Below are 56,850 nucleotides of genomic sequence, written 5' to 3' on the forward strand. Positions count from 1 at the left end.
AGGATCTCCAGCTCCGACTCCGGGCCGCTCATCAGCAGGAAGCAGCTGATCGCGGCGACCGAGACCCCGCCGCGCTCGAAGCGGAGCGCCGAACTGCCCGTGAGGTCCTCGTAGAAGGCCACCGCGGCCTCCAGGTCGTCGACGCAGATGCGGAGCGTGGTTCCCAGAATGTCCATGCCTGCAAGGGTAGTTGGCGGCGTGTCGGCGTGTGATCGATTCGTGGGGAGGGGCGGCGCGCCGAGACCGACCGGTGGTTGGGGGCGTCGCGGGCCCCAACCACCGGTCGGTCAGGCCCGGCAGAGCACCTCACCGTGCGGCACCATGAACCAGGCGTCGTCCCGTGTGCCCCACTCGCGCCATGCGGTGGCGATCTCCGCCAGTTTCTCGGCGCTCGCGCGGCCGCCCTCGACAGCGATCTTCGCGTACACCGAACCGACTGTGCGGTCCGCCCACAGGCCGCTCCACCAGGACCTGCTCTCCGGAGTGGCGAAACACCAGTTGGCGGCGGTCGGAGTGATGTCGGTGAAGCCGGCCCGGCGGGCCCAGGAGAGCAGCCGGCGGCCCGCGTCGGGCTCGCCGCCGTTGGCGCGGGCGACCCGGCGGTACAGGTCGAGCCAGTCGTCCAGGCCGGGAAGCTCCGGGTACCAGGCCATCGCCGCGTAGTCGCTGTCGCGGGCCGCGACGACGCCGCCGGGGCGGCAGACGCGCCGCATCTCGCGCAGTGCCTGCACCGGGTCGCCCACGTGCTGGAGCACCTGATGGGCGTGGACGACGTCGAAGGAGTCGTCGGGAAAGTCCAGCGCGTGCACATCGGCGACGGCGAACTCGACGTTGTCCAGCCCGCGTTCGGCCGCGACCCCGGCAGCCTGGGACAGGATCTCCTCGGTGGTGTCGACGGCGGTCACCCGGCCGGGAGCGACCAGCGCGGCCAGATCCGCGGTGATGGTGCCCGGTCCGCAGCCGACGTCCAGCACGGTCAGCCCGGGGCGGAGCTCGTCGATCAGATAGGCCGCGGAGTTGGCGGCGGTGCGCCAGCGGTGCGAGCGCAGCACCGACTCGTGGTGGCCGTGGGTGTAGACGGCGGTCTCCTTCGGCATGGCCGTACGTCCTTTCTCGGAACCCTCGGAACTCTCGGAGCGTGACCGGGAACGCGAGTGGCGAAGCGTCGGCCGGCGCCGTCACCGTACGCCTGAGTGCCGAATTATGAGATAGGTGTCTTGCTATATGGGCGGGCTGCACTCGCGCCCCGGCCCCGGGCCGGGGAGAGTGGACGCATGGCATCTGTCACCGCAAGACCGGCGGCATTGCCGGGCCGAAAGCCACGCGATTAGTGTGTGCTCGACATTCCGGCCACGAGAGGCAGAAGTGAACGCACCACACCTGGACGTGGCCGTGCACGAGCAGGCCGAGCTCGGCGAGGGCCCGACCTGGGACCCGGCCACCGGTCGGCTGGTCTGGGTCGACATCGTCTCCGCGCGCGTGCATACCTACGACCCGGTGAGCGGCCGCCGTACGGTGATGGCGACCGAACAGCACGTCGGCGCGGCCAAGCCGCGCGTCGCCGGCGGACTCGTGGTCAATCTGCGTGACGGCATCGGCCTGTACGGTCCCGACGGAGCCTTCCGCTGGCTGGTCCACGACCCGGTGCCGGGCCGGCGCGGAAACGACGCCGCGGTCGCGCCGGACGGCGCGCTGTGGGCGGGCACCATGCGCTACGACGGATCGGCGGACGGAGGCGGTCTCATCCGTGTCGCGGCCGACGGTGCGGTGACGGCGGTGCTGCCCGTCGCGGCGTGCGCCAACGGCATCGGCTGGAGCCCGGACGGGCGGCTGATGTACTTCATCGACACACCCACGCGCCGCGTCGACGTCTTCGATTTCGACGGTGAACACGCCGTGAACCGCCGCCCGTTCGCCACCGTCGAGGAGGGCGCGGGATTCCCCGACGGGCTGACGGTCGACGCCGAGGGGGCCGTCTGGGTCGCCCTGTGGGACGGCGCCGCGGTGCGCCGGTACACGCCCGACGGCGCCCTGGACCGGACCGTCGCACTGCCGGTGCGGCGCCCGACCGCCTGTGCCTTCGGTGGCGTCGGCCTGCGCGATCTCTACATCACCTCGGCCCGCACGGGGCTCGCCGCCCCGCACCCGCTGTCCGGTTCGCTGCTGGTGCTGCCGGACGCGGGGCACGGAATGCCCCAGGCAGCCTTCGCGGGCTGATCCCGCCTCACCCGCCGCTCCGTCGGCGGGCGCGGTCGGCCGAACCCTCGTATAAAGGGCCCTGAGTGTAAAGGGCCCTGAGTGCGAGACGACGCGACAGGACGACGGGGCGGCGGCGAAGGAGGCCCGGATGGCGCGGCAGCGGACCGAGCGGACCGGACGGTGCTCCGTACGTGAGGACCGGGGCCCCGTCCGGTACGCGCCGCCCGCCCTCGCCCCCGGTCTGCCCGTGCTGCCCGAGCTGGCCGAGGTGCTCGCCTCGGCGGCGGGCCGCGGCGAACCCGAACCGACCGGTGGCGGTGACGCACTGCGCGAGGCCGCGACCGCCTACTGGGAGCGACGCGGACTGCACGGCGGCCCGGAGCGCGTCGCCGCGGCCCCGGGCGCCTCACCGCTGCTGCTCGCGCTGATCGCCGCACACGGCGGCGACGTGCTCATGCCGCGCCCCTGCACCGCCACCTGGATCCCGCAGGCCCGGCTGCTCGGCCGACCCGCCTACCATGTGCCGACCCCGGCCGAGTGCGGTGGCGTGCCCGATCCGTACGCGCTCCTGGAGACCGTGCGAAGAGTACGCGCCGAGGGCGGCATGCCCCGGCTGCTGCTGATCTCCGTCGTCGACGATCCGACCGCCACCGTCGCCCCGCCGGAGCTGGTGAGCGAGGCGTGCGAGGCGGCGGTCGCGGAGGGGCTGCACGTCATCAGCGACGAGACCTGGCGCGACACCCTGCACCGGCCGCACGACACGGTCCTGCTCAGTCCGGCCGAGATGTGCCCCGACGACGTCACCGTCGTCTGCGACCTCGCCGGGGCGCTGACCCCGTCCGCCTGGCCGGTGGCGGTCGCCCGGTTTCCGGACACCGAACGGGCGGCGGCGCGCCACGCGCGTACGCTCGACATCCTCACCGCGCTCGGGGCGCTCGTCGCGGCGCCGGTCGCGCGGGCCGCCGCCCACGCGCTGCGCGAACCGGCTGCCGTGACGGACCGGGTCCGCCGCGCCGCCGCGCTCCAGGCGCGGGTCGCCGCCGCGGCCCACCGTGCGGTGCTGGCGTCGGGCGCGCTGGCCAGGCCCCCGCAGGCGGGCCGGCACCTCTACGCCGATCTCGGCCCGCTCAGATCCCGGCTGGCGAGCCGGGGCGTCACGGACTCGCTGGAGCTGGAGGAGTACCTGACGGAACGTCTCGGCGCGCCGACGCCGGGCGGGCACCGGTTCGGCGACGAACTGGGGGCGCTGCGCGTACGGCTGGGCACCGGGACCCTGCTCGGCTCCACCCCGGAGCAGCAACTGGAGTCCCTCACCGCTGTGGAGCCCCTGGAATTGCCGCATGTGGCCGAAGCGCTGAGCATTTTCGGAACGGCACTCGACGAACTCCGATGAGGAAATGCGAGACGGGAGTCTCTCGATGACGGAACAGACCGAGCGCTCCCGTGCCGGGACCGCGCAGCCGCACCGCGTGACCCGGGGCCGGATCGTCGGACCGCGTCCGCTGGGCGAGGTCCGCGACTGGCCCAGGAGCTTCGCCGACCGGCTCACCACGCCGCTGCCGGGTGTCATGGGCATGTCCCGGCTGGCCCGCGAGCACTCCCTGCGGCCCAACGCGGAGGGGCTGCGCGGCATCCACCGGCTCCCCTACGCTCCCGAACCCCTCCCGGCCGTCCCCGCGGGCAGCGCCTGTGTCACCTGGGCCGGGCACGCCAGCTGGATCATCCGTACCGGCGGGCTGACCGTCCTCACCGACCCCGTCTGGTCCCGGCGCATCCTCGGGACCCCGGCCAGGATCACCCCGGTCGGCGTCCGCTGGGAGGAACTGCCGCCCGTGGACGCCGTCGTCATCAGCCACAACCACTACGACCACCTCGACGCCCCCACCCTGCGCAGACTGCCCAGGGACACCCCGCTCCTCGTCCCCGCCGGACTCGGCCGCTGGTGCCGCCGTCGCCGTTTCACCTGTGTCACCGAACTCGACTGGTGGGAATCGGCGGAGATCGACGAGGTCCGCTTCGACTTCGTACCGGCCCACCACTGGTCCAAGCGCACCCTCACCGACACCTGCCGCTCCCTGTGGGGCGGCTGGATCATCGGCACCTCCGGCCCCGGCGCGCAGCGGATCCACTTCGCCGGGGACACCGGGTACGGGCACTGGTTCGGCGAGATCGGCAGCCGGTACCCCGGCATCGACCTGACCCTCCTGCCGATCGGGGCGTACGAACCGCGCTGGTGGCTCGGCGACGTGCACACCGATCCCGAGGAGGCCGTGCGGGCCTACGAGGATCTCGGCGCCCGTGCGATGGCGCCGATGCACTGGGCCACCTTCCTGCTGTCCGCGGAACCCGTACTCGAACCGCTGACCCGGCTGCGCACGGCCTGGCGACGGGCCGGACACCCCCGGACGCAGCTCTGGGACCTGCCGATCGGCGCCTCGCGCGTGCTGGAGCCGACCTCCCGAGCGATCAGTGGCTGAACCGTGCCCTCGTCTTCCGCCACATCGCGGGTGTCGCGCTGATCAGCACCGTCAGACCCACCGCCGCGACCACCCCCTGCCACGGCTCGGGGAAGAGCGAACCGCCCAGGACGCCGATCAGCTGGTACGTCGCCGCCCACGCCAGACACGCCGGCACATCGCCGCGGGCGAACCGGCACAGCGGCATCCGGGCCAGCAGACAGGCCAGCATCACCGGTAGCCGCCCCGCGGGCACCAGCCGGGACAGCACCAGCACCACCGCACCGTGCTCGTCCAGCTTCTGCTGCGCCTGCGCCAGCCGCTCCGGAGCGGCCCGGTCGCGGATCGCCCGCAGCCACTTCGAACCGTTCCTCGACCGCACCCCGCGCCGGCCGAGCCAGTACAGACAGATGTCACCGAGGAACGCCGCAGCCGAGGCCACCACGAAGACGATCAGCAGCGAGAAGGGCGACGAATGATGCAGCGCCACCACGGCGGCCGAGCTCACCAGCGCGCCCGTCGGCACCACCGGCACCAGCGCACCCAGCGCCACCAGCAGGAACAGGGACGGATAGCCGACCGCCTGCTGCGTCGACTCCGGGGGCAGCTGCCCCACGACCTGCGGGATCACCTGGCGGCCTCCGGCCGCACATGCTCGCCGTGGGACAGCCGGTGCACGGCCACCTCCGGAGTCAGTAGCGCCGCCTTGCGGACGAACTCGTCACCCGGTGAGTGGAACTCGTGCGGCCTGACCCCGTCCAGGCCGATCGGCCAGTACGTGCCGTAGTGCACCGGCACCGCGGAGCGCGGCGCCAGCCGGGCCAAGGCCTGCGCCGCCCGGCCCGCGTCGAGATGACTGTGGCCCAGATACGGGCCCCAGCCGCCCACCGGCAGCAGCGCCACGTCCACCGGACCGACCACCTGCGCCATCTCGTCGAAGAGCCCCGTGTCACCGGCGAAATACGTCCGGGCCTCGCCCTCGACCACGAAGCCGAGGGCGGGGGAGCGGTGCGGGCCCACCGGCAGCCGCCTGCCGTCGTGCATCGCCGGAACCGCCCGTACCCGCACCTCGCCGACCCGGACCTCGTCACCCGGGGCCACCTCGGTGATCCGCAGCCCGCGCGCCGAGCGCAGCCCCCGCAGCCCCGGCACGGCGCGCACCGCGCCCAGCGGCACGATCAGCCTGCTGCCGGGGGCGAGCCTGGACAGGGACGGCAGATGCAGATGGTCGGAATGCAGATGCGAGACGAGCACCACATCGGCGACCGCCGCCTCGGGACCGGGCAGCTCGCCGCGGCGGCGGCGCAGATGCGCGAAGCGCCGCACGAACAGCGGATCGGTCAGCACCCGCACCCCGGAGTCCTCAATGGTGCAGGTGGCATGACCCCACCAGGTGACTTCCACCGGCACGCGACGCCTCCTCGTTCCCGGGTTCTCGATTCCGGCCCCGGCATCGAGCCTAAGGGCTGGACCGGGCAGGGGCGCACTGGTGTTCCGTGCCGACGCTCCGCGCTCCCGCAGTCCCGGCACGCGCCTTCTTGCGCACGGGGCCGGAGGGTAGGGTCGCCGAGCTGCCGCGCGGCAGACGGCAGCTCGACGACACGACCTAGCACGGGGGGACGGCCATGGGGGACGTCACGGATGTACGGGTGGCGGCCATCGCCAGTCTCACACCACTCGAGGAACTCGACAGCGATCCGTTCCTCGTGGACACCCGCAGCCAGCACGACATGTGCGCCCGCTGGGCCGCCGACAAGGGATACGTCGTCACCCGTCAGCTGCGGCTGTACGGGCTGCGCCCCGACCACCACGCCCTGTGGACCGACGTCGAGAGCGGCGAGGTCGAGCTGTTCGTCGCCGCCAACGACCGGGTGCTGGCCCGGGCACTCACCTCGGTGCCGGAGTTCGCAGCGGAGTGCGAGCGGCGCGGTGTGCGCCTGGAATTCGCGGGGCTGGACGAGCCGCCGTACAACGCCCGTACGAAGGCGAGCGTGCATCGCAGGCTCTCCATGCCGACCGCCGGCTACGACGGCTGCTGACCCGGCTCCCGGCCGCTGCGGCCGGGGCCCGCGCGGCCGCTGTGAAAAGCTGGGGGCCAGGACTCGGAACGGCGGGGTCCGGACGTGAGGTGGAGCGGCGTGGGTGACGGGCGATGGCGAGCGGCCGGGAGCGCCCTGATGCGAGTGGTCGTGGTGTGGGCGGTCTCGACGCTCACGATGCTGCTGCTCGCCGGGATTCTGCCGGACTTCCAGCTCCAGTCGGACGACGGCGACAGCATAACCAAGACCGCGTTCACCGCGGCCTGGGGCGCCGGCGCCTTCGGTCTGCTCTCCGCGCTGGTCTGGCCGGCCGTGGTACGGGCCCTGCTCATCGTGCCCGCGCTGGTCCTCGGGCTGCTCGTCTTCTTCCTGAACGGCTCGCTGCTGCTGGTCGCCCTGCGGCTCATCCCGGACGGGCGCGGCGCCGCCGACCCGGAGATGGCCGTCGTGGTCGCGGCCGTGATGTCCGCCGTCGCCTCGGCGACCTCCACCGCGCTCGCCGTCCGCGACGACAACGCCTACCGACGCAGGCTCTCCCGGCTGGCCGTCCGCCGCCGACGGCGCAGCGGTGCCGACAGCGGGCGCAGCGGGCCGCCGGGGACAGTCTTCATCCAGCTCGACGGCGTCGGCCACGACGTGCTCGCCCATGCCGCCGACACGGGCCTGATGCCGACCGTCGCGCAGTGGCTGGCGGACGAGGAGGGGCACCGGCTCACACCGTGGCGCACCGACTGGTCCAGCCAGACCGGGGCCAGCCAGCTCGGAATCCTGCACGGCAGCAACCACGACGTCCCCGCCTTCCGCTGGTACGAGAAGGAGACCGGCGACGTCATGGTCTCCAGCAGGCCCGCGAGCGCCCTCGAACTCCAGCGCAGGGCCGTCGCGCGCACCGACGACGGCGGACTGCTCGCGCTGGACGGTGCCAGCCGCGGCAACCTCTTCAGCGGCGGCGCCGACCAACTGGCGCTCGTCCTGTCCATGGCGGCCCGGTTCGGCAGGGGCCGCCGCTCCAGGGCCGGGTACTTCGCGTACTTCTCCGACCCGGCCAACGCCGTACGCACCGCGGTGTCGTTCGTCGCCGAGGTCTGCCGCGAGATCGGCCAGTCGACCCGGGCGCGGATGCGGAAGGTCACGCCCCGGATCAAGCGCGGCGGGCTGTATCCCTTCATCCGGGCCTTCGCGACCGTCGTCGAACGCGATGTGGTGGTCGCCGCCGTCATCGGGGACATGTTCGCCGGCCGCACCGCCGTCTACGCCGACCTGGTCGCCTACGACGAGGTGGCGCACCACTCCGGACCGAACAGCCGCGACGCGGAGAAGGTGCTCGCGCGCCTGGACCGCTCGCTGGCCCTGATCGTCAAGGTCGCCGAGCACACCCCGCGCACCTACCGGATCGTGCTCCTCTCCGACCACGGCCAGAGCCCCGGGGAGACCTTTGCGGGGGCGTACGGACTGACCCTCAAGGACCTGGTGCGGGCGGGCTGCGGGCTGCCCGTGCCCCGCCGGGCGCAGCGCACCCGCAGCGGCTCGGAGGCGCGTGACGCGGTACGGATCGCGCTGCACCGGCCGGTCGACGAGGAGGCGGCGGAGCACCTCGCGAAGCCGTCCGACCCCGTGGTCCTCGCCTCCGGGAACCTCGGCCTGATCTCCTTCCCCGACATCGAGGGGCGGGCCTCGCGCGAACAGCTCGACCACTGCCACCCCGCCCTGCTCGGCACCCTCGCCAACCACCCCGGCATCGGCTTTCTGCTGGTCCGCAGCGAGCGTCATGGATCGGTGGTGCTGGGCCGCGGCGGCACGGAGATCCCGGTCTCGGAGCTGGTCGACGGGGAAGGCCCGCTGGCCCCGTTCGGCCCCGGAGCGGCCGCGGCGGTGCGGCGTACGGACACCTTCCCGCACGTCGCCGACATCATGGTCAACTCGATGCACGACGACGCGACGGGCCATGTGCACGCCTTCGAGGAGCAGATCGGCTCGCACGGCGGCCTGGGCGGCGAGCAGTCCCGCCCGTTCCTGCTGTGGCCGGCCCAGCTGTCCGAGCCGGTGGCACCCGGCAAGGAGCTGGTGGGCGCCGAACAGGTGCACAAGGTGCTGCGCCGCTGGCTGCGGGAGTGCTCGGGTCCGCAGATTCCCCTGTCGGCGCCGGGTGCGGTGGCCGGCGCCGACGAGGCGGACGGCACGGTCCAGGCAGCCGGCTGAGGGTCGTTGTCAGTGGTGGACGGCAGGATGGGGGCCATGACGAACTCAGCTGTTGTGCTCGCCGACACCGCCGCCTACGCCGCCGCGGTCGAAGAAGCGACGAAGGCCGCCGCCGCGTACTACGCCACGGGTGAGAGCACGCTCGACGACGACGCCTACGACCGGCTGGTGCGGGGGATCGCCGCCTACGAGCAGGAGCACCCGCAGGAGGTGCTGGCCGCCTCCCCGACCGGCAAGGTGGCGGGTGGCGCCGCCGCCGGGGACGTGCCGCACACGGTGCCGATGCTCTCGCTGGACAATGTGTTCTCGGCCGACCAGTTCGTCACCTGGACGGCGTCGCTGGAGCGCCGGATAGGACGGCCCGTCGCGGCGTGGAGCGTGGAGCCGAAGCTCGACGGACTGGCGGTCGCGGCGCGCTTCCGGGCGGGCCGCCTGGAACAGCTGATCACCCGGGGCGACGGCACCGCGGGCGAGGACGTCTCGCATGCGATCGGCACCGTGGTGGGCCTGCCCGAGCAGCTCGCCGAGCCGGTGACGATCGAGATGCGCGGCGAGATCCTCATGACGACCCAGCAGTTCGAGCAGGCCAACGCCGTGCGCACGGAACACGGCGGCGCCCCCTTCGCCAACCCGAGGAACGGCGCGGCGGGCACCCTCCGGGCCAAGGACCGCGCGTACACGGTGGAGATGACGTTCTTCGCCTACGGCGCCCTGCCGCTGCCCGACTCCGGCGAGCTCACCGACACCCTCGCCGAACTCCCGCACAGCGAGGTCCTCGCGTTCGTCGACCGCCTCGGCGTGCACACCGCCGCGGACACGGACGTGGCCCCGCGCACCGTCACCACCGTCCAGGAGGTGCAGAGCCGGGTGGAGGAAGTCGCAGCCCTGCGCGCCTCGTTGCCCTTCGGTATCGACGGCATCGTGATCAAGGCCGATCTCGCGGCCGACCGGCGCGAGGCCGGTTCCGGGAGCCGGGCGCCGCGCTGGGCCATCGCCTACAAGCTCCCGGCCGTCGAGAAGGTCACCCGGCTCCTCGGCGTCGAGTGGAACGTGGGACGCACCGGCATCATCGCGCCGCGCGCGGTGCTGGAGCCGGTCGAGATCGACGGCTCGACCGTCAGCTACGCCACGCTGCACAACCCCGCCGACATCACCCGCCGCGACCTGCGCCTGGGCGACCGGGTGATGGTCTACAAGGCGGGCGACATCATCCCCCGCATCGAGGCCCCCGTCGCCCATCTGCGGACCGGTGACGAGAAGCCGATCGACTTCCCCGAGTCGTGCCCGCAGTGCGGCTCCGAAATAGACACCAGCGAGCAGCGCTGGCGCTGTGTCCGGGGCCGCGACTGCCGGCTCGTCGCTTCCATCTCGTACGCGGCGGGCCGCGACCAGCTCGACATCGAGGGCCTCGGTGCTACCCGTGTCGTCCAGCTCGTCGACGCCGGTCTGGTCGCCGACTTCGCCGACCTCTTCACCCTCGACCGCGAGCAGCTGCTGAGCCTCGAGCGGATGGGCGAGACCAGCACCGACAACCTCCTGGCCGCCATCGAGACGGCGCGTACCCAGCCGCTCTCCCGGGTCTTCTGCGCGCTGGGGGTGCGCGGCACCGGTCGTTCCATGTCGCGGCGGATCGCCCGGTACTTCGCGGACATGGACCGGATCAGGGCGGCCGATGCCGAGGAGCTCCAGCGGGTCGACGGCATCGGTAAGGAGAAGGCCGCAGGCGTGGTCGCGGAGCTGGTGGAGCTGGCCCCGCTGATCGAGAAGCTGGTGGCCGCCGGGGTCAACATGACGGAGCCCGGAGCCACGCCGCCGCCCGAGCCGGGGGAGGAGGGCGAGGAGCCGGCCGCCACCTCGGACGGGGAGGGCGGTGCCCTGCCGCTGGACGGGATGACGGTGGTGGTCACCGGCGCCATGACCGGCGTACTGGAGAAGCTCTCCCGGAACGAGATGAACGAGCTGATCGAGCGGGCCGGCGGCAAGTCCTCGTCGAGTGTCTCCAAGCGCACCTCGCTCCTGGTCGCCGGGGAGAAGGCCGGATCCAAGCGCACCAAGGCGGAGGACCTCGGCATCCGGATCGCCGCGCCGGACGAGTTCGCCGAACTGGTCGCGGTGTTCCTGCCGTCAGAGGTGTGAGGCACGGCGCCGCGCGGCCGAGCCCTTGGATTTTGCCCGGGAGTGGCTTTCTTTGCCTCCCTATTGCATAGTGAGGGCTCGGCCATGCCTCGCTATCAGCGAGTCATGGGTGTGTGCGGCCGTGACGGCGAGCCGGTGGGAGGGGCGATGCGTTCTCTGCACGAGGGGCGACGACTCGGCCCCTCCGTTCGCCGGGACCACCAGGACCACCGCGGTGTCACCCGTGGCCTCGCCCTCGATCTCGGCAGTTCCCGCACCCGTGTCTGGGTGCCCGGACACGGCGTCCTGGCCGACACCGACGTCTGCGGTGACCCGGGTAGGGGAGCCGGGCACGGCCGCCCGGTCCGGCGGGGGCGCATCGTCGACCCCGAGTCCTGCGGCCGGATGCTCGGCCGCATCGCCGACACGGCGCTGGGCGCGGACCGCACCGGCACCGTGATCGTCCTCAGCCACCCCGTCCTCGCCGGGGCCCGCCAGCGTGCCGAGGCCAGGGAATTGATCGCCGCTCTGGGGCCGACGACCGTCATCGCCCTCGACAGCGCGAGGGCCGCCGCCTACGCCGGACCGCGCGACGGCGGCCCGCTGCTCGTCGTCGACATCGGCGCCGAACTGACCGAGGCGACCCTGCTCGTCGACGGGCAGGTCCGCGACGCCCGCCAGGCCGAGACGGGGCTGGGCGACCTCGCCCCGGCACAGCCGCCCACCGCCATCGTCCGCACCGTCCTGGACATGATCATGGAGATGTGGAAGCAGGACCGGCACGGTGCCGTTCTCGGGGCCCTGCGCAGGGGCCCGTTGCTTGCCGGGGGCGGAGCCGCCCGCCCCGACATCACCAACCGGATCGCGGTCCGCCTCGGGGTTCCGGTGCGTCTCGCCGACGACCCGGCGACGGCCGTCGTACGCGGCGCCGGGATGGTCCTCAGCTCTGTCCTCCGCCGGGCCGGCGCGGCCCCGGTCCTGACCGGCCGAACCGGGTGACCCCCCTCCCGGGGCCGCCCCCGGGGAACGTGCCCCCAGGGGCCTGCCCGACCGGTCACGGCCGGGGTCGCGCCGTCCGTCCCGGCACCGCGCAGGCGGCCCGGCTGGTTCTCGCCGCCCTTCTGCTCGCCGTTCTCACCGTTGTCGGCGGCACCCCCGCAGCCGCCGGATCCGTACCCCCCGCCCGGCCGTTCGCCGGCGTCCCGCCCTCCGCCGCGTACACCCCCGGCGCCCACCAGCCCACCCCGCACACCGACCGGACCGCCCGCACGGGCACCGTCCACGACACCCGGCGCACCCGCACCGCCACGGCCACCGACCACCAGCGGTCCGGGCCACCGACCGCACCCCGCCCCCAGCCCCGGGCCGGCAGCGACCAGGCCCGCACCGCGCACCACCTCCCGCCGCCCGGTCCCGATGCCCTGCTGCCCGGCGCGCCCGGCATCCACGCACCCCACCGGGCCGATCTCCCGGCCCCCACCGCAGCCTCCCGTGCCACCGACCACTCGCGCACCGCGCTACCCGGCGTACGCGGGCCTCCACGGACGGCCGTTCACCGGCCACCGGTCCTGCCACCGGTCCCGTCCCACAGAACCGCCGTGCCGCCCCTGCCGAGGTGAGGGCGCCCGGCGCCCCTCGGAGGAAAACCATGACTCGCGCCACCACGGTGCGAGCGGTGCTGGCTGCCGCCGTACTGCTCGTCTCCGTGCTCATTTCGCTGACCATGTCACCCAGACTCGGCCTTGACCTCAAGGGCGGCACCCGGATGGTGCTCCAGGCCAAGGACTCGGACACCGCGAAGGCGGACCGGGAGAGCACCGAGCGCACGCTCGAAGTACTGCGCCAGCGCATCGACTCGCTCGGCGTCGCCGAACCCACGCTGACCCGCTCCGGCGAGGACCGGATCATCGTCGAGCTCCCGGACGTCCAGGACCCGCGCAAGGCCGCCGAGGTCATCGGCAGAACCGCCCAGCTCAGCTTCCACGCGGTCCAGGGCCCGGGGAGCGTCGAGGACGGCAAGGACGGCAAGGACGGCAAGGACGGCAAGGACGGTGCGGGGCCGACCCTCCCCGACGAACAGGGGCGCGCCCTCGACCTCGGCCCGGCCGTTCTCTCCGGCGCGGGTGTCAAGGACGCCACCGCCGTGTTCGACGCCCAGCAGGGCGCCGGCTGGACCGTGTCCCTCGACTTCCACAAGCAGGCCGGCCGGGACTGGACCCGGCTGACCGGCGAAGCCGCATGCCACCCGGTCCAGGACGACCGCCGCCGCGTCGCCATCGTCCTCGACCAGCAGATCATCTCCTCGCCGCAGGTCTCCCCGACGGTCGCCTGCAACACCGGCCTGCCCTCCGGCTCCACCCAGATCACCGGATCGTTCAGCGCGGACGAGGCCCGCGAACTGGCCCTGCTGATCAAGGGCGGCGCCCTGCCGCTCCCCGTCGAGATCGTCGAGCAGCGGACCGTCGGACCGACGCTCGGCGCCGCCGCGATCGATGCCAGCGCCCGCGCCGCCCTCATCGGCGCCGCCGCCACCGCACTCTTCATCACCGTCATCTACCGGCTCTTCGGCGCGCTCGCCGCCGTCGCGCTCGCAGCCTACGGACTGATCTCCTACGCAGCCCTGGTCGGCCTCGGCGTCACCCTCACCCTGCCCGGCCTCGCCGGATTCGTCCTGGCCATCGGAATGGCGGTCGACGCCAACGTACTGGTCTTCGAACGGGCCAGGGAGGAACACGCACAGCATCCGGGCCGCTCCCTGCGCTCCTCGCTGACCGCCGGATTCAAGGGCGCCTGGAGCGCCGTCGCCGACTCCAACGTGACGACGCTGATCGCGGCCGGACTGCTCTTCTTCCTCGGCTCCGGACCGGTGAAGGGCTTCGGCGTCACCCTCGCCATCGGTGTCATCGCCTCCATGTTCTCCGCGCTCGTCGTCGCCCGCGCGCTCACCGAGATCGCCGCGGGCTCCCGGTTCGTCAGCTCCTACCGGGGCGTCAACGGCATCGCGTTCCCCGGCCGGGTCCGCACCTGGCTGACCCGCCGCGATCCCCGCCTGATGCGGTATCCGCGCCGCTGGCTGATGGTTTCCACCGCACTGGTCGCCGTCGCGGTTCTCGGCATCGTCGTGCGCGGTGTCAACCTGGGCGTCGAGTTCACCGGCGGCCGGCTCATCGAGTACTCGACGAGCCGGCCCGTCGACGTGGAGCAGGCCCGCGCCGCGCTGGCCGACGCGGGCTTCGGCGACGCCGAGGTGACCACGGCCGGGTCGGGCGACCTCTCCGTACGGACCGGTGAACTCGACAACGACGGCGAACACGCCCTGCGCGCCGCCCTCGAGGAGGAAGGCGGCAAGACCACCAAGGTCCGCGACGAGCTGATCGGCCCCAGCCTCGGCGACGAACTGCGGCGCAATGCCCTGATCGCACTCGGCATCGCCGTCTTCGTGCAACTGATCTATCTGGCGGTCCGGTTCCGCTGGACGTTCGCCGTGGCCGCGGTCGGGGCGCTGGTCCACGACGTGATCATCCTGGTCGGTGCCTTCGCCTGGCTCGGCCGTACCATCGACGGCATCTTCCTGGCCGCGCTCCTCACCGTCATCGGATACTCCGTCAACGACTCGGTGGTGGTCTTCGACCGGGTACGGGAACTCTGGGCGAAGGCCCGTCGCGTACCGCTGGCCACCATCGCCGACCGGGCCGTTCTCCAGACCGTCCCACGAACGGTCAACACCGGAATGGGCGCGCTCTTCATTCTCGTCGCGCTTGCGGTGCTGGGCGGTGACTCCCTCGCGGACTTCGCCCTCGCCCTGCTCATCGGCATCTGCGTCGGCACGTACTCCTCGGTGCTGACCGCCGTGCCGGTCGCCCTCGTGCTGGAGCGCAGCAGCAAGGCCCCGCCGCCCGCCCGCAAGCGGGCACCGCGACGTCGGTCCGGTAAGGGGCGGGCGCGCCGGGATCCGCTCGACAACGGAGCACGCGTCTAGGGCGTGTTTCGAAGGTCCCACCTGGTCGGGGGCGCCTGGCACTTCCCCCGAGCTCTCGGCTTCGCTCGAGCAGGGGAGACCATTGCTCGCCGCGTTGTCGGTCGTAGGCGCAGCCCGCTGCGCTCTCCTCCCTCCGCCTCGCGATCGCACGCATCAGGCGCCCCCGACCCCGCCCTCCGGGCGGACGACGCCACTTTCGAAACACGCCCTGGCGTCGTCGAGTCGGCTGCTCCGGGTCCGTTCCGGATCGGTTCCGGCGCTCGAAGTCCGCTTCGGGCGCCGGCTCGGCGCCCCTGACCTGGACCGCGTGGCGACGGAGACGTCCGGTGCGACGTCATCCACACCCGCCGTTTCGGCTCAGGAGGAGAGGGATCGCAGATGGTCGGCGGTGGCCGGGTCGGCGGGCAGGAAGGTCTCGATCGCCAGCTCGGCCACCGTCACATCCATCGGAGTGTTGAACGTCGCGATGGAGCAGACGAAGGACAGCACCCGGCCGTCGTGCTCGATCAGCAGCGGCAGCGCGAAGGGCAGCGACGGAACGGGCCCGGGGCCGCTGTCTTCCGGTACGGGATAGCCCGCGACCTCCTCGTACAGCTCACGCAGTTCCGCCGAACGGGCCAGGGCGATCTGGCGATCCATCTGGTCCAGCAGATCGGCCCGCCACGCCCGCAGGTTGCGGATGCGCGGGGCCAGCCCCTCCGGGTGCAGGGTGATCCGCATGGCGTTGAGCGGCGGTACGAGCAGGTGTTCGGCCACTCCCTCCAGCAGCGTCGTCATGCCCCGATTGGCCGCCACCACGTTGTACGAACCGTCGACGACCAGCGCCGGATACGGGTCGTACGCCTGGAGCAACCGCTCCATCCCCTCGCGCAGCGCGTCCAGCGCCGGGTCGTCGAACGCGGTCTGTGTGTAGCGGGGTGCGTAACCGGCCACCAGCAGAAGGGCGTTGCGTTCCCTGACCGGGACATCGAGATGCTCGGCCAGCCGCAGGATCATCTCCTCGCTGGGGCGGGAGCGGCCCGTCTCGATGAAGGAGATGTGCCGGGCGGAGGAATCGGCGCGGAGTGCCAGCTCCAACTGGCTGATCCGGCGCTGCTCCCGCCAGCTGCGCAGCAGCGGTCCTACCCCCGTGTCAAGCGCGACAGTTGTCATACCCAGACCGTAACGTCACCGGCACCGCCGACCGGCACCGATCACCGATGAGGGAGCCGCCGTATGCCCGCCGCACCGCTGTCGCAGGAAGAGATCGAGGACCGTCTGGCCGGACTGCCCGGCTGGGCGCTGGAAGGGGACCGGATCACCTGCACCTACCGGCTGCACACCCACTTCGCCGCACTTGGGCTGACCGTGCACGTCTCCGCCATCCAGGACGAACTGAACCACCACTCCGATCTGACCCTCGGATACAACACCGTCTCGCTCTCCGTGAACACGCACGACGCGGGCGGTGTGGTCACCGAGCACGATCTGAACCTGGCCGCGCGGGTGGCGGCGATCGCCGACGGACACGGCGTGCGGTAGCCACGGCGACGCGCGTGCCAGGTCACGTTGCCGCACCGAACCGTGGATGCGCGGCGAGCCAGCGCGTATAGCTCTCGCTGCGCTCCACCGCCTCCGTGTACGCCGCCCGTGCGTATCCGCTCACCGCGCTCGCCGCCGCGCCGGCCGCCGTCGAACGGGGATGCCAGCCCAGCAGATGGCGCCAGCTCAGCGGCGAGCCGGTGATCGGCCGGGTCACCAGCCCCGGGGTCGGCGGAAACGTCGCCCGGCACAGCCCGACCGCCCGCCCCACCTGCACCAGATGGACGACGGAGGCCGTATCCGTCTCGTACACCGAGACCGGGCTGAATCCGGCCCGTGCGCAGGCGCCGATGAAACAGTCGGCGAAACAGCCCTCGCCCGGCACGTCCGTCCAGCACTCGTCCGCCAGCGCGGCGAGGTCGAGCTCCTGCTCACCGGCGAGCGGGTGGGAGTCCGGCAGCATCACGAAGACCGGGTCGACACCTATCACCTGCCATGTCAGCCGGTCGCTGCCGGGCGGCGGGCTCTCCCCGCAGGTGCCGATGAGGGCGAAGTTGAGGCGCCCGTACACCAGTTGGGCGGCGATCTCGGTGACCGACCAGGAGGTGTACGTCGACACGGGCGCGGTCGGATGCGCGGTGACCAGACGGTCCACAAGACCGCCCAGCAGCGGGCCGTGCGTGCCGCCCAGCCGGAAGCGCTCCATCGTCCCCCAGGCGTTGGCGAACCGCACCGCCTCCTCCTGGAGCTCGCTCACGGCGGGCAGCACCACCCGGGCCCGTTCGAGCACCAGCTCACCGAGGAGCGTGGGCCGGGCGCCGGTGTGGTCGCGGTCGAAGAGCGGACCGCCGAGCGCCCTCTCGATCCTTCGCAACTGTGCGCTCAACGCGGGCTGGGCGAGCCCGAGCGTGGCGGCAGCCTTGGTCAGGCTCCCGGTGTCGGCGATGGCACGTACGGTTCGCAGGTGGCGTAACTCCAGCTCCATGAACGCAAGTTATGGGCCCGGCGGCGTACCGGCAATATTCCGGTGTCCATTGAGTGAGATGCGTCGGGAGTCGGGGCGGGTGCCGGGCGCGAGGCAGCGGCCGGAACGGAGGACTTGCTGAACCGGCAACGAAGCTTGCCGTGGATGAGATCCGTGGTGAGGCTGTTCCCATGAGCCAGCAAACCGGACACGGTCATCACCAGAACACCGCCCGCGGCCACCAGCACCACCCGGACGCGGCCCGCGGCACGCACCACGACCACACTCATGGCCACCATCACGATGCGGGTGACATCGACTGGGGTGTGATGGGGCCGCAGCTGGAGCAGGAAGCCGAGGTCAGCCGCCCGCAGTACGAGGAGGCGGCCCGCTGGATCGCCGGACTCCCCACGGCCCCGAAGGTCCGCCGGGTGCTCGACATCGGCAGCGGGCCGGGCGTGATCACCTGCCTGCTCGCCGAGATGTTTCCCGAGGCGGAGGTCGTCGCCGTCGACGGCACCCCCGCACTCCTGGAACGCACCCGGAACCACGCCGAACGCCTCGGTCTCGGCGACCGGGTCCGCACGCACGAGGCGGACCTCCCCGAGGGCCTCGGCGGACTTGGGGAGGCGGACCTGATCTGGGTGGGCAACGCCCTGCACCACATGGGCGACCAGCGCGCCGTCCTGGCCGGATTCGCCGCGCTGCTGCGCCCCGGCGGGAGCGTCGCCCTGGTCGAGGGCGGACTGCAGCCCCGCCGCCTCCCGCGCGACATCGGCATCGGGCGGCCCGGCCTGGAGGCCAGGCTCGAAGCGATCAACGCGGCCCGGTTCGAGGACATGCGGGCGGCGCTGCCCGGCACCACGCGGGAGACCGAGGACTGGAGCGCCCTGTTCACCGCGGTCGGACTCGCCCCGCAGGGAACCCGCAGCTTCCTGCTCGACCTTCCGGCGCCGCTCTCCGACCGGGCCCGGGACCATGTCGTCGTCGAGTTCGCCCGCAGGCGCCAGATGTTCGAGGAGGAACTCACGGCCGAGGACATCGCCGTACTCGACCGGCTGCTCGACCCCGACGACCCGGCCGGTCTGCGTCGGCGCCCCGATGTCTACCTGCTCTCGGCACGCACCGTGCACCTGGGCCGGCGGGACTGACCGCGCGCGACCTTGCCGATACGAGCCGGGCCCGTCCCGGCTCCGATCCGGTCCACCGGCCCTGACCTGCCGGGTTCCCCGGACATGGCGCACCGGGCGGGCCGAGCAGTAGTTACGAGGGGCGTGCGGGCATCCCGGATCCGGCTGCGGATGACCCGTGCCGCGCTGTGCGGCGCCGACCGGGCAGTGGTGCGCGAACCCGCCGTCTCGGCCGGCACCCGGGTGTTGTGCCCGGACGCGGCGGGCGGTGTGCGGGCCGCCCGTCCGCCGGACCGGGGGACCGCCGGAACCAGCCGTGCAGGCGCAGCTGCGTGTGCCCGGAGCGGGCGACGGCGGCTCGGAGGCGGTGAGCGCCGGACCACAGGGGGCCGTCGCGGCGCCGCGGATCTGCGGCGGCCCCCGGGCGCACGGCCGCCTCGTGTCGGAAGCGGGCCGGGAGCCGGGCGGCCGTGGACCGCCTTGCGATCGCACGCACTGGATGCCTCCGGCCCCGCCTTCCGGGCGACGGCGCTGCTTTCGAAACGCGCCCGGGGCGAGTACACCTGGGACCGCAGGCTCCGGCTGGACGGCTGACCCCCGCCGACCAGCTCTTTTCTGCTCATCCGGCCCGAGTAGGCCAACAGGGCGCGGCTCCGGAATGAGCCGTGGGACCCGTGTAGGCGAAGCGCGGAGGGCGCCGTGGATGACGGGTATTCACGGGCCCCGGCCGCTTTGCCCGGACCGTGTCAAGAAAAGACACGCTGCTGCCAGGGTGAGTGGGCATCAGAATGTCCCCCTGTCAGTCTAATCGCGGATCAATTCGCCCATGAATAAGGGCAATTGGTATCTCGTCAAATTATGCGAATATCGCATTTGGCGGACTATATGTACCTCGATCGGATCGCTGACGCCGACCTTCGCCGTGTCCGATATGACAGGTATGACGAATCTCAGTAATTTCATCCACGGGTCGACTGCTCAGCCGACCTTTCTGAGAACAGGAGAAGCGACATGATTACCCGTTCCACCGTCGTTACGGCCGCCGTCGCGGCAGCCGCAGCCCTGGCTGCCACCGGCATCACCTACGCCTCGGCCGCTACCTCCGAGCCTGCCCAGGCGTCCCAGGCCGTCCAGCAGACCGTTCCCGTTTCGGCGCTCGGCGGCGGCGACGTCGGCAAGGGCAACGAGGGCAACAACAACAACAACGAGGGTCGTGGCCACGACGAGGGCCGTGACCACGACAAGGGCCGTGGCTACCACCACAAGGGTCGCATCCACATCAACGAGCGGACGTACTCCGACGACCTGGGTGGCTGTGTGACCGTGGTCAGCGGCCTCGGCTCGAAGACCCTCAACATCCGCAACGACAGCCGCCGGACCGTCGAGGTCTTCCGCGGTGCCACCTGCGACAACGGCGCCCCGATCGCCACCGTCGGTCCGTGGAGCTCCAGCGACGGGGTGCGCCCGCGCCACGTCAAGGGCGGTGTGTGGGTCGACAACGGAGTCGTGGGCAGCTTCCGTGTCATCAAGCATCACTTCGACGGAGGTTACGACGGCGGTGGCAAGGACTGGTGACCGAGTCACCGGGTTGACGTGAACCCCGGCCCGCCGTAATCGGGCCGGGGCTCCAGCCAGGGTATCCGACCGGAGTAACCCGGTCGGATACCCGCACCTGAATGACGACTGACAAACTCAAACACCTGCCAGGTCACAGTAAAACCGGACGGTGAGGCGCTGCCAGTCGACAGGAGCAGCCGTGCCGCACGCGGCTACCGGGTTCGGGCCGGTGCCTTTCCGGTTCCGGTCCCGGTCCCGGGATTCGGCTTCCGGATTCGTTTCTCGGCCCGCGGCCCTCGGCGGGGCTCGGCGGCCGGGCGGCAGAACGTGGCGCCGGCGTGGCAGACGCCGCCCATGTCCCGGCCGTCAGGAGGCCGAAGGGCCGTCTTGGTCCGGGTGGGTGACGGCCCGGGCGGCACGGCGTCGAAGGGCCACTCGAATTCTGGTCCGCGCGCATCCGCACACATCCCCCTGCCGGCCTGTGTCCGGCCCGTGCCCGGGGTGTCCGCACCGGCTCCGACTTGCCACCACTGGCCGAGGTCCGGTGTCGTCCCGCCGCTGGTCACAGGTGCCGTTCGCCGTGCTGCCGTCGGCGGCCTCCAGGGTGATGGCGCTGCTGTTCCGGCTCTCTCCTGCGGAGCGGACCGCCGCCCGGCTCGGCAGCCGGGCGGCGGTCCGTGTGTGTCAACGGTGCGATGGCGCAGGTTCAGGCGCCGACGTTGAACTCGCCGGGGTTCGGGCCCAGGCGCCTGCCCTCGTCCAGCGCGGCGAACGCGGCGAGGTCGTCGGCGTCCAGCTCGAAGCCGAACACGTCGAGGTTCTCCACGATGCGCGACGGCGTCACGGACTTCGGGATCACCACATTGCCGGTCTGGATATGCCAGCGGAGCACCACCTGGGCGGCTGTGCGGCCGTGCTTCTGGGCGATCGCGACGACCGTCGGGACCTCCAGGAGCCCCTTGCCCTGCCCCAGCGGCGACCAGGCCTCGGTCGCGATGCCGTGCTTGGAGTGGAAGGCGCGCGACTCGGCCTGCTGGAGCTGCGGGTGGAGCTCGATCTGGTTGATCACCGGGATCACGGAGGTCTCGCCGAGCAGGCGCTCCAGGTGTTCAGGGAGGAAGTTCGAGACGCCGATGGCCTTGGCCCGGCCGTCGGTGTGGATCTTCTCGAAGGCCTTGTACGTGTCCACGTACGCGTCCTTGGCCGGCACCGGCCAGTGGATCAGATAAAGGTCGACGTAGTCGAGCCCCAGCTTGTCGAGCGAGGCGTCGAAGGCGCGCAGGGTCGAGTCGTACCCCTGTTCGGAATTCCACAGCTTCGTGGTGACGAACAGCTCCTCGCGGGCGACACCGCAGGCCGCGATCGCCCGGCCGGTGCCCTGCTCGTTCTCGTAGATCGCGGCGGTGTCGATGCTGCGGTACCCGGACTCGATGGCCGTGGTGACCGCCTTCGCGGCCTCGTCGTCCGGCACCTGCCAGACACCGAAACCGAGCTGCGGCATCGTGACGCCGTTGTTGAGGGTGATGGAGGGGACCTGGCTCACGAGCGGTCGATCCTTACGTCGTCGGTTGGTACTCCCCAGGTCAACGATCACCGCCCGCCGAGCATTCCCCCACGGCCTCATCCGTCCGAGGAAGGACGGGGCGACCACTGTCGTCGACAGGTCGGCATCAGCCGTCGACATCCTGCTCGCCGACCGGGTCCGGCCCAAGTGGGGCATCTGCCGGTCGCTCGGAGACCCCTCGGGATCGCTGCAGGACACCCATCTCCTGCTCACCGGGATGCGGGGGTGCCAACCGGTCCGACCGGCCTCGGGAACAGGAGGCGGACCCGCCCCGCCGCACCAGGTGCGGCGGGACATGCCCCGCCGCACCTGAGAACTGCCTGCGCTCCGCCCAACCCGACTGCTCCACTTGAGATTTGGGCCCGCGCGGGGCATTGACAGAAGGCTCTGCAGGGAATCCTATGCAGTGTCGGTCAGGAACCTTTCCTAACATGGAAATCGGAAGGGATCATCCGTGCACCCTCCCGCACCCCCACGCCGCGCAATGGCCGCCCTCGCAGGTCTCGGCTGTCTGCTCCTGCCCCTGCTGGGCCATTTTCCGAAGGCCTACGCCACCACGAACGCGGACGAGACCGTCACCACCGAGGACTTCAGGAAGAACCTCGGCCACTCCCAGCAGCACCACATCGCGCGCTATGCCTTCCGGTTCGTCGACCGGGGCCGGCCCTGCGGCTCCGACAGCGACGGGGACACCTGCAGCGGGGTGTCCCGGTCCCTGTGCGAATTCACCTAGACCGTCGTCCAGTACAAGGGCTGAGGAGACCCCATGCGTACCACCACGAGCAGAGTGACCCTCGCCGGAGCGGCACTCGCTGCCGCCGGACTGCTGATGCCACTGCTCGGCGTGCCGTCGGCCGCCGCGGCGGACACCCGCTACGAGGCGGAGGGCGCGAAGCTCTCCCGGGCGGCCGTGGCGACGAACCACGCCGGCTACTCCGGCACCGGGTTCGTCGACTACACCAACGTGGCCGGATCCTTTGTGGAGTTCACGGTGAACGCCGCCGCGGCGGGCAACTCGCTGGCCATCCGCTACGCCAACGGAACCACCACCGACCGCCCGCTGGACATCAGCGTCAACGGCACGGTCGTCGCCTCCGGCGTCCCGTTCGGCTCCACCGGGTCCTGGGACACCTGGGCGACGAAGACCATCGGCGCGCGGCTCCCCGCCGGAACCAGTACCGTCCGGGCCACCGCGACCACGGCCGACGGCGGACCCAATCTCGACCACCTCGAAACCGCTGCCCCCGCCACCGGCAGTCCCGCCGTACCCTTCGGCAGCCACACGATCCCGTACGCCGCGGGGATGCTGAAGCCCTCGGGCCAACAGTCGGCACTCGACCAGGCCGTGATCAAGACGTACAACGCCTGGAAGTCCGCGTTCGTGAGGAAGAACTGCGGCAACGGCTGGTACGAGGTCATCTCGCCGGACGCCGACCACCCCTACGTCGCCGAGGCCCAGGGCTACGGGATGGTCGTCACCGCGACGATGGCGGGCGCCGACCCGGAGGCGAAGACCGTCTTCGACGGCATGGTCAAGTACATGCTCGCGCACCCCTCGGTGAACAATTCCGACCTCCTCGCCGCCGAACAGGACGCCTCCTGCAAGAGCGTCGACGGCTCCGACTCGGCGACCGACGGGGACCTGGACGTCGCCTACGGGCTGCTCCTCGCCGACAGGCAGTGGGGCTCGACCGGGACGTACAACTACAAGGACCTCGCGGTCAAACACATCAACGCCATCAAGAAGAGCGAGGTCAACCCGACCACGCACCTGATGCTGTTCGGCGACTGGTCGGACTCGGGGGAGTCCCACTACTGGATGACCCGCTCGTCGGACTGGATGATCGACCACTTCCGCGCTTTCAGGGCCGCCACCGGCGACAGCACCTGGGACACCGTGCGCACGGCGCACCAGGAACTGATCGCCTCCCAGCAGTCCAAGTACGCCGCAGGCACAGGGCTGTTGGCGGACTTCGTCGTCAACACCAACACTACGGCCAAGCCCGCCCCGGGCGAGGTGCTCGAAAGTCCCAACGACGGCGACTACTCCTGGAACGCCTGCCGTGACCCGTGGCGCATCGGCGCCGACGCCGTCACCAGCGGGGACAGCGCCTCGCTCGCCGCGGCCCGCAAGCTCAACACCTGGATCAAGGCCAAGACGGGCGGCGACCCGGACAAGATCGCCAGCGGCTACCACCTGAACGGTTCGGTGTTCGACAGCGGCGACGACATGGCGTTCACCGCCCCGTTCGCCGTGACCGCGCTGACCGACTCCGGCTCCCAGGCCTGGCTCGACGCGCTCTGGAACAAGCTCGCCACCACCCCGATCGACCCGGATCTCTACTACGGCGGGAGCGTCCAGCTCCAGTCGATGATCGTCGCATCCGGCAACCACTGGGTTCCCTGACGGAGGATCAGATGCAGATCGGAACGCTCACCACGTCACGAGGAGGAGTGGCGGCGCTCACCGCCGTGCTGCTCTGCACCGCCCTGGTGCAGGCGGTCCCGCAGCCGGCCTTCGCGGTCGCCACCCGCTACGAGGCGGAGTCCGCGACGATCGTCAAGGGCGCCGCCGAGTCCAACCACTCCGGCTACTCGGGCACCGGCTTCGTCAACGGCGACAACGTCGTCGGCAGCTATGTGGAGTTCACCGTCGACGCGGCCTCCGCCGGCACCGGCGAGATCGCCGTCCGCTACTCCAACGGCACGGCCGACGCCCGGCCCGCCGATGTCGCCGTGAACGGCACGGTGGTCTCGGCCGCCCGCGCGTTCAGCGCCACCACCGACTGGAACACCTGGGCCACCTCCACCCTGACCACCCCGGTCAAGGCGGGCAGCAACAAGATCCGGCTGACGTCCACATCGGCCAGCGGGCTGCCCAACCTCGACCGTCTCGACGTCACGGTCACCGCCTCGGACACCGAGGCCCCCACCGCGCCCACGGCGCCCAGCTGTTCGGAGATCACCGAGAACAGCCTCACGCTCGGCTGGGGCGCCGCCACGGACAACGTGGGAGTCGCCGCGTACGACATCTACGAACACGGCAACAAGTTCGGTGAGGCACCCGGCACCGCCACCACGAAGAACCTGACCGGGCTCACCCCCGACACCACCTACAACCTCACGGTGTTCGCGCGTGACGCGGCCGGCAATGTGTCGTCGGTCAGCCCGATCGTGGACTGCACCACCCTGCGCGGCTCCGACACCACCGCACCCTCGGCACCCGGCACCCTGTCCACCTCCGGCCTCACCGCGAACGGCGTCGTCCTGAACTGGGGGGCGTCGACGGACGACAAGGCCGTCACCGCCTACGAGGTACGCAGCGGCAGCACCGTCCACAAGACCGTGACCGGCACCCCGCCGGCCACCACGACCACCCTCACCGGGCTCGCCTGCGCCAGCCCGTACACCCTGGACGTCGTCGCCAAGGACGCGGCGGGCAACGCCTCACCGCCGAGCAACACGGTCACCTTCACCACCCCGGCCTGTGCCACCGACGGCGGTGTGCCGTCCGGCATCGCCACCGTCTCCGGCGGCTGGTCCATCCCCTGGGGCACCTACTGGATGCCCGACGGCAAGAGCGCGCTGGTCACCGAACGGGACAGCTTCAAGGTCCTCAAGGCCACCCCCGACGGCACCAGGACCCAGGTCGGGACCGTGCCCAACGCCGTCACGACCGGCGGCGAGGGAGGTCTGCTCGGCGTCGCCGTCGACCCGAAGTGGTCCACCAGCCACTACGTGTACTTCATGCACACCGCCTCCGAGGGCAACCGTGTGGCACGCATGACCTACGACGGCAGCTCGCTCAGCGGGTACACGGTCCTGCTCCAGGGAATCAAGAAGAGCAGGTACCACAACGGCGGACGGCTGCTGTTCGGCCCCGACGGCTTCCTGTACGTGTCGACCGGTGAGGCGCAGACCCCCGACCTGGCCCAGGACAAGAACTCGCTGAACGGCAAGATCCTGCGAATGACGACGGACGGCAAGGCCGCCCCGGGCAATCCGTTCGGCAACTACGTCTACAGCTACGGCCACCGCAACCCGCAGGGGCTCGCCTTCGACCGCAACGGCCGGCTGTGGGAAGCGGAGTTCGGCGACAGCAAGAAGGACGAGCTCAACCTCATCAAGCCGGGCAGGAACTACGGCTGGCCCATCTGCGAGGGCACCTGCACCACCGACGGCATGACCAACCCGAAGAAGACCTGGAACATCTCCGAGGCCTCGCCCAGCGGGATCGCCATCGTCCGCAACGTCATTTACATGGCCGCGCTGAAGGGCGAACGGCTGTGGCGGGTGCCGATCACCGGTGACACCGAGAACCTCGGCACGCCGAGCGCGTACTACGTCGGATCGTACGGCAGGCTGCGCACGGTCACCAAGGTTCCCGGCCAGGACCAGCTCTGGCTCTCCACCACCAACTGCGACAACAAGGGGAACGAACCCGACGGCTCGGACAAGGTGTTCCGCGTCTCGATCACGTAGCACGGGACGCCGTACGCGCTGTACCGCCGGGGCACGCCGGGCCTCAGCGGTACAGCGCGTCGACCTCCGCCGCGTACGCCGTCTCGATCGCCCGGCGCTTCAGCTTGAGCGACGGGGTGAGCAGACCGTGCTCCTCGCTGAAGGGATGCGCCAGGATCCGGAACGTACGGATCGACTCGGCCTGGGAGACCGCCGTGTTGGCGGCCACCACCGCCCGCCGGACCTCCATCTCCAGATCCGGATCGCGCACCAGGTCCTCCGGCTTCAGCGGCGCCCGCCCCTGCATCGTGAGCCAGTGGTCCACCGCTTCCTGGTCGACCGTGACCAGCGCCGCGATGTACGGCCGGTCGTTGCCGACCACGATGCACTGCGCGACCAGCGGATGCGCCCGCACCCGCTCCTCCAGGCCGGCCGGCGCCACACTCTTGCCGCCCGACGTCACCAGGATCTCCTTCTTCCGCCCGGTGATCGTCAGGTATCCGTTCTCGTCGAGCGAGCCCAGGTCCCCGGTGGCCAGCCAGCCCTCGTGCAGCACCGCCTCGGTGGCCTGCGGGGCGCCGAGGTAGCCCGCGAACACATTGTCGCCGTGCACCCACACCTCACCGTCCTCGGCGATGTGCACGGTCGTCCCCGGAATCGGCAGCCCGACCGTGCCGTACCTGGTGCGTTCCGGCGGGTTGGCCGTGGCCGCCGCGGTCGACTCGGTCAGTCCGTACCCCTCGTACACCGTGACGCCCGCGCCCTCGAAGAACAGCCCGAGCCGCCGGTCCATCCCCGAACCGCCGGACATGGCGTGCCGGATCCGGCCGCCCATCGCCTCGCGCACCTTCTTGTACACGACCTTGTCGAAGAACTGGTGCTGCATCCGCAGCCCGGCCGACGGTCCCGGACCGGTCCCGAACGCCCGCGCCTCCAGCGCCTCGGCGTACTTCACCGCGATGTCCACGGCCTTGTCGAACGGTCCGATCCGGCCCTCCGCCTCGGCCTTGCGCCGGGCGGCGTGGAAGACCTTCTCGAAGATGTAGGGAACCGCCAGGATGAAAGTCGGCCGGAAGGTCACCAGGTCCGGCATCAGCGCCTTGGCCGACAGCTCAGGCTGATGGCCGAGCCTCACCCGGCCGCGGATCGCCGCGACCTCGACCATCCGGCCGAAGACATGGGCCAGCGGCAGGAAGAGCAGTGTCGCCGCCTCGTCACCCGGCCGGGAGCGGAAGACCGACTTCCAGCGGGCGACCATGGTGTCCGTCTCGAACATGAAGTTGGCGTGCGTGAGCACACAGCCCTTGGGAAGCCCGGTCGTCCCCGAGGTGTAGATGACGGTGGCCACGGACTCGGGCGTCACGGCGCGGCGGTGGCGGTGCACCACCTCGTCCTCGATTTCCGCCCCCGCCTCGACCAGTTCGGTCACCGCGCCGGTGTCCAGCTGCCAGAGTCGCTTGAGGCCGGGCAGCCGGTCGATCACCGAGGCGATCGTCATCGCGTGTTCCTCGTGCTCGACCATGACGGCGGACACCCCGGCGTCGTGCAGCATCCACAGCACCTGCTCGGCCGAGGAGGTCGGATAGACCGGTACGGACTGGGCGCCCACCGTCCACAGCGCGAGGTCGAAGAGCGTCCACTCGTAGCGCGTGCGCGACATCAGGGCCACCCGGTCGCCGAATCTGACGCCGTGGGCGATCAGCCCCTTGGCGAGCGCCAGCACCTCGTCGCGGAAGGCCGCAGCGGTGACATCCCGCCAGATTCCGCTCGCGTCCTTGCGGCCGAGTGCGACCCGGTGCGGGTCCTCCTCGGCATGGTCGAAGACCACGTCGGCCAGCCCGCCCACGAGGGGCGCGGCCGCCATGGGTGGGACAGTGAACTCGCGCAATGACCTGCTCCTTGTGGCGCTCCGCACAGCGCCGTGACGCTACCCCACCGGGCGGCGCGGCGGGAGGGCCCCGAACCGGTGGACAATGTGGCATATGCTCAGATCGGCCACCGAAATCCGGCCAGATGGGCAAGGCTCGGGCGTGGCCGGGACCGCGGAGCGCGTGGCGGGCGCAGGAATCTCCACCGAATCTGTACGGCACTGCCACTCCCGTTCCAGGGGCATGTTCAGGGATCCATCCACATTCACCCGAATCGGGTGGGTCGTGTGCGACCGTCGGTGTGTCCGTGCCTCCCGTGCGCGCGGTCGGTCATGGCCCGGCAGGTCCCCGGCCCGGCGACAGGCCTCCCATGCGCACGGGAGGTCATACGTGTGGCCGTGCGCCGTCCCGGCCGCCCACCGAAGCGATGGTGCCGACGCCGCGGATCAGTCGGTCGCCGCCCGCCAGGATCGCCGTCGCCAGCGCGTCCGCGGCCTCGTGCGCCCCGTCGCGGCGGCGGCCGTGCGACAGGACGAAGTCCACATCGCCCAGTTCCGGCAGCCCCGCCCTGGCCGGCACCGGCGCCAGGCCCGGCGGGATCAGGCCCCGGCTGTGGACCATCACGCCCAGCCCCGCGTGGGCCGCCGCGATCAGCCCGCTCAGGCTGGTGCTCGTGCAGGCGATCCGCCAGGACCGGCCGTGCTCCTCCAGGACCTCCAGGGCGCGGGCCCGGGTGATGCCCGGCGGCGGGAAGACGATCAGCGGCACCGGGCGGTCCGGGTCGATCCGCAGCTGCGGTGCGCCGATCCAGGCCAGCGCATCCTGCCGGACCAGCTCGCCGTGCGTGTCGCCGGTGCGCCGCTTGGCCAGCACCAGATCGAGCCGGCCGGCCGCGAGACGCTGATGGAGCGTTCCGGAGAGCTCCACCGTCAGCTCCAGTTCGACCTCCGGATGGTCGTGGCGGAACGACTCCAGGATCTCCGGCAGCCGGGTCAGCACGAAGTCCTCGGAGACCCCGAACCGCAGCCGCCCGCGCAGCCGGGTGCCGGTGAAGAAGGCCGCGGCGCGCTCATGGGCCGCGAGTATCGTCCGGGCGAAGCCGAGCATGGCCTCGCCGTCCACGGTGAGCTCGACCCGGTGCGTGTCCCGGGTGAACAGCTGCCGCCCCGCCGCATCCTCCAGGCGCCGCACATGCTGGCTCACCGTGGACTGCCGCACCCCCAGCCGCCGGGCGGCCCGCGTGAAACTCAGCGTCTGGGCCACGGCGAGAAAGGTACGGAGCTGCGCGGGGTCGTACATGAGTGCCAGGCTATCGCGATCCGTGATGACAGTGAGAGCGGTGTGCGGGATTCCCGATCACCGCGATCGGGAGCAGCATGGAAAAGGCACGACCAGAACCAAGAGAACATGTGGAGCACATGAGCCGCCGCACCCTGAAACTGCCGTCCTGGCTACCGCTCGACCCGTACATCCTGGCGCTGATCGGCACCGTCGTGCTCGCCGCGATACTGCCGGCCTCGGGGACCGCGGCCGATGTGGCGGGCGGCGCCTCCACCGGAGCGATCGCCTTTCTCTTCTTCCTGTACGGCGCCCGGCTCTCCACCGCCGAGGCCATGGACGGGCTCAAGCACTGGCGGCTCCACCTCACGGTGCTGATCTGCACCTTCGTCGCGTTCCCGCTGCTCGGACTCGCCGGCAAGGGGCTGGTTCCGTACGTGCTGACGCCGCAGCTCTACAGCGGCTTCCTCTTTCTCTGCCTCGTCCCGTCGACCATCCAGTCGTCGATCGCCTTCACCTCGATTGCCCGGGGCAACGTTCCCGCGGCGATCTGCGCGGGCTCCTTCTCGTCGATTGCCGGGATCTTCCTCACCCCGCTGCTCGCGGCCGCCCTGCTCGGCAACAACGGCGGCGGATTCTCGGCGGACGCGCTGCTGAGGATCGGGGTCCAGCTGCTGCTGCCGTTCGTCGCGGGGCAACTGCTGCGCCGCTGGATCGGCGGCTTCGTCACCCACCACAAGAAGGTCCTCGGCCATGTCGACCGCGGCTCGATCCTGCTCGTCGTCTACACGGCCTTCAGCGAGGGCATGGTCGGGGGCATCTGGCGTCAGGTCACCCCGGCCCGGCTCGGGGCACTTCTCGGTGCCGAGGCGCTGCTGCTCGCGCTGATGCTCACGCTGACCTGGTACGGGGCGAAGCGGCTCGGCTTCGACCGGGAGGACCGGATCGCCATCCAGTTCGCCGGTTCGAAGAAGAGCCTGGCCTCCGGGCTGCCGATGGCGAGCGTGCTGTTCGGGGCGCAGGCCTCGCTCGCCGTGCTGCCGCTGATGCTCTTCCACCAGATGCAGCTGATGGTGTGCGCCGTGATCGCCAAGCGCCGCTCGCGCGATGCGGAGCAGGAGAGCCCGGCGAGCGAGGCGGTGTCGCGGGAGCCCGCCGCCGCGATGGGCTGAGCCGCGGCGGGCCGGGGCCGGGGCGCCCGGGGGGCCTCAGCCCCGGCCGACCGGCGTCTCCAGGGCGATCCGGTGCTCGCCCGCGTACACGTTCATCGAAGGACCCCGCAGGAAGCCGACCAGGGTCAGTCCGGTCTCGGCCGCCAGGTCGACGGCGAGGGACGACGGCGCCGAGACCGCCGCGAGCATCGGGATCCCGGCCATCACCGCCTTCTGGGCCAGCTCGAACGAGGCCCGCCCCGACACCAGCAGAATGGCCCGGGACAGCGGCAGCCGGTGGTCGGTGAGGGCCCGGCCGACCAGTTTGTCGACCGCGTTGTGCCGGCCGACGTCCTCCCGGATGTCGAGCAGTTCGCCCGTCTCGGAGAACAGCGCCGCCGCGTGCAGCCCCCCGGTCCGGTCGAAGACCTGCTGTGCGGAGCGCAGCCGGTCGGGGAGGGCGGCGAGCAGGGCGGGCTCGACCTGCAGAGGGGGATGGTCGGCGACCGGGTGCCGGGTCGTGGTGCGCACCGCGTCGAGGCTCGCCTTGCCGCACAGCCCGCAGGACGAGGTGGTGTACACATTGCGTTCGAGCGTGATGTCGGGGACCGGGACACCGGGGGCGAGCTTCACGTCCACCACGTTGTACGTGTTGACACCGTCGGCCGTCGCTCCGGCGCAGTAGACGATGGACTGCACCTCGGAGCCGTCGCCGATGACACCCTCGCTCACCAGGAACCCCGCCGCCAGGGCGAAGTCGTCACCCGGCGTGCGCATCGTGATGGCGAGCGGCCTGCCGTCGAGCCGGATCTCCAGGGGCTCCTCGGCGACGAGCGTGTCGGGCCGGGCGGAGACGGCCCCGTCCCGGATGCGGATGGTGCGGCGACGCTCGGTGACCCGTCCCATGGTGTTGAACCCGATTCTGTACGTGTGGGAGACCGAACCGGCCCTGACGATCTCATTGTCCTGTACGGAGCGGGCCTGTTGTCCTGTACGGAGCGGACCCGGCGATGCGCAGAAAACGTCTTCAAGTAGACAAAAGACTGCCTGCAGAATCCTTTCTTCCTGTCAAGCCTGTCGTCAAGCCTCCAATGGCCGGGCGCTATTCCTGTGGGAACCCGTGACCCCGTACCGGGCAGTAGCGACCAAGACTGGATGACTCCTGCCATTCGTAGCGAGGGGACCCCGTACATGACCGGCTCACGTGTCGTGGCGCTCGGCCACTATCAGCCCGCCAAGGTGCTCACCAACGACGACCTGGCGGCCATGGTCGACACCAGCGATGAGTGGATCACCAGCCGCGTCGGCATCAGGACCCGCCACGTCGGGGGGCCGGACGAGCCGGTGGACGAGATGGCCGCGCACGCGGGGGCCAAGGCGCTGGCCGCGGCCGGGCTGCTGCCGGCCGAGGTCGATCTGGTCCTGGTCGCCACCTCGACCGCGATCGACCGCTCGCCGAGCATGTCGGCGCGCGTCGCCGCCCGGCTCGGGATGGGCTCGCCCGCGGTGATGGACATCAACGTTGTCTGCTCCGGCTTCACCCACGCCCTCGCCACCGCCGACCACGCCGTCCGGGCCGGGGCCGCCGAGCGCGTCCTGGTCATCGGCGCCGACAAGATGGCGGACATCGCCGACTGGACCGACCGCAGCACCTGCGTCCTGCTCGGCGACGGAGCCGGTGCGGCGGTCGTCGTCGCGGAGCCGTACGGGGGCGACCGGCCCGGGATCGGCCCCGTTCTGTGGGGCTCGGTGCCGGAGATGGGGAACGCGGTACGGATCGAGGGGACGCCGCCGCGGTTCGCGCAGGAAGGGCAGTCCGTCTATCGCTGGGCCACCACACAGCTGCCGCCCATTGCCCGCAAGGTGTGCGAGAAGGCCGGTGTGGCGCCCGAGGAGCTGGGGGCGGTGGTGCTGCACCAGGCCAACCTGAGGATCGTCGAACCCGTTGCCAGGAAGATCGGCGCGGTCAACGCGGTCATCGCCAGGGACGTCGTGGACTCCGGCAACACATCCGCGGCCTCGATCCCGATGGCCCTCTCCAAACTGGTGGAACGCGGTGAGGTCCGCAGCGGCGCGCCGGTTCTGCTCTTCGGCTTCGGCGGGAATCTCTCGTACGCGGGTCAGGTGATTCGCTGCCCCTGAGGGCTGTCCCGCGATCCTGGTGGATCAGTGCGCGGCGCCGGATGTGGCGCATCGCAAGACGGAGGGGCGTCCGCCTGCTTGACGTATGCGGACGTTCCGACGGTGCGGTGAGGAGTGTGGTCTCCCCTGCTCGAGCGCAGCCGAGGGCTTGGGGATACGCCAGTGGGTCGGCGGGCCGGCGGGACTGGCGACCGGCTTCGGGATCGGTGTCGACGAGGAACAGCGGTGGCCGTTGCGCCGCACTCGACGACGGCAGGTGCGACCGACCGGCTTTGTCCTCGGTGTGGAGAAAGTTGTAGTGGATTCCTGCGCAACTTCTTCCCACTCCCGGCAACCACTGCTACGTTCCCCTCGAAAGCCCGACGGACAGGCCGATGCGGCGGGGAGGGGCGCGTGAGACGTATGACGGCACGACCCGCGAATGCGCATCAGGCGCGACTGCTCCGGCTGTTGCGCGACGGCGGGCCCAACTCACGGGCACAGCTGGGGGATCAGGTCGATCTCTCCCGCTCCAAGCTCGCCGTCGAGGTCGACCGACTGCTGGAGACCGGGCTCGTCGTGGCCGACGGACTCGCCGCATCCCGCGGCGGGCGCCGTTCGCACAACATCCGGCTCGCACCGCAACTGCGGTTCCTCGGCGTCGACATCGGTGCCACATCCGTCGATGTGGCCGTCACCAACGCCGAGTTGGAGGTCCTGGGTCACCTCAACCATCCGATGGACGTACGTGAAGGCCCTGTCGCCATCTTCGAGCAGGTGCTGTCCATGGCGGCCAAGCTCCGGGCCTCCGGGCTGGCCGAGGGTTTCGACGGCGCGGGCATCGGCGTACCCGGACCGGTCCGCTTCCCCGAAGGCGTCCCGGTCGCACCCCCGATCATGCCCGGCTGGGACGGCTTCCCGGTCCGCGAGGCGCTCAGCCAGGAACTGGGCTGCCCCGTCATGGTCGACAACGATGTGAACCTGATGGCGATGGGGGAGCAGCACGCGGGCGTCGCACGCTCCGTGGGCGACTTCCTCTGCGTCAAGATCGGCACCGGAATCGGCTGCGGCATCGTCGTCGGCGGCGACGTCCACCGCGGCACGACCGGCAGTGCCGGGGACATCGGCCATATACAGGTGGAACCCGAGGGCCGCGCCTGCGCCTGCGGCAACCGGGGATGCCTGGAGGCCCACTTCAGCGGTGCCGCGCTCGCCCGCGACGCCGAGGACGCGGCGCGCACCGGGCGGTCGGCGGAGCTCGCCGGCCGGCTGGAGGCAGCCGGGAGGCTCACCGCCGCCGACGTGGCCGCCGCCGCGGCGGCCGGTGACGCCACCTCGCTCGATCTGATCCGCGAAGGCGGCAACCGGGTCGGTCAGGTCATCGCGGGACTCGTCAGCTTCTTCAATCCCGGCCTGGTGGTGATCGGCGGCGGTGTGACCGGCCTCGGTCACACGCTCCTCGCCAGTGTCCGGACCCAGGTCTACCGGCAGTCGCTGCCCCTGGCCACCGGCAATCTTCCCATCGTGCTCGGTGAGTTGGGGCCGGCCGCCGGAGTGATCGGCGCCGCCCGCCTCATCAGCGACCACCTCTTCTCACCGGCCTGACCCCGGGCCGGCCACGCACGGGCGCACCCCGGAAGCACCGGATGCGCCGGAAACAGCCGCACCACCGCACCTGGTACAGCCCTGCCCGCTCACCGGCCCTCCCCAAGCTCTCGGCTGCGTTCGAGCAGGGGAGACCCCATTTGCCGAGGGGATCGTCATGGCACCAGAACCACCCCTGCTCACCATGTCCGGCATCACCAAGTCGTTCCCCGGAGTGCGCGCCCTCGACGGCGTGGACCTGGAGGTCCAGGCCGGCGAAGTCCACTGTCTCCTCGGGCAGAACGGCGCCGGCAAGTCGACCCTCATCAAGGTGCTCGCCGGGGCCCATCAGCCCGACGGCGGCGAGATCACCTGGCGCGGCGAACCGGCCGCGCTGAAGTCGCCCATCGCCGCCATGCGACTGGGCATCGCCACCATCTACCAGGAACTCGACCTGGTCGAGGGCCTGTCGGTCGCCGAGAACGTCTTCCTCGGCCACGAACCCACCACCGCCCGCTTCGTCGTCCGCATCCGTGAGGGCCGCACGGCCGCCGCGGCGCTGCTGAAGCGGCTCGGCCACCCGGAGATCGACCCGGCCCGCCCGGTCGGCGAGCTGTCCGCCGCGCAGCAGCAGATCGTCTCCATGGCGCGGGCGCTCTCGCACGAGGTACGGCTCATCGTCATGGACGAGCCGTCCGCCGCACTCGACCCGGACGAGGTCGACAACCTCTTCCGTATCGTCGCCGCGCTCACCGCCGACGGGGTCGCCGTCGTGTACATCTCGCACCGTCTGGAGGAGATCCGCCGGATCGGCGACCGGGTGACCGTGCTCAAGGACGGCCGCGCCGTGGCCGTCGGGCTGCCCGCCGATTCCACACCGACACGCGACATCGTTGCCATGATGACGGGTCGCAACGTCGAGTACGTCTTCCCGCCCCGCACCGCGGACGGCAGCGAAGCCACCGCGGCGGAGCCCGTCCTGAAGGTCGAGGGGCTGAGCAGAAACGGTGAATTCGACCCGGTTGACCTGGAATTGAGGCCCGGTGAGATCGTGGGTCTGGCCGGGCTCGTCGGTTCGGGGCGCTCCGAGATCCTGGAGACCGTATACGGCGCCCGCCGGCCGAGCGCCGGACGGGTGACCGTGGCCGGCAAGCAACTGAAGCCGGGCAGCGTCCGCGCGGCCGTCGCCGCCGGAATCGGCCTCGCCCCCGAGGAACGCAAGGCGCAGGCCCTGCTGATGCTCGAATCGGTCACCCGCAATGTCTCGGTCTCCTCGATGTCCCGCTTCTCCAGGGCCGGCTGGATCGACCGCGCCGCCGAACGCCGGGCGGCCCGCGAAGCCACCCGCGAACTCTCGCTGCGCCCCGACAACCCGGACACCCCCGTCCGTACGCTCTCCGGCGGCAACCAGCAGAAGGCGGTTCTGGCCCGCTGGCTGCTGCGCGGCTGCCGGGTACTGCTGCTCGACGAACCGACCCGCGGCGTCGACGTCGGCGCCCGCGCCGAGCTGTACGCCGTGATCCGCCGGCTGGCCGACGAAGGCCTCGCCGTCCTGCTCGTCTCCAGCGAGGTGCCCGAAGTGCTGGGCCTCGCCGACCGGGTGCTGGTGCTCCGCGAGGGCCGCGTCGTGCATACGGCGGACGCCCGGGAGCTCGACGAGCACCGTGTACTCGACCTGGTGATGGAAGGGAGCCCGACGTCATGACGCAGCCCGTCTCCTCGGCGCAGCAGGGCGGGCCGGACAAGGGGGCCGCCCCCGCCCCGGCCCCCGGACTCCGGAAGAAGGACGGACACGCCCGCACCCCGGGCCTGCGCCTGGACGTCCGTAACCTCTCGCTCCTCGGCGTTCTCGCGGTGCTGGTCGCCGTCGGCGGATTCACCGAGCCCGACACCTTCCTGGACACCGGCAACCTTCAACTGATCCTGACCCAGTCGTCCGTCATCGGTGTCGTCACCGTAGGGATGACCTTCGTCATCACCAGCGGCGGCATCGATCTCTCGGTCGGCGCGATGGTCGCGCTCGCCTCCGTCTGGGCGACCACGGTCGCCACCCAGGAGTACGGCTTCGCGGGGATCCTGTTCACCGCGGTGATCGTCGGGCTCGCGGCCGGACTGGTGAACGGTCTGCTCATCGCGTACGGACGGATGGTGCCGTTCATCGCGACGCTGGCCATGCTCGCCTCGGCCCGCGGGCTCGCCCTCCAGATCACCGACGGCAAGACCCAGATCGTCACCGTCAAGTCGGTCCTCGACCTGGGCCTGCCCGACTCCTACGTCCTCGGCATCCCGCCACTGGTCATGATGTTCGCGGCGGTCACCGTCATCGGCTGGCTGGTGCTGAACCGTACGACCTTCGGACGGCGCACGGTCGCGGTCGGCGGCAACGCCGAAGCCGCCAGGCTGGCCGGCATCGACGTACGGCGCCAGCGGCTCTTCCTCTATCTGCTCTCCGGGCTGTGCTGCGGCATCGCCGCCTTCATGCTGATCATCCTGTCCGGCTCGGGTCAGAACACCAACGGCAATCTGTACGAGCTCGACGCCATCGCGGCCGCGATCATCGGCGGCACCCTGCTCAGCGGCGGGCGCGGCACCATCGTCGGATCCGTACTCGGTGTCCTGGTCTTCACCACCATCACCAACATCTTCGCGCTCAACAATCTGCAGAGCGACGTCCAGCAGATCGCCAAGGGCGCGATCATCGTCGCCGCCGTCCTGGTCCAGCGCCGCACGTCGGCGCACGGGGAGACCTGACGCTCCACCCCGCCGTCCCGCCCACCGCCCCGTTCGCCCCATGTGACATGTCACGCACCGGATGAAGGGTTGACAGCCATGCCAGAAACCAGCCGCAGACGACTGCTCTTCGGTACCGCAGCCGTCTCCGCGGGCGCCCTCCTCACCGCCTGCACCAGCAACGACCCCAAGAGCGAGGACACCGCCAAGAGCACCGGACCCGCCGCCGACAACAAGCCCGGCAAGCCCGTCACCATCGGCTTCGCGGGTCCGCAGGCCGACCACGGCTGGCTCAACGCCATCAACGAGAACGCCAAGTCACGGGCGGCCACGTACTCCGAGGTGACGCTGGAGACCACCGAGGGCTCCAACGACACCGCCGCCCAGATCGGCCAGGTCAAGACCCTCATCAACAAGAAGGTCGATGTTCTCGTCATCCTCCCGGCCGACGGCAAGGCGCTCACCCAGGTCGGCCTGGAAGCCATGCGGGCGGGCATCCCCGTCGTCAACCTGGACCGGATCTTCGCCTCCCCGCAGGCCTACCGCTGCTGGGTCGGCGGCGACAACTACGGAATGGGCCTCAACGCCGGTACGTACATCGGCGAGCAGCTCAAGGGAAAGGCGGGTGCGAAGGTCGTCGAGCTGGCCGGCATCGACAACCTGGAGCTCACCAAACAGCGCAGCCAGGGCTTCGCCGACGCGCTGAAGAACTACCCCGACATCGAGCTGGTGGCCCGTCAGGCCGCCGACTTCACCGTCGAGTCGGGCCAGGCGAAGATGGCCCAGCTCCTCCAGGGGCAGAAGAGGATCGACGCGGTGTGGAACCACGACGACGACCAGGGCGTGGGTGCGCTGCGCGCCATTCAGCAGGCCGGCCGCGACGAGTTCCTGATGGTCGGCGGCGCCGGGGCCAAGTCCGCGATGGACGCCATCAAGGCCGACAACAGCGTCCTGAAGGCCACCGTCCTCTACCCGCCGACCATGGCCGCGTCCGCCATCGACCTGGCCCGCGCGCTGGCCCAGGGCAAGGGCGTCAGCGGGCTGGCCGAGCTGGAGATCCCGACCAGCCTCACCCTCTACTCGGCCGTGGTCACCAAGGAGAACATCGACCAGTACCTGCCGACGGGCTTCAGCTGATCCGCCCCGCAGGAGAGTGCTGACCCTCCTGCCGCACCCACCGAACGACCGAAGAGGAGGAAGCCCGGATGGCCCGTAGGGAAGAGACGGATCAGGAGGCCGCAGCGCCGCCGGCGCACCGGCCGGCGACCAGTGCGCCGGTGCTCGGTGTCGGCATGGTCGGATACGCGTTCATGGGCGCCGCCCACTCACAGGGCTGGCGCACCGCGGGACATGTCTTCGACCTGCCGATGACGCCGGCTCTCGCCGCGATCTGCGGACGCGACCGGGCCGCGGTCGACGCGGCGGCCGCCCGCCACGGCTGGGCGGCTGCCGAGACCGACTGGCGGGCCCTGATCGCCCGGGACGATGTGCAACTCGTCGACATCTGCACCCCCGGCGACAGCCATGCCGAGATCGCCATCGCCGCCCTGGAGGCGGGCAAGCACGTGCTGTGCGAGAAGCCGCTCGCCAACACGGTCGCCGAGGCCGAGGCGATGGCCGAGGCCGCGGAGCGCGCCGCCGCCCGCGGCCAGGTCGCGATGGTGGGCTTCAACTACCGCCGGGTGCCCGCGATCGCCTACGCGCGGCAACTGATCTCCGCGGGACGGATCGGCACCCTGCGCCATGTCCGCGCCGCCTACCTCCAGGATTGGCTCGTCGACCCCGAGTCGCCGCTCACCTGGCGGCTGGAGCGGGAACGCGCCGGCTCGGGCGCCCTCGGCGACCTGGGTGCGCACATCGTCGACCTCGCCCAGTATCTGGCGGGGGAGCCACTGGTCGGGGTGTCGGCGGTCAGCGAGACCTTCGTACGCGAACGGCCCCGGCTCGCCGGCCCGTCGGCCGGGCTCTCCGGCGCCGCGGACCCGGCCGGGCGAGGAGCGGTGACCGTCGACGACGCGGCCCTGTTCACCGGACGGCTCGCCTCCGGGGCGCTGGCCTCCTTCGAGGCGACCCGGATGGCGGCCGGGCGGAAGAACGCGCTGCGGCTGGAGATCAACGGAGAGCGCGGCTCGCTCGCCTTCGATCTGGAACGGCTCAACGAACTGTCCTTCCACGACCACACCGAACCCGCCGCCACGGCAGGATTCCGGCGCATCCTCGTCACCGAACCCCAGCACCCCTACCTGGAGGCGTGGTGGCCGCCGGGCCACGCCCTCGGCTACGAGCACACCTTCGTTCACCAGGCCCGCGACCTGGTGCGGACGATCGCCGAAGGGAGCGCCCCCGCACCCTCGTTCGCCGACGGACTGCAGGTGCAGCGGGTGCTCGCAGCAGTGGAGGAGAGTGCTGGGAAGAACTCCGTACACACCCCCGTGGTTCTCTAGGGCGTGTGTCGAAAGTCCCGCCCGGCCCAGAACGTCCGGCACTTTTCCAAGCTCTCGGCTTCGCTCGAGCAGGGTAGACCCCATCGCTGGCCGCGTTGTCGGTCGTCGGCGCAGCCCGCTGCGCTCTCCTGACTCCGCCTTTTGCGATGGCACGCACCGGATGCCCCCGGCCCCGCCCTCCGGGCGGACGACGCCACTTTCGAGACACGCCCCAGGAGGTCCCGCCCATGCCCCGTCCCTTCACCCTCTTCACCGGCCAGTGGGCCGACCTGCCGCTGGAGGAGGTCTGCCGGCTTGCCCGGGACTTCGGTTACGACGGGCTCGAACTCGCCTGCTGGGGAGACCATTTCGAGGTCGACAAGGCGCTGGCCGACCCCGGCTATCTGGACGGCCGGCGGCAGCTGCTCGACACGTACGGACTGAAGTGCTGGGCGATCTCCAACCACCTCGTCGGCCAGGCCGTCTGCGACGACCCGATCGACGAGCGGCACCAGGGGATCCTGCCCGCGCGGATCTGGGGCGACGGCGAGCCCGAAGGGGTTCGCCGCCGGGCCGCCGAGGAGCTCAAGGACACCGCCCGAGCGGCCGCCGCCTTCGGGGTGCGTACCGTCATCGGCTTCACCGGCTCGTCGATCTGGCACCTGGTCGCGATGTTCCCACCGGTGCCGCCGCACATGATCGAGCGGGGCTACGAGGACTTCGCCGAGCGCTGGAACCCGATTCTGGACGTCTTCGACGCGGAGGGCGTGCGCTTCGCCCACGAGGTGCACCCCAGCGAGATCGCGTACGACTACTGGACCACGCACCGCGCACTGGAGGCCGTCGGTCACCGGGCCGCATTCGGACTGAACTTCGACCCGAGCCACTTCGTCTGGCAGGACCTGGACCCGGTCAACTTCCTGTACGAATTCCGGGACCGGATCTACCACGTGGACTGCAAGGAGGCACGCAAGCGCCTCGACGGCCGCAACGGACGGCTCGGCTCGCATCTGCCCTGGGGCGATCCGCGGCGCGGCTGGGACTTCGTCTCGGCCGGGCACGGAGACGTGCCCTGGGAGGACGTCTTCCGGATGCTCCGGTCCATCGGCTACGAGGGGCCGGTCTCCGTGGAGTGGGAGGACGCCGGGATGGACCGGCTGGCCGGTGCCCCGGAGGCACTCGCCACGCTGAAGCGGTACGACTTCGAGCCGCCTTCGGCGTCGTTCGACGCGGCGTTCGGGGGCGGCGACTGACCGACTCCCGCCCGGGGACGGTGAGTCCCCGGGCCTCGGGCCGGGCAGGGCGGGCGGAGGAGAGGGCTTCGCGGCCGTCCCGTACCCACCCCTGCCCTCCTACCGCTTTGTCCTGACGCAGGAAAAAGTTCGACCGGACCGCTGCACAAGGGCTTTCCGTCCCGGACGAACAGGTCTACGGTCCAGAACGTGTACATGACATGACTCGGGTCGCCGGTGTCCCACACCCCGGACGACCCGCGCGGCAGTCCCCGCGCAGCACGGCACGGCAGCACCCCGCCCGTACAACCGGCACTCTCCGGAGGACACTCGTGCACAGAACCCCAACCGGAAACAGGAGCAGAACACGGCTCCGCCTACGCAAATCCCTCGCGTTGCTCACCGGCGGCCTGCTCGCCGCGGCCACCCTGGCCCTGGGCGCCACGCCCGGAGCAGCAGCGACAGGGCCCACCTCACCGGCCGCCACCGATGCGGCGGCCGAGGAATTCCAGCCGGTCACCCTTGCGAAGGGGGTGGCCGAGACCGGCGAGCCCATGACACTGGCGGTGCTCCCGGACCGCAGCGTCCTGCACACCGCGCGCGGCGGCGAGCTGTGGCTCACCGACAGCGGCGGCGACACCACGCTCGCCGGTGTCCTCCCCGTCTACTCCCACGACGAGGAAGGTCTCCAGGGTGTCGGCGTCGACCCGGACTTCAGCAGGAACCGGGCGATCTACCTCTACTACGCGCCCCCGCTGGACACGCCGTCCGGCGACGCCCCCGAGAACGGCACCGCCGCCGACTTCGCCAAGTTCGACGGAGTGAACCGGCTTTCGCGCTTCGTCCTCAAGGAGGACGGCACACTCGACACGGCCAGCGAGAAGAAGGTCCTGGACATCCCGGCCTCGCGCGGCATCTGCTGCCACGTCGGCGGTGACATCGACTTCGACGCGCAGGGCAATTTGTACCTGTCCACCGGCGACGACTCCAACCCGTTCGCCTCCGACGGCTACACCCCGATCGACGACCGGCCCGACCGCAACCCCGCGTTCGACGCCCGCCGCACCTCCGGGAACACCAACGATCTGCGCGGCAAGATCCTCCGCATCAAGGTCGCCGACGACGGCTCGTACACCGTCCCCGAGGGCAACCTCTTCGCCCCGGGCACGGACAGGACCCGCCCCGAGATCTACGCGATGGGCTTCCGCAACCCCTTCCGTTTCACCGTCGACAAGCCCACCGGCATCGTGTACGTCGGCGACTACGGGCCCGACGCAGGTGCGGCCGACCCCAAGCGCGGACCCGGCGGTCAGGTCGAGTTCGCCCGCGTCACCAAGGCCGGCAACTTCGGCTGGCCGTTCTGCACGGGCAAGAACGACCCGTTCGTCGACTACGACTTCGCGACCAGGACCTCCGGCGAGACCTTCGACTGCGCCGCACCCAAGAACACCTCCCGGTACAACACCGGGCTGGTCGACCTGCCGCCGTCCCAGCCTGCCTGGATCCCGTACGACGGCGGATCGGTGCCCGAGTTGGGCAGCGGCTCCGAGTCCCCGATGGGCGGACCCGTCTACCACTACGACGCCGACCTCGACTCGCCCGTGAAGTTCCCCGAGGCCTACGACGGCGATTTCTTCGCAGGTGAGTTCGGCCGGCGCTGGATCAAGCGCATCGACCAGGACACCGATGGCACGGTGAAGTCCATCAACGCCTTCCCGTGGTCGGGAACCCAGGTGATGGACATGGCATTCGGTCCCGACGGCGCGCTGTACGTACTCGACTACGGTACCGGCTACTTCGGCGGCGACCAGAACTCGGCGCTCTACCGCATCGAGAACGCCACCGGCGGACGCTCACCGATCGCCGAGGCGACCGCCAACAAGACCTCGGGCACCGCACCCCTCAAGGTCGCCTTCTCCTCGGCCGGAACCACCGACGCCGACGGCGACACGCTCAGCTACAGCTGGGACTTCGGCGACGGCGGCACGTCGACCGCCGCCAACCCCACGTACACGTACAAGAAGAACGGCACCTACACCGCCACCGTCACCGTCACCGACCCCACCGGCCGCACCGGCTCGGCCAACGTCCATGTGACGGTCGGCAACACGGCTCCGGTGGTGAAGCTGGAACTCCCCGGTGACGGACAGATGTTCTCCTTCGGCGACGAGATCCCGTTCAAGGTGACCGTCACGGACCCCGAGGACGGAACCGTCGACTGCTCGAAGATCGAGGTCCGCTTCATCCTCGGCCACGACAGCCACGGCCACCCCATCACCTCGGCGCACGGCTGCACCGGAACCATCAAGACGGAGATGGACGGCGGACACGACCCCAACGCCAACATCTTCGGAGTCATCGACGCCTCGTACACGGACGGCGGGGGAGGCGGCCAGGCCGCCCTGTCCGGCCACGACCAGGCCGAACTCCAGCCGCGCCACCGTCAGGCCGAGCACTACGGCGACTCCCACGGCGTCGCCCCGCAGAACAAGGCGACCGCCCATGGCGGCAAGACGGTCGGCGACATCCACAACGACGACTGGATCTCCTTCAAGCCGTATCTCCTGGCCGGTTCCACCAAGCTGACCGCGCGGATCTCCTCCGGCGGTGCCGGCGGCTTCCTCGAAGTCCGCACCGGCTCGGCGACCGGCAAGATTCTCGGCTCCGCACCCGTCCCGGTGACCGGTGCCTGGGACAACTTCCAGGACATCGACGTACCGCTGCGCGGAGTCCCGACGACATCCACCGAACTCTTCCTGGTCTTCAAGGGAGGCAACGGGGCGCTCTTCGACATCGACGATTTCGAGCTCTCCAACAGCGCTCCCGACAAGACCGCCAAGCGGGTCCTGGTCTTCTCGAAGACGGCAGGCTTCCGCCACGACGCGATTGCGGACGGCATCGCGGCTCTCAAGGAACTCGGCAAGGACAGCAACATCACCGTCGACGCCACCGAGACGGCAGGCCAGTTCACCACCAGCAACCTGGCCCGCTACGACGCCGTCGTCTTCCTCTCGACGACCGGTGACGTACTCAACTCCGACCAGCAGAAGGCCTTCGAGAACTACGTGGCCACCGGCGGCGGCTACATGGGCGTCCACGCGGCGGCGGACACCGAGTACGACTGGGCGTTCTACGGCGGACTCGTCGGGGCCTACTTCTCCTCGCACCCCGCGATCCAGTCCGCCACCGTCCGCGTCGAGGACCATCAGCATCCGGCCACCGCACACCTCGACGACGAGTGGAACCGCACCGATGAGTGGTACAACTACCGCACGAATCCGCGAGGCCAGGCCAAGGTCCTCGCCACACTCGACGAGACGACCTACACCGGCGGCTCCATGAAGGGCGACCACCCCATCACCTGGTGCCAGACCTACCAGGGCGGCCGTTCCTTCTACACCGGCCTCGGCCACACCAAGGAGTCGTATGCCGAACCGGCCTTCCGCCAAATGCTCCTGGGCGGCATGCGGTACGCGGCCGGACAGGTGAAGGCCGACTGCAAGCCCGACACCGGCTACCGGCCGATCTTCAACGGCAAGACGCTCGAAGGCTGGAAGCAGGCAGGCCCCGGAACGTTCGACGTCGTCGACGGTGAACTCCGCTCCCAGGGCGGCATGGGCCTGCTCACCTACCAGGCCAAGGAGCTCGGCTCGTACTCCCTCAAGCTCGACTGGAAGATGCAGGGCGACGACAACTCCGGTGTCTTCGTCGGTTTCCCGGAGTCCGGCGACCCCTGGTCCGCGGTGAACAACGGCTACGAGGTCCAGATCGACGCCACCGACGCGCCCGACCGCACCACGGGCTCCGTCTACACCTTCAAGGCGGCGAACGCCAAGGCCCGTGACCAGGTCCTCCGGCCGCCCGGCCAGTGGAACAGCTACGAGATCAAGGTCCAGGGCGAACGCCTCCAGGTCTTCCTCAACGGGGTGAAGATCAACGACTTCACCAACACCGATCCGGTACGGAGCCTGAAGAGCGGCTACATCGGCATCCAGAACCACGGTGCCGACGACCATGTGTCGTTCCGCAACATCCAGCTGAAGGAACTGCCCTCGGCGTAGGGCGCCCGTTCCGGTGACGGCGGGCGAGGAAGGGACACCCTCCCCGCCCGCCGTCCCCGCCCGATCCCGTCCCTCCGTTGCACAGTGCCACCCGCTCTGCCCAGCCAGCACCCCCAGCCAGGGAGGCAGCCCGTGTCAGCAACCGCCGTACGTACCGGAGTCTGGTTCATCGGAGCACGCGGCTCCGTCGCCACCACCGCCACCGCGGGGTGCGCGGCGGTCGCGGCAGGGCTCCACCCGGCGGCAGGCATGGTCACCGAGACCCCGCCCTTCACCGGCAGCGGGCTGCCCGCACTCACCTCACTCGTCTTCGGCGGACACGACACGGCCGGCTGCCCGCTGCCGAAGCGGGCCGAGGCACTGGCGGCCGGGGGAGTGCTGCCGCACGGCCTGCCCACGGCGGTGCACTCTGAACTCGCCGCCGCGGACGCGGGGATACGGCCCGGCGGACCACTGCTCGGCGACACCCGCAGCGACGAGGAACTCATCACCGCGTTCGCCGCCGACATCACCGACTTCGGGCACCGCAACGACCTGGCCAGGACGGTCGTCGTCAACGTGGCGTCCACGGAACCCGTCCCGGCCCCCGGCGAACAGCGGCTCCCCGCCAGCTCGCTCTACGCGGCGGCTGCTCTGCGGGCCGGCTGCCCCTACATCAACTTCACCCCCTCCACCGGGCTGCGCACCCCCGCCCTCCAGGACGCCGTCGCGGCCTGCAGACTTCCTCACGCGGGCCGCGACGGCAAGACCGGCCAGACCTTGCTCCGCTCCGTACTCGCCCCGATGTTCGTGCAACGCGCCCTGCCCGTACGGGCCTGGTCCGGCACCAACCTGCTGGGCGGCGGGGACGGAGCGGCGCTGGCCGACCCCGGCGCGGCGGCCGCCAAGAACGCAGGCAAGGAACGCGTCCTCGCCGACACTCTGGGAACCGCCCCCGAGGGCGAGGTCCACATCGACGACGTACCGGCCCTCGGCGACTGGAAGACCGCCTGGGACCACATCGCGTTCGACGGATTCCTCGGCGCCCGGATGGTGCTCCAGACCACCTGGCAGGGATGCGACTCCGCACTGGCCGCGCCCCTGGTGCTGGACCTCGCCAGACTGGTGGCCCGCGCCCACGAGCGAGGCATGAGCGGCTCGTTGCCCCAGCTCGGCTTCTACTTCAAGGACCCGGACGGCGGCCCGGCCGCGCTCTTCGAGCAGTACCTCGCGCTGCTCGCCTTCGCCGAGACGCTCCGGGGGGAACAGTGACGGCGGGCGCCTGGGCGGAACTGCTCAGGGTCTCCGCGCTCTTCACCGTCCCCGGCGACGCGCTCGCCGGGGCGGCGGCGAGCGGCCGGCGTCCCGGCCGCGGAACCGCGCTCGCCGTCGGAGCCTCGTTCTGCCTGTACGAGGCGGGCATGGCGCTGAACGACTGGGCCGACCGCGAGGAGGACGCCATCGACCGCCCGCACCGGCCGATCCCCTCGGGCCGGATCGCACCCGCTGCGGCCCTCGCGGCGGCGGGCGCGCTGACGGCCGCCGGGCTGGGCCTCGCCGCCCGGGCCGGCCGCCCGGCCCTCGCGGTGGCGAGCGGGCTGGCGGCGACCGTATGGGCGTACGACCTCCGGTTGAAGCACACCCCGGCCGGTCCGGCGGCGATGGCGGCGGCGCGCGGGCTGGACCTGCTCCTCGGCGCCACCGCCACCGGGGCGGCGGATCGGACAGCGGGGGTGGTGGCGGGTCCGGGGGCAGGTGCGGGGCCGGGATCCGCCCGTGGATCGGATCCGGCCGGGCGTGGCTCCGTACGCGGCGCCCTTCCGGCCGCCGGCCTCCTGGCCGCGCACACCTACGCGGTCACCGCCGTCTCCCGGCACGAGGCGCACGGCGGATCCACCACCGCACCCCTCGCCGCGCTCGCGGCCGTCGCCGCGCTGGGCGCCGCGGCCGTGCACGAGCAGCGCGGACGGCGCGGAACCCAGGAGACGGATCCGGACAGGGGAGGCGGCGAGCCGCCCCTGCCGCGCCCCTCACCGGCGACCCCCGTCGCCACCGTCCCCGGTCTGGTGCGCACCGCGCTCACCGGCTCCTACTTCCGGACCGCCGCTGTCCCCCTCCTGCACGCCGCGCTCAACCCGTCCCCGCCGCTCACCCAGCGCGCAGTCGGCGGAGGCATCCGGGCGATGATCCCGCTCCAGGCCGCCCTCGCCGCCCGCGCGGGAGCGGTCGGCGAGGGCCTCGCCGTCATGGGACTCGTACCGATCGCCCGCACCCTCGCCCGGAAGGTCAGCCCGACATGACGATCCGCTTCGGCTACGGCACCAACGGGCTCACCGACCTCCGCCTGGACGACGCCCTCGGACTCCTCGCCGACCTCGGCTACGACGGGGTCGGCCTGACCCTCGACCACATGCACCTCGACCCCCTCGCCCCGGACGCCGCCGCCCGCACCCGCCACGTGGCGGCCAGGCTCCAGGCACTGGGGCTCGGCGTCACCGTCGAGACCGGTGCCCGCTACATCCTCGACCCACGCCGCAAGCACGGCCCGTCCCTCCTCGACCCGGACCCGGAGGCCCGCGCCGCCCGCACCCGGCTGCTCGTCCGGGCCGTCGGCATCGCCGCCGACCTCGGTGCCCACGCCGTGCACTGCTTCAGCGGCATCACCCCACCGGACACCGCCCCCGACACCGCCTGGCAGCGGCTCACCGGCTCCATCGCCCCGGTCCTGGAGGCCGCCGACCGCTCCGGCATTCCCCTCGCGATCGAACCCGAGCCCGGCCACCTCCTCGCCAGCCTCGCCGACTTCCACCATCTGCGCGTCCTCACCGGCGACCCGGCACAGCTCGGGCTCACCCTCGACATCGGCCACTGCCAGTGCCTGGAGCCCGCCCTGCCCGTCGACTGCGTCCGCGACGCCGCCCCCTGGCTGCGCCACGTCCAGATCGAGGACATGCGCCGCGGGGTCCATGAACACCTCCCGTTCGGCGAGGGCGAGATCGACTTCCCGCCCGTACTCGAAGCACTCGACACCCTGTCGGACACCGGCTACCGCGGCCTCACCGTCGTCGAACTGCCCCGTCACTCGCACGCCGGCCCCGAACTCGCCCGCACCTCGATCGAATTCCTCCGCGAACACAGTCCGTCCAGCCGCAGTGCATCGAGTCACAGCCCGTCGACACACAGTTCGTCGAGCCGCTGAACAGCCGAAGGGAGCGAAGCCATGCCGATGTCCCCGACGAACCCCCCACTGCTGACCCGCAAGGAACTCGACGCACAGCTCGGCGGAGCCGCACGCGCCTGGCTCGACGAGGCCCTCGCCGAGGCCGAGCACTCCGCCACCCACCAGGACACCGAACAGCCCGGCGGACCGTACGCCGCCCCGTCGTGGGAACTGCGGTACGCCGCGGCCGGCCGGCACTGCGGACTCGAACACGCCGACTCCGTACGCGCCCTGCTGCTCATCGAAGCCCGGGTCGCGCTGCCCGCCCTGACCAGGCTCTACGAACAGGGCACCGCCGCAGAACGGCGCGCCGTCCTGCTCACCCTGCACCAGCTGGACCTCGGCCCCACCGCCCTTCCGCTCGTCGAGGACGCCCTGCGCACCAATGACACCCGGCTGGTCGCCGCAGCCGTCGGACCGTATGCCGCCGCTCATCTCGATCCGCACAACTGGCGCCACGCCATTCTCAAGTGTCTCTTCACCGGGGTCCCTGTCGGCGCCGTGGACGGACTGTCCCGACGCGCGCGCGGCGATGCCGAACTCGCACGCATGCTCGGCGACTTCGCCGCCGAACGCATCGCAGCGGGCCGCAGTGTCCCCGCCGATCTCACCCGCGTCCTCGCACTCACCAACCCCGGTGCCGCCGCCCCCACGGAGGAGTCCTGATGCGCATCTTCGACCCGCACATCCATATGACCTCCCGCACCACGGACGACTACCAGGCGATGTACGACGCGGGGGTCCGCGCCCTCGTCGAACCCTCCTTCTGGCTCGGCCAGCCCCGCACCTCGCCCGCCAGCTTCTTCGACTACTTCGACGCCCTGCTCGGCTGGGAACCCTTCCGCGCCGCCCAGTACGGCATCGCCCACCACTGCACGCTCGCCCTCAACCCGAAGGAGGCGAACGACCCGCGCTGCGTCCCCGTCCTGGACGCCCTGCCCCGCTATCTCGTCAAGGACTCCGTCGTCGCCGTCGGCGAGATCGGCTACGACTCCATGACCCCGGCCGAGGACACCGCCCTGGCCGCGCAGCTCCAGCTCGCCGCCGACCACGAGCTGCCCGCGCTCGTGCACACCCCGCACCGGGACAAGCTCGCCGGGCTGCACCGCACCCTCGATGTCATCCGCGAATCCCACCTCTCCCCGGAACGGGTCCTGCTCGACCACCTCAACGAGACGACCGTGAAGGACGCCCTGGACAGCGGCTGCTGGGCAGGCTTCTCCATCTACCCCGACACCAAGATGGACGAGGACCGCATGATCGCGATCCTCAGGACCCACGGCACCGAGCGGATCCTGGTCAACTCGGCCGCCGACTGGGGAAGAAGCGACCCGCTCAAGACCCGCAAGGTGGGCGACGCCATGCTCGCCGCCGGATTCAGCGACGACAACGTCGACCAGCTGCTCTGGCGCAACCCCGTCGCCTTCTACGGGCAGAGCGGCCGGCTCCAGCTCGGCGTCGCCACGCCGGAACCCCTCCACGAAGGCAACTCCATCCTGCGCGGCGGGGAGTGAGGCGATGCGCTTCCGCCACCCCGACGGCTCCACCGTCCACCTTTCGTACTGCACCAACGTCCACCCCGCCGAAACGCTCGACGGCGTCCGCGTCCAACTGCGCGACCACTGCGAACCGGTCCGCAAACGCCTCGGCCGCGACCGGCTCGGCATCGGCCTCTGGCTCGCCAGGCACGCGGCCCGCACCCTGATCAACGACCCGGCCGAGCTGAGGTCCCTGCGCGCCGAACTGGACCGCCGCGGTCTGGAGGTCGTCACCCTCAACGGCTTCCCGTACGAGGGATTCGGCGCCGAGGAGGTCAAATACCGGGTGTACAAACCGGACTGGACGGAACCGGAGCGGCTCGCCCACACCACCGACCTCGCCCGGATCCTGGCCGGCCTGCTCCCCGACGACGCCACCGAAGGCACCATCTCCACCCTCCCGATCGCCTGGCGCACCCCCTTCGACTCGGACCCCGAGGCGGCGGGCACGGCACACACCGCGCTCACCACCCTCGGCGAACGTCTCGACGCACTCGCCGAACTCACCGGCAAATCCATCAGCATCGGCCTCGAACCCGAGCCGGGCTGCACGGTCGAGACCACCGCCGACGCCATCGCACCCCTCACCTCCGTCGGACATCCACGCATCGGCATCTGTATCGACACCTGCCACCTGGCCACCTCCTTCGAGGACCCCGGCACCGCCGTCGACGCGCTCGGCGCAGCGGACATCCCGATCGCCAAGACACAGCTCTCCGCCGCCCTGCACGCCGAACACCCCCACCTCCCCGAGGTGCGCGCCGCACTCGCCGCCTTCGCCGAACCCCGCTTCCTGCACCAGACCCGCACCAGCACCGCCGCCGGGCTGCTCGGCACCGACGACCTCGGCGAGGCCGTCACCGGCCGGGCCCTGCCGGACGGCGCCCCCTGGCGCTCCCACTTCCACGTCCCCCTGCACGCACCACCCGCACCACCGCTCACCTCCACCCTTTCCGTGCTCCGGTCCACACTGACCCGCCTGGTGGGCGGCGCGCGGCCCCTCACCAGGCACCTGGAGATCGAGACGTACACCTGGCAGGCGCTCCCGGCCGCGCAGCGCCCCCGTAACCGCACCCAGCTCGCCGACGGCATCGCCGCCGAACTCACCCTCGCCCGCGACCTCCTGGTCGACCTCGGCCTCAAGGAGCTCCCGTGACCACTGCCGAGCAGCCCACCGGGCGCACCACACCCACCCCTCTCCTCGTCGTCGACGTCGTCGGCCTCACCCCGCGGCTCCTCGACCACATGCCGCATCTGAAGGCCCTCGGGCAGTCAGGCAGCCACGCCCCCCTCGGTACGGTCCTCCCCGCCGTCACCTGCGCCGCCCAGTCCACCTTCCTCACCGGCACCACCCCCGCCGAACACGGCATCGTCGCCAACGGCTGGTACTTCCGCGAACTCGGCGACATCCTGCTCTGGCGCCAGCACAACGGACTGGTCGCGGGCGACAGACTCTGGGACGCCGCCCGCCGCGCCCACCCCGGCTACACCGTCGCCAACATCTGCTGGTGGTACGCGATGGGCGCCGACACCGACGTCACCGTCACCCCGCGCCCGGTCTACTACGCCGACGGCCGCAAGGAACCCGACTGCTACACCCGCCCGCCCGCCCTGCACGACGAACTCACCCGGAAATTCGGCACCTTCCCCCTCTTCCACTTCTGGGGCCCCGGCGCGGACCTCGTCTCCTCGCAGTGGATCATCGACGCGACCCGGCACATCCTCGACACCCGCCACCCCGACCTGGCCCTGTGCTACCTCCCGCACCTCGACTACGACCTCCAGCGCTACGGCCCCGACGACCCGCGCTCCTACCGGGCCGCGGCCGAACTCGACCGCGCCATGGCCCCCCTCCTGGACGACGCCCGCCGCGAGGGCCGCACCGTCGTCGCCCTCTCCGAATACGGCATCACCCGTGTCGACCGGCCCGTGGACATCAACCGGGCGCTGCGCCGGGCCGGCCTCCTGGAGGTCCACACCCAGGACGGCATGGAGTACCTCGACCCGATGGCCTCCCGGGCCTTCGCCGTCGCCGACCACCAGCTCGCCCACATCTACGTGCGCCGCCCCGAAGACCTCGAAGCGACCCGCGAAGCCCTCCAGGACCTTCAGGGCATCGAGCAACTCCTCGACGACGAGGGCAAGAAGGCGCACGGCCTCGACCATCCGCGCTCGGGCGAACTGGTCGCCGTCGCGGATCCGGATGCCTGGTTCACCTACTACTACTGGCTCGACGACGACCGCGCGCCCGACTTCGCGCAGCTCGTCGAGATCCATCGCAAACCCGGCTACGACCCCGCCGAGCTCTTCCTGGACCCCCAGGATCCGTACGTCCGGGTCAAGGCCGCCACGGCCGTCGCCCGCAAGAAGCTCGGCATGCGCTACCGCATGGCGGTCGTGCCCCTGGACCCGTCACCTATTCGCGGCAGCCACGGCCGCCTTCCGCAGAGCGACGAAGAAGGCCCGCTCATCCTGTGCTCCACCCCCCACGCGTTCACCGGCCCCGTCCGGGCCACCGAAGTGAAGTCCTTGCTCCTCGAGCTTGCCGGACTGCACTGACAACGTCCCGCCCCCAGAAGGAGTTCCCCCATGAGCCGCCGCACCCCCGTCGACGCCGAACTCGCCCACAAGCTCAGCAGGCGCTCCATGCTCGGCGTCGCCGCCGGAGCCACCGCCGTCGCTCTCCTCGGCGCCGCCGCCCCCTCAGCCACTGCCCAGGGCAGGCCCCAGGGCGATCCGCTGCTGCCGCCCGGCCGTCTCGGGATCCAGCTCTACACCCTCCGCGACAAGGTCTCGACCCTCGGCTTCGACAAGGTCTTCGCCGAACTGGAGGCGTACGGCTACGACGAGGTCGAGTACGCCGGATACACCCAGGGCTCGGCCGGTGCCATCACGCTCGCCCAGCTCAAGCAGCTCACCCGTGACCACGGGCTCAGGGGCATCGGCAGCCACGTCGGCTACTACGACAACAACAATCCCAATGCCTACACCTTTGCGCAGAACCTCACCAAGGTCCTCGACGACGCCCAGGCCCTCGGCCTCAAGCACGTCGGAACCGCATCGGGACCGTTCCGCTACGGATCGACGGTCGACGCCTGGAAGCGCGCCGCCGAGGACTTCAACACCTACGGCGCCGCGGCCAGGGAGCGCGGCATGAAGTTCTACCAGCACAACCATGCCGAGGAGTTCTCCTTCGCCACCGACCGGCCCGATGTCCGTCTCTACGACGTACTGCTCGCCGAGACCGACCCGGATCTGGTCTTCCTGGAGATGGACATCTACTGGGCCTACGTCGGGCAGTTCCGGTTCGGGAAGCGGGCCGACGGCACCCCCGACTCCTTCGACCCGTTGCACTACGTACTGAAGCAGCCCGACCGCTACCCGCTCTTCCACGTCAAGGACGGCGAGCACGACATCGCGGCCCGGGACGGATACCGCATGGTGGACGTCGGGGACGGCGACATCGACTACAAGAAGTTCCTCAGCGCTGTCACCAGGACCCATGGCGGCCGCCGGGACCACCACTGGCAGGTGGAGCACGACCGGCCGATCGTCGACTCCTTCACCACGGCCCGCCGCTCGGCCGCCTACCTGCACACCCTGCGCCGCAAGGGCTGCTAGCCAGGCCCCGTCGTCAAACTGCCGTGCGCCGCACGGCACACGGCACCGCACGCACGACGGGTCTCCTCGGGAGCGGCGGGGAGGGCCGTCGTCGACCAGAGCCGTGGAGACCGACCTACCCATGGCGACCGGCCTACCCATGGGGACCGACGTACCTCTGGAGGCAGGCGCGCCCATGGCGACCGAATCGGAGGGCTTCCCGCTGACGACCGTGCAGCCGGGCTCTCCGGTGATCCGGGCGTAGCCGTCGGCCGCGTGGGCGGCGACCCGCTCATGCCGTATGCCCATGGCGTCGAAGCCATCCGATGGGTGGTGTCCAGAGGGGTGCGGCACTTTCGGCACCGGCGCGATCGGCGGTGGCGCTCGCCCCGGCCGGTGCGAAAGCGGAGGTGGAGCCGCCGACGGCAACGAACTGTGTGTGCGGCTACGGCCGCGGACCGTGATCGCGGCGGGGGGTGTGGGGCCCGATCGTGCCGGACATATCCGCCGCACCGCACTGACCACGGGAAATGCAGGTGAGAGCCACCCCGAACCCCTGGTATTGTTTTCCATGTCGCCGCGGGAAACCGGGGCCGACCACCTGGTCCGGGTGGCGGAATGGCAGACGCGCTAGCTTGAGGTGCTAGTGCCCTTTATCGGGCGTGGGGGTTCAAGTCCCCCCTCGGACACCAGTAGGAAATCGGTCAAATGCCGGTCGGGATTCTTCCCGGTCGGCGTTTCGCTTTGTGGGCCCGTGTCTGGATGCCCCGTGTGATGCCACGCCCCTTTCGTGCCCTCTGTTCGCGCTCATCTCCTTTGTCGCGCTCGTTGCGATCCGGTCTCGGGTGGCGGGTGGGGTCTCACCTCCGGCCGTGTAATCGTGTCCACACTCCTTGTAATCGATTCCGTGATTCCGGTCCACGGCTCCGGCCCGCTGGTTTCGAGGCTCACGGAAGCCACAAGGAAGTGGTCCGGACATGACGAGCATCAAGGACGTCGCGGCCCAGGCAGGAGTCGCTGCCGCCACGGTCTTCCTGTCCTCAACAGTCATCCCTTTGCCAGCCCGGACGCGCGGACGCGAGTCCTCGCCGCCGTCGACGCCCTCGGCTACCGGCCCAATGCCGTCGCCCGTTCGCTGTTTCCCCGGTGTGGTCGCGCTGGACAGCGTGGACTTCGACCTGCGCAGCGGCGAGGTACACGTTCTGCTCGGCCATCAGTAACCCACGGCCGAGGTTGCTTTGGGGCAGGCGTGACGTAGCGTTGCCCTTTTGGTGGTGTTCGAAGGAACACCACGAGGCACCGTTGTGCCCCGTCAGCTGACGGGCACCCGAGAGGTTTTGGGATGAAGCTCTGCTTCCTCGTCGAAGAGCTGTACCGGCATGATGGCATGCCGCTCGACGTCGTCCGGCAACTGACGTCGTGGGGACACCAGGTGGATGTGGTGCGTCCCGGCGGCTCACTCCTGCGGATCTCGGAGGAGGTGCGGGCGGGAACCCATGACGCCTGGGTGCTCAAGACCGTGTCCGGGGGCCCCGGGCTCACCTTGCTGGAGGCCGCGGCGGCGGTGGGACTGACCACGGTGAACGATGCGCGGTCGATCCGAGCGGTGCGCGACAAGGTTCTCACCTCGGTCATCGCGCGACACCACGGGTTGCCGGTCCCGGTGACCTATTCGGCGCCGAGGGCCGGCCTGTTCGCGGACGTGCCCGACGAGCTCTTCCCCCTGGTGGTCAAGCCCGCCGACGGCAGCTCGGGGCGCGGGGTGCGGCTCGTCTCGGACCCAGGGCGACTGGTGGAGGCGGAGCAGGCGGGCGAGGGGCAGCTCATCGCACAGCCCTACGTGTCCAATTCCGGCTCCGACCTCAAGGTCTACTGTCTCGCGGGCGAGTTCCACGCGACCGTGCGCCGCTCCCCGCTCCACCCGGACGCACCGGTCGACGAAAGAGCCGTCCCGCTGCCCGCCGAAGTGGCCGAAGCAGCGGCGAAGGTGGGAGCGGTCTTCGGCCTCGATCTCTACGGCATCGACGTGGTGCTCGGCCCCGACGGCCCCGTGATCGTCGACATCAACGACTTTCCGAGCTTCCGTCAGGTGCCTGACGCCGCAGCACGGTTGGCCGGCGCCGTTCTCGAACTCGCCAGGACCGGCGGCGCGGACCGGGCGCGCGCGCTCGCCCCTCTCCCGCGCATTCCCGTGCAGCCGGAGATCACCCACGGACGGCCCCGTCCGCACCCCGCCGCCGGCCTCGGCCCCGAAGCGGACATGATGGCTGCCGTGCCGGAAGGCGCGCGGATATGAGGGTCTGTGTGCTGACCGACAAGCCGGACCATCCGCTGCTCGCCGCGGCCGCCGCCGCGATGACCGAGGCGAAGCACCGGGTGACGTTCCTGAACCCGGACACCGGAACCGGATCCCCGTCGCAACTGGTGGCCGCGGACGATCTCGCCGATGTCTACCTCCTCAAGGCCCACACCCGCCGGGCACTTGAGCTCGCCCGTTTCCTCGAAGGGCTCGGCGCCCGCGTGGTGAACTCCGCCGCCGCGACGGAACTGTGCCAGGACAGGAGCCGGATCGCCGCAGTGGCGCAACGCGCCGGCCTGCCGATGCCCCGGACGCGGACCCTGGACGCGCTGTCCGAAGCCCTCCACGGAGCGGAGCCGCTGCAGAGCGGCTATCCGCTCATGGTCAAGAGCCGCCACAGCCGACGCGCGGACCTGGTCGCCCGCGTGGACGGCCCGGCCGGGCTCCGGGCCCTTGCGGCCCAGTGGCCCGACGAGCCCGTCGTCCTGCAGGAGTTCGTCGCGAACAGCGGCTGGGACCACAAGCTCTGGGTGATCGCGGGAGAGGTGTTCGCGGGGGTGCGCCCCGCACCGGTGGGCACACCGCCGGACGGCGCGCGGTCCGCGCCGCTGGTGGGCGACCTGCCGCGGACCTGGACCCGACTCGCCCTGCGCACGGGAGACGTCTTCGGCCTGGACGTCTACGGTGTCGACCTGCTGGACCGCGAGGGTGCGCCCGTCGTCGTCGACATCAACGCCTTCCCGGGCATCCGCGGCCCGAAGGGCGCCCCGGCGGCATTGGCGGCCCTGGCACTGCGGCGCCCCGGCCCACGCGCCTGCGAGACGGGGAACGGCCCTGTACGCCTCGGGGTCCTCGACCCCGCCGTCAGCTCCGGTTCGCGTACACGATGAGGTTGTCCACCGGGTGGCCCTGGTCGTCGAAGGCGCCGTCGCAGGTGATGAGGCGCAGGGTGCGCGTGTTGGTGGCGCCGTAGACCTTCTCGGTGGGGAAGGCCTTCTTGCTGACTGTCTCGGTGGCGGTGACCCGGAAGTGGAGTTCCGCGCCGCGGTCGTTGTGGACGGCGATGTCCGCGCCCTTGGCGACCTTCTTCAGATCGTGGAAGACGGCCTTCCCGAAGCGGGTGTCGTTGTGTCCGATGATGACCGCGGCACCGCGCTCGCCGGGAATGGCGCCGCCCGTGTACCAGCCGGCGGTCATGCCCTTTTCGGCGGGCGGGACCTCGACGGTGCCGTCCTGGTTGAGACCGAGGCGCATCAGCTCGCTGTCGATCCCGAGCGACGGGATGCTGATGCGGACGGGGGCGGCTGCCGGGGAATCCTCGGATTTCCCCGTGTCCGTCGAACCGGTCCGTGCCGGAGCGTCGGCCGTGGCGGTCGTGCTGCTGCCGGGTGTCGCGGCGGACGGGCCGTCCGTGGCGTCGGAGGAGCAGCCGGCGAGAAAGAGACAGGCGAGCAGCGGCAGCGCGGCGCGTCGGAGAAAGGGCGATGCCAGCACCTCGGCACAGATCCCCAGTGCCAGCTTGGGCGCCGGCTCGCCGGGGAACGCGTCGTACACCGCGTCGAAGGAGAGCGCCGCGTTCTCG

At 71.1% G+C, this 56,850-nt stretch carries 45 protein-coding genes, 1 tRNA gene and 3 pseudogenes (1 of these 49 cut by a window edge); 37 read left to right on the forward strand and 12 right to left on the reverse strand.

Features of this window, described 5'->3' with window-relative positions:
* On the reverse strand, positions 1-176 hold the 5' end (the start) of the coding sequence (locus tag ACWCQ6_RS13750) for a VOC family protein (RefSeq protein ID WP_451088708.1). 184 nt of this gene lie to the left of the window's left edge; 176 of the gene's 360 nt are visible here — the first part of the coding sequence; it begins with the start codon at positions 174-176; the stop codon falls past the left edge of the window.
* Positions 177-287: 111 nt separating this feature from the next.
* Entirely contained in the window at positions 288-1,097 is an 810-nt protein-coding gene (locus ACWCQ6_RS13755) for a class I SAM-dependent methyltransferase (protein ID WP_451088710.1), read from the reverse strand.
* Positions 1,098-1,365: 268 nt separating this feature from the next.
* On the opposite strand from ACWCQ6_RS13755, the gene ACWCQ6_RS13760 reads away from it, so the two are divergent.
* The 3 genes from ACWCQ6_RS13760 (at position 1,366) to ACWCQ6_RS13770 (ending at position 4,676) form a co-directional block, all read left to right on the forward strand.
* A complete protein-coding gene (locus ACWCQ6_RS13760) occupies positions 1,366-2,217 on the forward strand; it encodes an SMP-30/gluconolactonase/LRE family protein (RefSeq protein ID WP_451088712.1) in 852 nt (283 codons plus the stop codon).
* Between the two features lie 130 nt (positions 2,218-2,347).
* Positions 2,348-3,592 (forward strand): aminotransferase class I/II-fold pyridoxal phosphate-dependent enzyme, encoded by a 1,245-nt coding sequence (locus ACWCQ6_RS13765; RefSeq protein ID WP_451088714.1) that lies wholly within the window; start codon positions 2,348-2,350, stop codon positions 3,590-3,592.
* Between the two features lie 25 nt (positions 3,593-3,617).
* Entirely contained in the window at positions 3,618-4,676 is a 1,059-nt protein-coding gene (locus ACWCQ6_RS13770; protein ID WP_451088716.1) for an MBL fold metallo-hydrolase, read from the forward strand.
* Here ACWCQ6_RS13770 and ACWCQ6_RS13775 read toward each other — a convergent pair.
* Positions 4,666-5,286: a DedA family protein gene (locus ACWCQ6_RS13775; RefSeq protein ID WP_451088719.1), complete on the reverse strand. Its 621-nt coding sequence runs from the start codon at positions 5,284-5,286 to the stop codon at positions 4,666-4,668. The two genes, ACWCQ6_RS13770 and ACWCQ6_RS13775, sit on opposite strands and share 11 nt — an antisense overlap.
* On the reverse strand, positions 5,283-6,065 hold the full coding sequence (locus ACWCQ6_RS13780) for an MBL fold metallo-hydrolase (protein ID WP_451088721.1): 783 nt from the start codon (positions 6,063-6,065) through the stop codon (positions 5,283-5,285). Before ACWCQ6_RS13780 ends, ACWCQ6_RS13775 begins: the two co-directional genes overlap by 4 nt.
* 215 nt (positions 6,066-6,280) lie before the next feature.
* Between ACWCQ6_RS13780 and ACWCQ6_RS13785 the strand changes: the two genes are divergently transcribed.
* The 6 genes from ACWCQ6_RS13785 to secD all read left to right on the forward strand — a co-directional run bounded on the left by ACWCQ6_RS13785 (position 6,281) and on the right by secD (position 14,987).
* Positions 6,281-6,694, forward strand: a complete 414-nt coding sequence (locus ACWCQ6_RS13785) for a hypothetical protein (protein WP_451088723.1) — start codon at positions 6,281-6,283, stop codon at positions 6,692-6,694.
* 99 nt (positions 6,695-6,793) lie between these two features.
* Positions 6,794-8,893: an alkaline phosphatase family protein gene (locus tag ACWCQ6_RS13790; protein ID WP_451088725.1), complete on the forward strand. Its 2,100-nt coding sequence runs from the start codon at positions 6,794-6,796 to the stop codon at positions 8,891-8,893.
* Positions 8,894-8,920: 27 nt separating this feature from the next.
* Positions 8,921-11,029 (forward strand): NAD-dependent DNA ligase LigA, encoded by a 2,109-nt coding sequence (ligA, locus tag ACWCQ6_RS13795; RefSeq protein WP_451088727.1) that lies wholly within the window; start codon positions 8,921-8,923, stop codon positions 11,027-11,029.
* Positions 11,030-11,176: 147 nt separating this feature from the next.
* Positions 11,177-12,007, forward strand: a complete 831-nt coding sequence (locus ACWCQ6_RS13800) for a rod shape-determining protein (RefSeq protein ID WP_451088729.1) — start codon at positions 11,177-11,179, stop codon at positions 12,005-12,007.
* A gap of 29 nt (positions 12,008-12,036) precedes the next feature.
* The gene (locus ACWCQ6_RS13805) at positions 12,037-12,627 is read left to right on the forward strand and encodes a hypothetical protein (RefSeq protein WP_451088731.1); all 591 of its coding nucleotides are present in this window, start codon (positions 12,037-12,039) and stop codon (positions 12,625-12,627) included.
* A 29-nt stretch (positions 12,628-12,656) separates the two neighbouring features.
* Positions 12,657-14,987, forward strand: a complete 2,331-nt coding sequence (gene secD, locus ACWCQ6_RS13810; RefSeq protein ID WP_451088733.1) for a protein translocase subunit SecD — start codon at positions 12,657-12,659, stop codon at positions 14,985-14,987.
* A gap of 357 nt (positions 14,988-15,344) precedes the next feature.
* Here the strand turns inward: secD and ACWCQ6_RS13815 are convergent, their stop codons facing one another.
* Positions 15,345-16,139, reverse strand: a complete 795-nt coding sequence (locus ACWCQ6_RS13815; RefSeq protein WP_451088735.1) for a helix-turn-helix domain-containing protein — start codon at positions 16,137-16,139, stop codon at positions 15,345-15,347.
* A 63-nt stretch (positions 16,140-16,202) separates the two neighbouring features.
* On the opposite strand from ACWCQ6_RS13815, the gene ACWCQ6_RS13820 reads away from it, so the two are divergent.
* Positions 16,203-16,508 (forward strand): 4a-hydroxytetrahydrobiopterin dehydratase, encoded by a 306-nt coding sequence (locus ACWCQ6_RS13820; protein ID WP_451088737.1) that lies wholly within the window; start codon positions 16,203-16,205, stop codon positions 16,506-16,508.
* 22 nt (positions 16,509-16,530) lie between these two features.
* On the opposite strand, the gene ACWCQ6_RS13825 is transcribed toward ACWCQ6_RS13820, so the two are convergent.
* On the reverse strand, positions 16,531-17,493 hold the full coding sequence (locus ACWCQ6_RS13825) for a LysR family transcriptional regulator (protein WP_451088739.1): 963 nt from the start codon (positions 17,491-17,493) through the stop codon (positions 16,531-16,533).
* A gap of 170 nt (positions 17,494-17,663) precedes the next feature.
* Here ACWCQ6_RS13825 and ACWCQ6_RS13830 point away from each other — a divergent pair, with 170 nt between their 5' ends.
* Complete coding sequence (locus ACWCQ6_RS13830) at positions 17,664-18,623, forward strand: class I SAM-dependent methyltransferase (RefSeq protein WP_451088741.1); 960 nt, start codon at positions 17,664-17,666, stop codon at positions 18,621-18,623.
* Positions 18,624-19,613: 990 nt separating this feature from the next.
* A complete protein-coding gene (locus ACWCQ6_RS13835) occupies positions 19,614-20,177 on the forward strand; it encodes a hypothetical protein (protein ID WP_451088743.1) in 564 nt (187 codons plus the stop codon).
* Positions 20,178-20,865: 688 nt separating this feature from the next.
* Here the strand turns inward: ACWCQ6_RS13835 and ACWCQ6_RS13840 are convergent.
* Positions 20,866-21,702, reverse strand: coding sequence for an aldo/keto reductase (locus tag ACWCQ6_RS13840; protein WP_451088745.1), 837 nt, complete (start codon positions 21,700-21,702; stop codon positions 20,866-20,868).
* 91 nt (positions 21,703-21,793) lie between these two features.
* On the opposite strand from ACWCQ6_RS13840, the pseudogene ACWCQ6_RS13845 reads away from it, so the two are divergent.
* From ACWCQ6_RS13845 to ACWCQ6_RS13860, 4 genes and pseudogenes are all read left to right on the forward strand, one after another.
* Positions 21,794-21,961: pseudogene (locus ACWCQ6_RS13845) on the forward strand (Tat pathway signal sequence domain protein); the annotation flags it as partial.
* Between the two features lie 216 nt (positions 21,962-22,177).
* A complete protein-coding gene (locus tag ACWCQ6_RS13850; RefSeq protein WP_451088747.1) occupies positions 22,178-22,456 on the forward strand; it encodes a hypothetical protein in 279 nt (92 codons plus the stop codon).
* A gap of 33 nt (positions 22,457-22,489) precedes the next feature.
* Positions 22,490-24,130 carry a glycosyl hydrolase family 8 gene (locus ACWCQ6_RS13855; RefSeq protein WP_451088749.1) on the forward strand — a complete coding sequence of 547 codons (1,641 nt, stop codon included), beginning with the start codon at positions 22,490-22,492 and terminating at the stop codon, positions 24,128-24,130.
* An 11-nt stretch (positions 24,131-24,141) separates the two neighbouring features.
* Positions 24,142-26,205, forward strand: coding sequence for a PQQ-dependent sugar dehydrogenase (locus tag ACWCQ6_RS13860; protein WP_451088751.1), 2,064 nt, complete (start codon positions 24,142-24,144; stop codon positions 26,203-26,205).
* A 43-nt stretch (positions 26,206-26,248) separates the two neighbouring features.
* On the opposite strand, the gene ACWCQ6_RS13865 is transcribed toward ACWCQ6_RS13860, so the two are convergent.
* Entirely contained in the window at positions 26,249-28,048 is a 1,800-nt protein-coding gene (locus ACWCQ6_RS13865; protein ID WP_451088796.1) for an AMP-dependent synthetase/ligase, read from the reverse strand.
* A gap of 388 nt (positions 28,049-28,436) precedes the next feature.
* Positions 28,437-29,351, reverse strand: a complete 915-nt coding sequence (locus ACWCQ6_RS13870) for a LysR substrate-binding domain-containing protein (RefSeq protein WP_451088753.1) — start codon at positions 29,349-29,351, stop codon at positions 28,437-28,439.
* Between the two features lie 119 nt (positions 29,352-29,470).
* On the opposite strand from ACWCQ6_RS13870, the gene ACWCQ6_RS13875 reads away from it, so the two are divergent.
* On the forward strand, positions 29,471-30,502 hold the full coding sequence (locus ACWCQ6_RS13875; RefSeq protein ID WP_451088755.1) for a bile acid:sodium symporter family protein: 1,032 nt from the start codon (positions 29,471-29,473) through the stop codon (positions 30,500-30,502).
* A 36-nt stretch (positions 30,503-30,538) separates the two neighbouring features.
* Here ACWCQ6_RS13875 and fdhD read toward each other — a convergent pair whose 3' ends face one another.
* Positions 30,539-31,387 carry a formate dehydrogenase accessory sulfurtransferase FdhD gene (fdhD, locus tag ACWCQ6_RS13880; RefSeq protein WP_451088757.1) on the reverse strand — a complete coding sequence of 283 codons (849 nt, stop codon included), beginning with the start codon at positions 31,385-31,387 and terminating at the stop codon, positions 30,539-30,541.
* Positions 31,388-31,672: 285 nt separating this feature from the next.
* On the opposite strand from fdhD, the gene ACWCQ6_RS13885 reads away from it, so the two are divergent.
* The 16 genes from ACWCQ6_RS13885 (at position 31,673) to ACWCQ6_RS13960 (ending at position 52,990) form a co-directional block, all read left to right on the forward strand.
* Positions 31,673-32,623 carry a beta-ketoacyl-ACP synthase III gene (locus ACWCQ6_RS13885; protein WP_451088759.1) on the forward strand — a complete coding sequence of 317 codons (951 nt, stop codon included), beginning with the start codon at positions 31,673-31,675 and terminating at the stop codon, positions 32,621-32,623.
* 402 nt (positions 32,624-33,025) lie between these two features.
* Complete coding sequence (locus ACWCQ6_RS13890) at positions 33,026-34,207, forward strand: ROK family transcriptional regulator (RefSeq protein WP_358944890.1); 1,182 nt, start codon at positions 33,026-33,028, stop codon at positions 34,205-34,207.
* Between the two features lie 157 nt (positions 34,208-34,364).
* Positions 34,365-35,891, forward strand: a complete 1,527-nt coding sequence (locus tag ACWCQ6_RS13895; RefSeq protein ID WP_451088762.1) for a sugar ABC transporter ATP-binding protein — start codon at positions 34,365-34,367, stop codon at positions 35,889-35,891.
* Complete coding sequence (locus ACWCQ6_RS13900) at positions 35,888-36,937, forward strand: ABC transporter permease (RefSeq protein WP_451088764.1); 1,050 nt, start codon at positions 35,888-35,890, stop codon at positions 36,935-36,937. The genes ACWCQ6_RS13895 and ACWCQ6_RS13900 overlap by 4 nt, the downstream gene beginning before the upstream one ends.
* Before the next feature lie 78 nt (positions 36,938-37,015).
* Positions 37,016-38,053, forward strand: coding sequence for a substrate-binding domain-containing protein (locus tag ACWCQ6_RS13905; protein WP_451088766.1), 1,038 nt, complete (start codon positions 37,016-37,018; stop codon positions 38,051-38,053).
* 68 nt (positions 38,054-38,121) lie between these two features.
* Positions 38,122-39,360: a Gfo/Idh/MocA family protein gene (locus ACWCQ6_RS13910; protein ID WP_451088768.1), complete on the forward strand. Its 1,239-nt coding sequence runs from the start codon at positions 38,122-38,124 to the stop codon at positions 39,358-39,360.
* A 227-nt stretch (positions 39,361-39,587) separates the two neighbouring features.
* Positions 39,588-40,592 (forward strand): sugar phosphate isomerase/epimerase family protein, encoded by a 1,005-nt coding sequence (locus ACWCQ6_RS13915; RefSeq protein ID WP_451088770.1) that lies wholly within the window; start codon positions 39,588-39,590, stop codon positions 40,590-40,592.
* A 200-nt stretch (positions 40,593-40,792) separates the two neighbouring features.
* Positions 40,793-44,632 (forward strand): ThuA domain-containing protein, encoded by a 3,840-nt coding sequence (locus ACWCQ6_RS13920; protein ID WP_451088772.1) that lies wholly within the window; start codon positions 40,793-40,795, stop codon positions 44,630-44,632.
* 132 nt (positions 44,633-44,764) lie between these two features.
* Positions 44,765-45,883 (forward strand): inositol-3-phosphate synthase, encoded by a 1,119-nt coding sequence (locus ACWCQ6_RS13925; RefSeq protein ID WP_451088774.1) that lies wholly within the window; start codon positions 44,765-44,767, stop codon positions 45,881-45,883.
* Entirely contained in the window at positions 45,880-46,911 is a 1,032-nt protein-coding gene (locus ACWCQ6_RS13930) for an SCO3242 family prenyltransferase (protein WP_451088776.1), read from the forward strand. The genes ACWCQ6_RS13925 and ACWCQ6_RS13930 overlap by 4 nt, the downstream gene beginning before the upstream one ends.
* Positions 46,908-47,810 (forward strand): sugar phosphate isomerase/epimerase family protein, encoded by a 903-nt coding sequence (locus ACWCQ6_RS13935; RefSeq protein WP_451088778.1) that lies wholly within the window; start codon positions 46,908-46,910, stop codon positions 47,808-47,810. The genes ACWCQ6_RS13930 and ACWCQ6_RS13935 overlap by 4 nt, the downstream gene beginning before the upstream one ends.
* A 21-nt stretch (positions 47,811-47,831) precedes the next feature.
* Positions 47,832-48,497 carry an EboA domain-containing protein gene (locus ACWCQ6_RS13940; RefSeq protein WP_451088780.1) on the forward strand — a complete coding sequence of 222 codons (666 nt, stop codon included), beginning with the start codon at positions 47,832-47,834 and terminating at the stop codon, positions 48,495-48,497.
* A complete protein-coding gene (locus tag ACWCQ6_RS13945) occupies positions 48,497-49,345 on the forward strand; it encodes a TatD family hydrolase (RefSeq protein ID WP_451088782.1) in 849 nt (282 codons plus the stop codon). Before ACWCQ6_RS13940 ends, ACWCQ6_RS13945 begins: the two co-directional genes overlap by 1 nt.
* 4 nt (positions 49,346-49,349) lie before the next feature.
* Positions 49,350-50,525: a metabolite traffic protein EboE gene (gene eboE / locus ACWCQ6_RS13950; RefSeq protein WP_451088784.1), complete on the forward strand. Its 1,176-nt coding sequence runs from the start codon at positions 49,350-49,352 to the stop codon at positions 50,523-50,525.
* Positions 50,522-51,928 (forward strand): alkaline phosphatase family protein, encoded by a 1,407-nt coding sequence (locus ACWCQ6_RS13955; protein WP_451088786.1) that lies wholly within the window; start codon positions 50,522-50,524, stop codon positions 51,926-51,928. The genes eboE and ACWCQ6_RS13955 overlap by 4 nt, the downstream gene beginning before the upstream one ends.
* A 30-nt stretch (positions 51,929-51,958) precedes the next feature.
* A complete protein-coding gene (locus ACWCQ6_RS13960) occupies positions 51,959-52,990 on the forward strand; it encodes a sugar phosphate isomerase/epimerase family protein (RefSeq protein WP_451088788.1) in 1,032 nt (343 codons plus the stop codon).
* 204 nt (positions 52,991-53,194) lie between these two features.
* Here the strand turns inward: ACWCQ6_RS13960 and ACWCQ6_RS13965 are convergent.
* Positions 53,195-53,542, reverse strand: a pseudogene (locus ACWCQ6_RS13965) (thiamine pyrophosphate-binding protein); the annotation flags it as partial.
* A 31-nt stretch (positions 53,543-53,573) separates the two neighbouring features.
* Between ACWCQ6_RS13965 and ACWCQ6_RS13970 the strand changes: the two are divergent.
* The 4 genes and pseudogenes from ACWCQ6_RS13970 to ACWCQ6_RS13985 all read left to right on the forward strand — a co-directional run bounded on the left by ACWCQ6_RS13970 (position 53,574) and on the right by ACWCQ6_RS13985 (position 56,158).
* Positions 53,574-53,661: transfer RNA gene (locus ACWCQ6_RS13970), tRNA-Leu, on the forward strand.
* 285 nt (positions 53,662-53,946) lie between these two features.
* A pseudogene (locus tag ACWCQ6_RS13975) lies at positions 53,947-54,107 on the forward strand (LacI family DNA-binding transcriptional regulator); the annotation flags it as partial.
* Positions 54,108-54,311: 204 nt separating this feature from the next.
* Complete coding sequence (locus ACWCQ6_RS13980; protein ID WP_451088790.1) at positions 54,312-55,265, forward strand: ATP-grasp domain-containing protein; 954 nt, start codon at positions 54,312-54,314, stop codon at positions 55,263-55,265.
* Positions 55,266-55,273: 8 nt separating this feature from the next.
* Positions 55,274-56,158, forward strand: a complete 885-nt coding sequence (locus ACWCQ6_RS13985) for an ATP-grasp domain-containing protein (protein ID WP_451088792.1) — start codon at positions 55,274-55,276, stop codon at positions 56,156-56,158.
* Here ACWCQ6_RS13985 and ACWCQ6_RS13990 read toward each other — a convergent pair.
* Complete coding sequence (locus tag ACWCQ6_RS13990; RefSeq protein WP_451088798.1) at positions 56,133-56,762, reverse strand: class F sortase; 630 nt, start codon at positions 56,760-56,762, stop codon at positions 56,133-56,135. The genes ACWCQ6_RS13985 and ACWCQ6_RS13990 overlap by 26 nt on opposite strands.
* Between the last annotated feature and the right edge of the window lie 88 nt (positions 56,763-56,850).

The sequence above is a fragment of the Streptomyces sp. NPDC001880 genome (assembly GCF_053594575.1).

Bases quoted from the DNA above. Each gene is read 5' to 3' on its own strand.
- ACWCQ6_RS13860 (WP_451088751.1), top strand. From the start codon at position 24,142: ATGCAGATCGGAACGCTCACCACGTCACGAGGAGGAGTGGCGGCGCTC.
- ACWCQ6_RS13915 (WP_451088770.1), top strand. From the start codon at position 39,588: ATGCCCCGTCCCTTCACCCTCTTCACCGGCCAGTGGGCCGACCTGCCG.
- ACWCQ6_RS13830 (WP_451088741.1), top strand. From the start codon at position 17,664: ATGAGCCAGCAAACCGGACACGGTCATCACCAGAACACCGCCCGCGGC.
- ACWCQ6_RS13825 (WP_451088739.1), bottom strand. From the start codon at position 17,493: ATGGAGCTGGAGTTACGCCACCTGCGAACCGTACGTGCCATCGCCGAC.
- ACWCQ6_RS13785 (WP_451088723.1), top strand. From the start codon at position 6,281: ATGGGGGACGTCACGGATGTACGGGTGGCGGCCATCGCCAGTCTCACA.
- secD (WP_451088733.1), top strand. From the start codon at position 12,657: ATGACTCGCGCCACCACGGTGCGAGCGGTGCTGGCTGCCGCCGTACTG.
- ACWCQ6_RS13960 (WP_451088788.1), top strand. From the start codon at position 51,959: ATGAGCCGCCGCACCCCCGTCGACGCCGAACTCGCCCACAAGCTCAGC.
- ACWCQ6_RS13855 (WP_451088749.1), top strand. From the start codon at position 22,490: ATGCGTACCACCACGAGCAGAGTGACCCTCGCCGGAGCGGCACTCGCT.
- ACWCQ6_RS13815 (WP_451088735.1), bottom strand. From the start codon at position 16,139: ATGACAACTGTCGCGCTTGACACGGGGGTAGGACCGCTGCTGCGCAGC.
- ligA (WP_451088727.1), top strand. From the start codon at position 8,921: ATGGGGGCCATGACGAACTCAGCTGTTGTGCTCGCCGACACCGCCGCC.
- ACWCQ6_RS13820 (WP_451088737.1), top strand. From the start codon at position 16,203: ATGCCCGCCGCACCGCTGTCGCAGGAAGAGATCGAGGACCGTCTGGCC.
- ACWCQ6_RS13905 (WP_451088766.1), top strand. From the start codon at position 37,016: ATGCCAGAAACCAGCCGCAGACGACTGCTCTTCGGTACCGCAGCCGTC.
- eboE (WP_451088784.1), top strand. From the start codon at position 49,350: ATGCGCTTCCGCCACCCCGACGGCTCCACCGTCCACCTTTCGTACTGC.
- ACWCQ6_RS13895 (WP_451088762.1), top strand. From the start codon at position 34,365: ATGGCACCAGAACCACCCCTGCTCACCATGTCCGGCATCACCAAGTCG.
- ACWCQ6_RS13800 (WP_451088729.1), top strand. From the start codon at position 11,177: ATGCGTTCTCTGCACGAGGGGCGACGACTCGGCCCCTCCGTTCGCCGG.
- ACWCQ6_RS13870 (WP_451088753.1), bottom strand. From the start codon at position 29,351: ATGTACGACCCCGCGCAGCTCCGTACCTTTCTCGCCGTGGCCCAGACG.
- ACWCQ6_RS13835 (WP_451088743.1), top strand. From the start codon at position 19,614: ATGATTACCCGTTCCACCGTCGTTACGGCCGCCGTCGCGGCAGCCGCA.
- ACWCQ6_RS13940 (WP_451088780.1), top strand. From the start codon at position 47,832: ATGCCGATGTCCCCGACGAACCCCCCACTGCTGACCCGCAAGGAACTC.
- fdhD (WP_451088757.1), bottom strand. From the start codon at position 31,387: ATGGGACGGGTCACCGAGCGTCGCCGCACCATCCGCATCCGGGACGGG.
- ACWCQ6_RS13770 (WP_451088716.1), top strand. From the start codon at position 3,618: ATGACGGAACAGACCGAGCGCTCCCGTGCCGGGACCGCGCAGCCGCAC.
- ACWCQ6_RS13755 (WP_451088710.1), bottom strand. From the start codon at position 1,097: ATGCCGAAGGAGACCGCCGTCTACACCCACGGCCACCACGAGTCGGTG.
- ACWCQ6_RS13910 (WP_451088768.1), top strand. From the start codon at position 38,122: ATGGCCCGTAGGGAAGAGACGGATCAGGAGGCCGCAGCGCCGCCGGCG.
- ACWCQ6_RS13765 (WP_451088714.1), top strand. From the start codon at position 2,348: ATGGCGCGGCAGCGGACCGAGCGGACCGGACGGTGCTCCGTACGTGAG.
- ACWCQ6_RS13885 (WP_451088759.1), top strand. From the start codon at position 31,673: ATGACCGGCTCACGTGTCGTGGCGCTCGGCCACTATCAGCCCGCCAAG.
- ACWCQ6_RS13920 (WP_451088772.1), top strand. From the start codon at position 40,793: ATGACTCGGGTCGCCGGTGTCCCACACCCCGGACGACCCGCGCGGCAG.
- ACWCQ6_RS13890 (WP_358944890.1), top strand. From the start codon at position 33,026: ATGACGGCACGACCCGCGAATGCGCATCAGGCGCGACTGCTCCGGCTG.
- ACWCQ6_RS13945 (WP_451088782.1), top strand. From the start codon at position 48,497: ATGCGCATCTTCGACCCGCACATCCATATGACCTCCCGCACCACGGAC.
- ACWCQ6_RS13980 (WP_451088790.1), top strand. From the start codon at position 54,312: ATGAAGCTCTGCTTCCTCGTCGAAGAGCTGTACCGGCATGATGGCATG.
- ACWCQ6_RS13935 (WP_451088778.1), top strand. From the start codon at position 46,908: ATGACGATCCGCTTCGGCTACGGCACCAACGGGCTCACCGACCTCCGC.
- ACWCQ6_RS13900 (WP_451088764.1), top strand. From the start codon at position 35,888: ATGACGCAGCCCGTCTCCTCGGCGCAGCAGGGCGGGCCGGACAAGGGG.
- ACWCQ6_RS13865 (WP_451088796.1), bottom strand. From the start codon at position 28,048: ATGGCGGCCGCGCCCCTCGTGGGCGGGCTGGCCGACGTGGTCTTCGAC.
- ACWCQ6_RS13875 (WP_451088755.1), top strand. From the start codon at position 29,471: ATGAGCCGCCGCACCCTGAAACTGCCGTCCTGGCTACCGCTCGACCCG.